Source organism: Pseudoalteromonas sp. Bsw20308 (assembly GCF_000310105.2).
Lineage (GTDB): Bacteria > Pseudomonadota > Gammaproteobacteria > Enterobacterales > Alteromonadaceae > Pseudoalteromonas > Pseudoalteromonas fuliginea.
This window is the reverse complement of the sequence record NZ_CP013138.1, coordinates 807,401-865,071: the sequence shown is the minus strand read 5'-3', so window position 1 is coordinate 865,071 and position 57,671 is coordinate 807,401. Positions and strand designations below refer to the sequence as shown.

The following is a 57,671-nucleotide window of genomic DNA, read 5'->3' as shown; positions in this document are numbered from 1 at the left end:
CGCGCCCATAAACGAAACCGGAATACCAATAAATACCCAAAATGCAATTGCAGGGCGTAAAAACAAAGTAAGTAAAGCCAGTACTAAAATACCGCCTTGTAGGGCATTGGTCGTTAGTGTGGCAATTCGACTTTTAACCAGCTCCGAATCATCATCCCAGTAACTTAGTTCAAACCCTTGTGGAAGGAAGCTTTGTTGCTCTTTTATATAGTTTTTAACATCGTCAGCAACTGTAATCGCACTTTGTGGACCAATTCGATATACGTCGATAAATGCAGCTTGCTTACCATTAAAGCGAGTACGTACTGGTGTTTCTTCAAAATCGTCTTTAATTATTGCAATATCGCCTAAACGAATAATAGTGCCGTCAGCTTGGTTTTTAACAACAATATTGGCAAATTCATCTTTACGATATGCTTGCCCTTTAGAGCTTATAAGTACGTCCCCACCTTCAGTTTTTAAGTTACCAGCAGAAATATCAGAGCTTGAATTAGCAATGGCACTCGATATTTGTGCAAGGCTTAAATCGTACTGGCGAAGAACGTCTTGGCTTACTTCAATGGCAATTTCGTAATCACGAACGCCACTTAGCTCTACCTGTGTTACATTAGGCAAACGTAGAATTTGATCGCGTACTGTTTCTGCATATTCGCGGGTTTCTTTTTCGCCGTAGTCACTCGATACGGTAACCGCGATAACTTCGCGAATTCGCTCAGCAAGCGCGACTATTGGCTTTTCAGCATCGGCTGGAAAAGTGTTAATTGCGTCTACACGACTTTTAATATCGGCTAAAAGCTCACGCGGGTCGTAGCCCGTTTCAACCTCTATTGTTACAGAGCCAGAACCTTCAGAAGAGCGGCTAAATATTTGCTTAATACCTTCTAAATCTTGTACGGCTTCTTCTATACGAATTGTTACGCCTTGCTCTACATCCTCTGGTGTTGAGCCACGCAAACTTACGTTCACGCTTATCATGTCGGTTTCGAATGAAGGGAATACTTCAAGCGGTATTTTGCTTGATAGGCTAAAAAGCCCCGACAGCAGCAACGTTACTAGCAATAAGTTAGCTGCAACATGGTTTTTGGCAAACCAAGCTATCATGGCTTATCTCCTTGCTTTGCTGGACGGCGTTTTTTTAACTCTTCAACACTAATACCAAGCTCTTTTGCTTTTTGTTCAAGTTGCTCAGCTGTAGGGCGCTTTCCTTTACCTTGCCCATTCGCTCCACGGCTTTTAGGTTGATCTGCACTTTGTTCACCTAAAATACTTACTTGAGTTCCTGAACTTACTTGACCAAGTGGAGTAATAACAAGCTTGTCATTTGCGTTTAAACCGGTTTTTATCATCGCCTGAGTCGCATTTTGCCAAGCTAGTGTGATGTCTTTACGCTTAAGTACGCCACCTTCAACAATGTAAACGTACGTTCCTTGATAAATTGTACTGTTAGGAATTATAAGTGCGTTAGATACTGTTCTGCCGGTAATTTGCGCTTTTATATACTGCCCAATTTTTATTGGGTACTGGTTATTTGCTGTTGCTTTATACGGGTCATTAATTTTAGCAACTACATAAAGCTGCTGTGCTCCTTCATCTATAGCACCTTCTGTGCGTGCTAATTGACCTTGCCACGTTTGCTCACCTACTAAGTCAGAAGTAAATTTAACAATTGAACCCGCTTGGTTTTTAGCACCATCGCGATACTGCTCTGGTAAATTTACAAATGGGAGATCTTTATTTTTAATTGGTAGGCGAATCTCAACGCTATCGATTGCGTAAATGGTGGCTAGCTGTGTGTTGTTAGTAACCACTTGCCCTAAATCAACACTACGGCTGAGTATACGCCCCGCATATGGCGCCGTTACTTTAGTGCGCTCTAAATCAAGCATCGCTTTTTCAAGTGCTGCCTGCGCCGATAAAACCTCAGCTTCAGCGGCTGCTAGTTGTGGCTCACGTAGTACTAAACTGCTTGCCTGATTTGAGCCGCCAAGGCGCTTCCAATCGGTAATAGCTTGTTGCCCACGCGCCTTCTCTTCTAGCAAACCTTGCTCTGCGGTTAATAAATTGGCTTGAGCAGATTTAACTTCAGCTTGATGATCTCTGTCGTCTAGTTTTAAAAGTACATCGCCTTTTTCAAAAAAACCGCCTTCTCTAAAGTCATCACTTACTTCAATTATTTGTCCAGATGCCTGAGCCACTAACAAGCTTTGTGTACGTGGTTTTACAGTACCGTAGCTGTCTATCATCACTTGATAATTTTGTGGTTTTAGCTCAAGCGCAGCCACACTTATTGATGCCTTAGGAGGTGTCCCAAAGCGTTTAGCCTCAGGCGTGTTATTTTTAATAAACATAACAATTAAAATAGTGGCAACTATAACCACCGCTGGAATAATAATTTTTGCTGTTTTAGTTTTCATCGTTATTGCTCTTTAGTTCACTTGAGGGCTTTGCAAAATCACCACCAAGGGCAATGTGTAAGTTAATTCTATTGGCTATTAATTGGTTTTTAATATCGATTAAGGAGCTTTGCGCGTCAAAAGAACGGTCTTGGGCATCAAGCACAGTTGTATAAGTCACCAAGCCACTTTGATACTGCTCAAACGACAATTGCTCTGCAGCAAGTGCGTTTTCTTGTGCCTCTAATGTGCTTGTATATTGAGCTTTGAGGGACTGCTGCTGCGAAATTGCATTTTCAACATCGCCAAACGCGTCATAAAGCGTTTGTAAATAAAGCTGCTCTTGCTTTTGAGTATTAAGACGCGCTATTTCTTCGTTGGCTTTTAAGCGCCCTCCTTCAAAAAGTGGCGCTGAAATACTACCTAATAAAGACCATGCAAGGCTTGATGGAGAAAACAAGTCGCTTACTCGGTCTGTACTATCACTTAATGAAGCTGTTAAATCTAAACTTGGAAAGCGTTGTTTATGCGCATATGCCAATGATGCGTCGGCTGCTAAAAGCTCATACCAACTTGCACGTAGAGTAGGTTTTCGCGTTATAAGCTCAGAAGGTAATCCTAGAGGAATATCGGTATTAATAACAGGTAAGTCACTACTAGCAGTAATGGCACCTTTTGGGTATTCACCAAGTAAACGCTCAAGTACACGTGCTGATGCCGATAAACTCGCTGTTTGAGTGGCAATGCGAGAGCGTTCATTATTAAGCTCATTACGCGCTAAATATACATCGAGCGCTTCGTTTATACCTTGGCGATAGCCAGACTCAATAATATCGAGATTTTGTTGTGCATTGGCTTCACGACGCTTAAATAAATCCAGTAATTGCTGCGCCGTAACCACATCGAACCAGCCTGTTACTACATCAGCAACGAGTTGCTGTTTAGCTTGCTCAAATCGTGCCTGTTGCGCTAAATAGTTAAGATTAGCTTCGCGCTTAGCGTCAGAAAGCTTACCCCATAAATCAACCTCGTAAGTTAAATTTAAACTTACGGAGCTTGCGTTGTCGTAACTTACAGGGCGGTTGTCTTTACTACGGCTTGTACGTGTTGATAAATCGAGGCTTGGCCAAAGTGCAGCGCCCGAGACTATAAGTTGCTGCTTTTGAATTTCAACATCATAACTCGTTTGCAAAAGCTGTTGGTTATTTTTAAGTGCTTGTTGTACAAATTTGTTAAGCGTAGGATTTTGTAATTGTGTAAGCCATTGCTCTTGTACTTTTAATGCTGAGCTTGATGCTTCTTGCTGCCATTGCTGAGGCATATTATTAGGCGCTTGCATGCGCTGCGACGAGTTCAAATCACTCGCACAGCCGCTAAGCAGCATCACACTAATTGCCAATAGGGTTGGCTTGCATTGCCAAATCATAATTAAACCTAAATTACTGCTATTTATGAGGTTAATTCAAGCACTTTGGCAAATTTTGCTCAACCTACTTTACATAACATTACATAGCTAGCGATGAACTAACATAATAGCCAGTTATACGGTAAAAATGAGCAAATGATCAGCAATTTTTAACAATAAAAAATTAATTTTTTGTAATGTGTTTAAGAGATTAAATATACAAAAAAAAAGCCCCGCTATAAGCGAGGCTTTTAAATAAATGGTGCCGACTAACAAAGTCGAGCGGGTAACTTATACAGACTACTGATTACAAGTCAGTTACTTTAAGTTACCTAAATAAATGGTGCCGACTAACCGAGTCGACGGGTAACTTGAACAGACTACTGATTACAAGTTAGTTGCTTTAAATTACCTAAAATAAATGGTGCCGACTAACCGAGTCGACGGGTAACTTGAACAGACTACTGATTACAAGTTAGTTGCTTTAAATTACCTAAAATAAATGGTGCCGACTAACCGAGTCGAACGGTTGACCTACTGATTACAAGTCAGTTGCTCTACCAGCTGAGCTAAGTCGGCACACAAAACTGTGTGCTAAGGCACGTTCAATTTTAAAGATTGAGAACTTTTATAAAGCACTTAAAATAAAAAAACCTTGCATGAGCAAGGCTTTTCAATAAATGGTGCCTCGACGCGGAATCGAACCACGGACACGAGGATTTTCAATCCTCTGCTCTACCGACTGAGCTATCGAGGCACATAAACTGTGCTAGTTAACTAAATTTTCTAAGTTAACTTTTTACTAAACTAGTTTAGTAAATAAATGGTGCCGACTAACCGAGTCGAACGGTTGACCTACTGATTACAAGTCAGTTGCTCTACCAGCTGAGCTAAGTCGGCACACAAAACTGTGTGCTAAGGCACGTTCAATTTTAAAGATTGAGAACTTAAAGTAAATGGTGCCTCGACGCGGAATCGAACCACGGACACGAGGATTTTCAATCCTCTGCTCTACCGACTGAGCTATCGAGGCACATAAACTGTGCTAGCTAAAAGTAAAATAATTATTTAACTTTTAGCTTTATAAATGGTGCCGACTAACCGAGTCGAACGGTTGACCTACTGATTACAAGTCAGTTGCTCTACCAGCTGAGCTAAGTCGGCACACAAAACTGTGTGCTAAGGCACGCGTAATAATGTTTAAACTGTTGATTAAACACCACTACTTTAATAAATGGTGCCTCGACCCGGAATCGAACCAGGGACACGAGGATTTTCAATCCTCTGCTCTACCAACTGAGCTATCGAGGCACTTAAACAGTGCTAATTAAAAACCTTAAATGATTTTTAATTCAATTCCCACTCATCTCTACCGACTGAGCTATCTGGGCGTGCGGCGTATTAAACGAGTTTTGCCCTTACAAGTCAACTTTTTTTTTATCCTTTATAACCGTTTGCACGGTTTTCAGCCAACCCCGTACGTTTTTTATTAATAATGTTTATTTTTCCTACAACAAAAGTTGATGTAGCATATAAATACACTGAAACCAGACTAAAAACGTAGTGAATTATTTTTTTTAGGTGTTACGATTACTCAGATAAATACGATAAGGACTTATCGTAGTAAAATATACCAACGGGAACAATCAATGCAGAGTAAATATTCTTCGCCGGTAAAGGGCTTACTACCTCTTTTTTTAATCATTAATATAGTAGTGACATCGCTTGCTATTGTTGCCTATTCACTTTACTCACAAAATCAAACTCATTCTGAAAAAATAGAGCCGTCTATAAATATTGCAGATCTCGCAACTAGGCTTGATTTACCTTTGGTCGATGCTTTAACTATGTATGGCCAAGGTAAAGTAAGGCAGTTACTCGATTTAACCTCATTATTAAATAATGACTTTCATTACACTTTGTATCGCTTTAACTCCACTTCACAAACAGAATTAGTATATAGCAGTACCAAACCAGCAATCGCTTCTATTAAACTAAATGAGCACCTAATTGACGATGGTGTTTTACATCACTTACTAATGTTAAACGACCAACCTATTGGAGAGCTTATAATTAAGCAAAAGCAATCCAACCTTTTACTTACCATGCAGAACTCCCAAGTTGTTACCTATCTAATCGCTATTGCCAGTGTTATAGCACTGTTTATATTTGCATTAATGTTTAATGCTTATATAAACAATCGCTTACGTGCAAGCACTGGTTTGCTAACCGAAGAGCTTCAAGCCATCGCTGAGAACGGTAATTACGATAGTAATGTAAGTGAACAACTTGAAATAGGTTTAAATGTTGTTGCGCAAAATATTAATCTGTTGCTGCAAAAAGTACAAACGGCAATGACAAATAACGACACAGCCCAAAAAGAGCTACAAAAGCTTCAAAACAGCTTAGAAACAGAAGTGCACAACCGCACACTGGCCCTTGAACAAGCAACGTTAAAGGCCGAACGAGCAAGTGAAACTAAAACAACTTTTTTAGCGACTATGAGTCACGAAATCAGAACACCGATGAATGGTGTTATAGGTACTATTGATTTACTTCGTCAAACAGAGCTTGATGGCGCTCAGCATCGTCTGAGTACCATTATTCGTGAGTCTGCATTTTCTCTACTAAGTATATTGGACGACATTTTAGATTTCTCAAAAATTGAAGCTGGTAAACTCAATATAGACCCAATCCCATTTTCAGTGACTGATACTATTGAAGAAGTTGCTCGAGTGCTCTCCTCCGTGGCAAAAAAACGTGAGCTTGATTTAGAGCTATCTATTGCCCCAGACATTCCGATAAACCTTATAGGTGATACTATTAGAGTACGCCAAGTACTCTATAACTTATGTAGTAATGCAATTAAATTTACTAGTACGGATGAAAAAACGCAGGGCCATGTGAAAATTTCAGTTGAAGTTGCACATAATACAGCCGATCACTTCACTTTACGTTTTTGTGTAACCGATAACGGTAAAGGGATGACGCAAGCTCAATTGCGAGAAATATTCAATCCATTTATTCAAGCAGAAAACTCAATCACAAGAGAATATGGCGGTACCGGTTTAGGCTTATCTATTTGTAAAAGCTTAACAGAGCTAATGCTTGGAACCATACACGTAAACAGCCATATTGGCATTGGTAGTGAATTCACTGTTGAGCTCCCATTTAGCACTTCGGGGAAAATAAAATATGATCACAAAGGAGCATTAAACGCTAAACATATTGTTGTTGTGAGTAATCACCTTGAGCGTCAAAAAGTAATGTATCGTTATTTATCATTTATGGGTGCTAAAATAACGAATGTGTATAATGAGCAGGAAATTGAAGAGCATCAATATGATCCGGATATAATTTGGGTCGTCGACGGTATCGACAATATGGATAAAATTAACGCACTTTTAAGACGTTTGCTTTATTCTTTGGAAGATAATAACCAACAAGTGGTAGTGCTGAGCAAACTAGATGAAGCAGCCATAAATCATAAAAATATTTTTTATATTAATGCAGCTCCATTATGTAAATCTAACTTTATGCTTTCAATACTTGTTGCCGCTGGCCTGCACCAACCAAAACAGATTAAGAAAACTAAAACGCTTAACAACTATTTAAATGTTGAGCAAGCCCGCAAAGCTAACAAACTAATACTACTTGTTGAAGATAACCTCTTAAATCAACAGGTATTAACCGACCAGTTACACATATTGGGTTACGGAGTAGAAGTTGCCAATGATGGCGTAGAAGGCCTTAATATGTGGCGTAAAGGCAATTACTCACTTATTTTAACTGATTTACATATGCCTAAAATGTCTGGCTACGACATGGTTGAAAAAATCCGAGGTGAAGCTGAGTTACTAGAAGCAATCGATGCCCAACCTTATATTGTAGCCGTCACGGCCAATGCTTTAAAAGGTGAGAAAGAGCGCTGTTTAGCAGTAGGTATTAATGATTTCATCACTAAACCCATTGAATTGAATGCATTAGAAAGTACTTTAAAACGCTGGAGCGATAAACAAAACAACGGTAAAAATGTTGTTATTCATCAAAATACCGCTTTACCTGTTGATATGGATGCCGTTGCTAAATATGTAAACGGTGATAAAGCTAAACAAATGCGTTTTTTCAAAATGTATTTAGAACAAAGCCAAAGTTTAATTAAATCTATTAATTCGGGTGTTATGGTAAGTGACTTAAATGAAATAATTGAAGGCTGTCACCAGTTAAAGTCAATATCAAAGACAATCGGTGCGCAAATGGTGGCCGATTTAGCAACGTCATTTGAAGATAAATGTAAGGCTGATGAACTAACAAGTGATGAGCTAATTGATTTAAGAGATAAGTTAGAGATTGAATATTCAAAAGCGGCTCAATTTTTAAAAGAACAAGTGAAAATTGCCGCACAAGACGATGAGCTAATTTAGCTATCGTTTAACAAAATTAAAAAGGGCTGTTAGACAGCCCTTTTTAATTTAAAGTAAAATTACTTTTCTGGAGGTCTATAACCTTCAATTTCTACATCTTTATTTTCAAACAAAAAGCCAACCATCTGCTCTTCTAAAAATATACGATGTTCTGGATCCATCATATTTAAATGCTTTTCGTTAATCAGCATTGTTTGCTTATGTTGCCACTGAGCAAATGCTTCTTTGGAAATATTATTAAAAATCTTTTCGCCAATTTCACCTGGGTATAATTGAAACCCAAGACCTTCTGCTTCTTTTTGTAACTTTTGACAAAATACTGTACGTGCCATAATTAATTCTCTTTAGCGATAAATGCAAACAGTTTAACCTATTGGTGCAATTTGTTTAACCAACTTTTTAGTCGGTGCGGCCAAACCAACTTCTATCGACTGATCTAATGGATACCATATTAACTGTCTGTCATTAACAACATCAGGAATACACTCTATATTCAGTACGTGTGGATTTATCGTTAGTTCAAAATGCGAAAATATATGTGCAAATGGATCAAGCTGTTTTAGCTGAGCCTTAAACCCTTGCTGCGCCATAAATACTTCTAGATCTGCGTACTCAGCAAATTCAAAAAAGCCAAATAACCCCCCCAAATTCCCGAATTAGGTCGTTTTTCCATTAAAACTTTGTCATTACACTTAATTATTAACTGATGACAGCTTTTTTTAGGCGTTGTTTTTTTAGGTTTTGAATGTGGGAACTCTTTTACCTTGCCTGCATTAAAAGCACCACAGCCTGAGTTTAATGGGCAAGCCTCGCAATCAAACCGACTGCGTGAGCAAACACTCGACCCTAAATCCATCATAGCTTGATTAAACTCGGTAACATTATCTTTAGGCGTTAACTGCTCTGATAAATGCCAAAGCTGGTTTTCGACTTTTTTAACACCATACCAGCCTTCAATCATAAAATAGCGCGCTAAAACTCGCTTCACGTTCCCATCTAAAATAGGGTGATGCTGCCCAAGCGACAATGATAAAACAGCCCCGGCAGTAGAGCGCCCTATTCCAGGTAAATCCATTACTTCATAGAGTGTTTTCGGAAACTCACCTTGGTATTTGTCACGTACTATTTTGGCTGTTTTATGTAAGTTACGCGCACGTGCGTAATACCCTAAGCCAGTCCAGTGATGCAGTACTAAGTCTTCATCCGCATCAGCTAAAGCTATGATATCTGGAAAGCTCTCCATAAATTTCTCAAAATACGGAATAACAGTAATAACTTGGGTTTGCTGCAGCATCACTTCAGACACCCACACTTTATAAGGAGTTTTACCTAGTTGCCATGGAAGCGTTTTACGCCCATGAAGGTGATACCAATCAACAACTTGATTAGAAAATAAGTGTGACTGTTCTTTATTTAAATCCAACATTTTTAACTTTTACTGATGCCCAATGGCGGCTCAGTCTATTGCAGTTAACAAAAAGATCAAGCTATACGCGGTGCAAAACCAGCTAATACTTGTGATTGCGGGCTCGGTCAGGGATAATATGCAACCATTTTTAAACACATTGTTTTTGTCAGGCCAATAATATGAGTGAATCAAGCAACACTAACCTTGAGCAAGCTAAGCAAGAAGGTAAATACATCCGCACCATTCGCAGTTTTGTAAAACGCGAAGGTCGATTAACCAAAGGCCAAGCCGCTGCAATCGAAAAATGCTGGCCAACAATGGGCCTAGAGCATAAAAACGGTATGCTTGATTTAAGCGAAGTTTTTGGCAACAACAACGATGTAGTCGTAGAAATTGGTTTTGGTATGGGTAAATCGCTTGTCGAAATGGCAACAAATGCCCCACATCTAAACTTTATCGGTATTGAAGTACACCGCCCAGGCGTTGGTGCTTGTTTAATGGATGCCGATGAAGCAGGCATTACCAACTTACGCATTTTTGAACACGATGCAATTGAAGTACTTGCAGATTGCATACCTAATGAAAGCTTAACCACACTGCAATTATTTTTCCCTGATCCTTGGCATAAAAAACGTCATCATAAACGTCGTATTGTACAAGCTGAGTTTGTTGAAAAATTAAGAACTCAATTAAAAATGGGCGGTGTTTTTCACATGGCTACAGATTGGGAAAACTACGCAGAGCATATGCTTGAAGTTATGAAAGTGGCACCTGGTTTTAAAAACCAATCTGAAACAAACGATTATGTTCCACGCCCAGATTTGCGCCCTCTTACTAAGTTTGAGCAACGCGGCCATCGTTTAGGCCATGGCGTATGGGATTTAATGTTTGAGCGTACTGAGTAATTAAATTTTAATTACTTAATCTCACTTTTAATAAAACTAAACATACTGTAAGGCAAAGCCATTTATGAGCGTATTAACCAACCCAAGTTTACTGTTACTTCGAAATAGCGAGGCACTAACGGGTAAATCTATCTTGGTGGTCAACTTTGTTCAAGATGGCTTTTTAACAGAGCTTAAAGAACTTAACCCGCAAAGCAAAGTAACTGCGTTTAGCTACAACCATGCTAACGGAGAGTTTGCTAAAAACACCAAAGATGTTGATATTCATGTAAGTCACACAATACCTGGTAACGACTACGATTTAGTTATTCTTTACTACCCTAAATCAAAACCAGAATTACTTATGGCACTTGATAATATCCGCTCTGCTATTACTGATGATGCCGAGCTATTGGTGGTAGGTGAAAACAAAAGTGGTGTTAAATCAATTGAAAAACAATTAGCTGGTAAAGCTGAGTTTAGTAACAAGATTGATTCAGCTAAGCACTGCGTTCTTTACTCATTTGCTGAAATAACCAAACACCCACACTTTGATATTACGACCTATCACAAAAAGTTTATTGTTAATGTTGCCGACACTGAGTTTACAGCTATCAGTGTTCCTGGGGTATTTAACCACGGCAGTTTGGATGCAGGAACAAAAATACTACTTGAAAACGCACCAACGATAAAACAAGGTAAAGTGCTCGACTTTGGCTGCGGCGCAGGTTTAATAGCAACCTATTTAGGACTGCAAAACTCTGCCCTTGAGTTTGTCTGTAGCGATGTTAGCGCCTTAGCAACATATGCAACAGAACAAACTTTAAAGCTAAATGGTATAAAAGGCATTGCTATATTAAGCGATGGTCTGAAAAATATTAGCGGAAAATTTGATTTAATTGTAAGTAACCCACCATTTCATACTGGTATTGCAACTGATTACACTGTTGCTGAAACTTTTCTTGCAAACGCAAAATTACATTTGACGAAAGTGGGCAAGCTGAATATTGTTGCTAACAGCTTTTTAAAGTACCCGCCTATTCTAGAGTCTCAATTTGCAGACTATCAAACGGTATTTAAAAATAATAAATTTGCTGTTTATATTAGCTAATTTAAATATTTAACTGATTGAGCACGTTAAGTGCTCGCGCTAACTTTCGAATAAATATAAGAATTAGCCTCGTTTTTTCCTTCATTTTTCTGCGTCTTTGCTAAACTATAACCTTAACTAATTAAATTAACTCAGGCGACGATCAAACAATGCCTAAAAAAGTACATCAAAGTAGTATTCGCAAAGCGCTAATAAACTTAATTATGCTTATAACAGCTATTTGCTTGTCGTTATCTATTTCTATTTCAACTTATTTAAGTGTTAAAGAACAAAAGCAGTTAATTATTAGCAAACTGGTTATTCTTTCTGAAATTGTTGCTTTTGATGCAGGAAACTCTGTAATAACAAACAATAGAAAAAATGAAGAAAGACGGCTTAAATCGTTTGATAAAATCCCACTTGTTAAAAACATCCATATTTATTCAATAGAAAAAACCTCACAAAAACCAGTTTTTTTTATCAGTTTTAATGCAAAAAAAACACCTCCGGTGCCACTTAGAATAGATAGCATTGACGAATTAGAAACACCACGTATCAACAATGAATATATTGAACTTATACGCCCAATTTTAAATGATGAAAAATTAGTTGGCTACGTTTACATGCGTGGAAGCCTTGAGAGCCTTGATGTATATATAAAACAAAAAATACTAATCGATATATTTTTAACGCTACTAATACTTATTGTGGTGTACTTTATTGCTATAAAAGTACAAAAACGGATTGCAAAGCCAATTGAGCATTTAAACAGACTATTGCAAGACGTATCAAAGAACCATAATTACGACGCACGAGCGCCATCAACCAATGTAAAAGAAATTACCGCGCTTTCTAACAGTTTAAATATCATGCTTGCCCGAACTCAAAAGCAACTTACCCGACACGAAAAAGATAAAGAAGAAATAAAACAATTAAACCAGAATCTAGAAGAAAAAGTAAATCGACGTACTATTGCACTTAGAGAAGCAAATCAAGATCTTTTAACGACACTTGAGCGTATGCACCAGTATCAAACACAAATTGTAGAAAATGAAAAAATGGCCTCACTTGGGCAAATGGTTGCAGGCGTTGCTCATGAGGTTAATACACCGATTGGACTTGGGATCACCGGCTCTACGTTGTTGCGTGATAAACTCGCTGATATAAAACTAAGCTTTGATGATAAAAAACTTACGTCTAACCAATTAAAAAACTTTATAGATGAAGGTATAGAAAATCTTGATTTAATTTATCGTAACTTAAATCGCGCTGCTGATTTAATTTCTAACTTTAAAAAAGTTGCGGTTATCCAAGATGATGGTGACAATACCAATTTAAACATCCATAAGCTTATCAGCGATGTTCTAACATCAATGCAATCAGAGCTTACCGATAAAAACCCTGTCGTTACTATTAATTGTCCTACTGATTTAGCCATACAGAGTAAATCAGAACCGTTACAGCAAATATTTCAACAACTATTACTTAATTCTGTAATTCATGGTTTTTTAGATGCTGAAAACAACGAAATACGCTTTGATATTGAGCTAATCGGGAAACAACTCACTATCGTTTATAGTGACAATGGCCAAGGTGTAGATAACAGTATTAAGCATAGAATTTTTGACCCCTTTGTTACATCTAAAAGAGGGCAAGGTGCAAGCGGTCTTGGAATGCATCTAGTTTATAATTTAGTTACGCAATCACTTGGGGGGCGAATACTCTTTGATCTAGAAGAACAACAGGGTGCACGCTTTATAATTACAATTCCTTAATGGAATATAACTAAAAAGTACATTAATTTAAAATTTAGTCCTTGAATTACTACTTAATGACCACATAAAGAGTGCATGTGGTAAAATACGTAATATTAAATAATTAATACGAAGTCATTTGTGAACTTTATCATCTTTGTGATATCACATACATTGATGAAAGGTTAGATGATGATATAATTTCGCTTTGAATTGGTTTGATTATTTTAAGCACTTTTACATAATTGATGGATGTATCGATTATTAAAAGAAAATGGCTTCGACTTTACTATTCAAATGAGTACATCCGTAGATATATCTATTAAACAGTAGTTTTTGCACGGCCCTTTTTAGTAAACTTTGAATACGCTACTGTTTAAAATTTATCCACATTGTTTTTTCTTGTTAACAATTGGATATAATCCTATAATCTCTAGTAATCGGTTTTATGTGTAATACCGATTTTTTTGTAAATAATCCAAAAGGTTAATTAATAATGCAAACGCCAGTCATTCTAATCGTAGAGGATGAAGACGTAACTCGACTAAACCTCGTTAGTTTATTTGAAGCTGAAGGTTACAAAGTTATTGAAGCCATTGATGGCGATGACATGCATGACAAGCTTACAAATAACGATGACGTTAATCTTGTAGTTATGGATATCAATCTTCCAGGTAAAAACGGTCTTATATTAGCTCGTGAATTACGCCAAAAGCGCAAAGTGGGCCTTATCTTCTTAACGGGTCGAGATAACGATGTTGATCGTATCTTGGGGCTTGAAATTGGTGCTGATGATTATATCACTAAACCGTTTAACCCACGCGAACTGACAATTAGAGCGCGTAACCTAATTACACGTACAGCGCTAGGTGGTGAAGAATCAGCACTAGAAACAAATGGTGTTATTACATTTAATGGTTGGGAACTTGATGAAAACAGCCGTTGCCTAACATCTCCCAATGGTGATGCTAAGCGTTTACCTAAAGGTGAGTACAGAGCACTGCGTTTAATGCTTGATTCTCCTGGCCGCATTTTTAGCCGTGAGCAATTAATTAAACACATGACGGGCCGTGAGCTTCGTGCAAACGACCGTACTGTTGATGTTACAATTCGTCGTATTCGTAAACACTTTGAAAGCGACAACTCAACATCAGAGTTAATCAGCACTATCCATGGTGAGGGTTATCGCTTTATTGGTAAAATTGATAGCTAATTAGAACGAACATTTACTCTAATTGCTGTAAAAATAAATGAAGGGCTTGTTGTCCTTCATTTATTTTATCTGCTAGAACATCTAACCATTCGTTTAAAACTTCATCAGTTTCATCAATAGCGCCATATTCCATTACTTTTGCATGAAGTTGCACATCATTTAAACCAACAGATCCAGCGGCTCCTTTAAGCTTGTGCGCTACCGATTTGTACTCTTCTCTATCACCGCTATTTAATGAAGCAAGTAACTCTTGTTGGTATTGTGGGTTTAACTTTTCAAACAACTGACTACTGCGTTTAAATACAACCACTCCCATTGAGTTAACAAAGTCTTCTATTGTCTCAACATCAAGTAAATGAGCATCAATGCCTTTAAGTGCTTCTGCACTTACTTTTAACTGAGGCGCTTTATTCTCTATTTTTTTAATATCAAATAAGTCAGCAAGCATTTTATCAAGTTTCACTGTATTAATAGGTTTAGCAAGTGCTCCTTGTATTGATATTCCCGCAAGCTCTTCTTCTGCGCTTCGAACGTTAGCAGTAAGTGCAACAATCGGTAATTTATCAAAATAACTATCTGCTCGTATCTGCCTAGCTACTTCGTCACCATTTATATCTGGTAATTGCATATCAAGTAAAATTAAATCTAAATCGTCTTCAGTTTCAACAAAAGATAGAGCATCTTCACCTGTTTCGGCCCATAATACTTCGTGTCCTCGCTGCTCTAATAAGTTAGTCGCAATCTCTGCATTGAGCGGCACATCTTCTACCAGTAAAATATGCAGGCTTCGACCAACATAACCTTGTTCCGTTGGAGCAATACAGAGGCTTAACGGTATTTGAACCGTAAAACAACTGCCCTTCCCTTCGGTACTATCGACAGTGATAATACCATTCATAGCACTCACTAAGGCCTTCGTAACAGCAAGTCCTATTCCTGAACCAATTGCATTAGTCCCTTTTATATCTGGTGCTTTATAATACATATCAAATATTCGTGGGAGTTGCTCTTGCGGTATGCCTTGGCCTGTATCTGAAATTTTCATGACTAACCAAGCGCCTTCAGAGCGATTTTCTCTACGGCAAACAAGCTTAACTTCACCTTGCTGAGTAAACTTAACAGCGTTATTAATTAAGTTCCATACAACCTGGCGCAATCGGGTCGGATCTAACTCTGCATATACGTCAAGCACACCATGACGCTCAATATTAAACTTTAGTTCTTTTTGTTCAGCAATAAGCCCAGCAAAATTCACAACGTCATTAATAAAGTCAGAAACATTAATTGAATTAGTGGCTATATCGAGTTGTTCTCTATCTATTTTATCTAAATCTATAATATCGTTAAAAATATTACCTAATGTTTCAGCACTCGAGAAGACTGTATTACACCAACTGCGTTGCTGTTTATTAAGATCCGTATCAAGTAACATCCGAGTTAACCCAACAATACCATTTAGCGGAGTACGTAACTCATGACTCAATGTTGCAATAAACTTCCCTTTATCTTTATATGCTGTTTCAAGTGCTTGCGCGGCTTCTTTTCGGCTGGTGATGTCACGGCCAAAGCCAAGTAAACCTATGTAATCGCCCTCATCATTAATAAAAGGAAGTTTACGTAGTTCAAACCAACGAGTTTCACCGTTTACTTCGTAACCAACATCGATAGTTAGGGGTTGATGGTTTTGCTCTACTTCTTTATCGGTTCTTAAAACTTCAGATAGAAAATCACTTGGAAATATTTGCTCAACTGTTTTACCAATAAGCTCACTGCTGGACTTTCCCATTACTTCTTCAAATACTTTATTACATCCAGCAAACACACCATTGTTATCGCGGTAATAAAATAAATCAGGTGATGAGTCAACAATAGAGCGTTGCAACATACTTTGTTGTGCTAACTCTTGCTGTGTTTTTTTACGTTCTGCTATTTCTCGGCGTAACTCTTCAATAGCGCGATGCTTAGCATGAAATGCCATTTTACGTTCATCAATTTCAATATTTAATCGGCTGATATTATCTTTAAGCGTCTGATTTAGTAATTTTTCTTGTTTAGTTGCGCTATCTAAATATGCATATGAGGCGTCTAACTGACGGATTGAATTGAGTAGCACACTAATAATTAGCGGAGACACAACAGCAGCAAAAAAAACCACGGCTAAAATATCAACAAAGTGAAATTCACCTATTGCGACATAATAAAACATGCTCGATAGAATAAGAGATGCGGCTAATAATAAAGAATAACAAATAGCGGCAGTTTTAAACTCACCAAATCGTGTTATTAAGCTGGAAAGTACCCGAACCCAAGGGCTCAAAGAATAATCGGTCATACGTAATTTTATCTCTTAGCGGTGTGCTTAAACATAAGTAAGGCAGTAAAAATTGCTAAACATACTATTTTTGCCGATTTTAGCATTTTTCTATTAGCTATTTTCATGTTGTGCGACAAAAACAGAAAAAATTCATGCTCGAAAGTAAACACTATTAAAGTCCTCATTTCAGGAGAAGATTATTTCGTGTAAAATACGACGCCTTATCATTGCAATTAACGAGTAACATACCATGCAAACTAATATGCCCGATATAGCTGACACCGCCCCCGCTTTACAAACAGGTAAATTAGACTGGGTTGGTATGGGTGAAATTGAGCTGCCATTCATTTTCGAATCCCGTGATTTAGCGCCTGTTACTGTTAATGCTAAAGCCCGTGCATTTGTTAACCTTCACAAAGAAGAGGCTAAAGGCATTCATATGTCGCGCCTATTTTTAGCCCTTGATATGTTGTCTACTGAGCAGCAAGTTAACCCTCAAACTATAGCGCAAGCACTCGATACATTTATTACTAGTCACGAAGGCCTGAGCGATAAAGCACAAATTGAATTTAAATTTGAACTACCATTACGCCGTAAATCACTACTAAGTGGTAAAACAGGTTGGAAAAGCTATCCAATTACGCTCACTAGTACACTTGAAAATAACAATATTCATTATGAGCTAACAGTCGACGTTACTTATTCTTCAACCTGTCCCTGTTCAGCGGCGCTTGCTCGTCAGCTGATACAAAATGCATTTAGTGAGAAGTTTAATCAAGAAACACTGAGCCAGAAAGACGTACATGAGTGGCTTGGTACAACGCAAGGAATTGTTGCCACCCCTCATTCACAACGCTCTATTGCTAATGTAAAAGTAAAACTTAATAGCAAAACTGATGAATTTGACGTCGTAAATTTAATAAACATACTTGAGGAGGAACTAAAAACACCTGTTCAAGCCGCAGTTAAGCGTGAAGATGAACAGGAGTTTGCTCGTTTGAATGGTCAAAACTTAATGTTTTGCGAAGATGCTGCACGTAAAATAAAAGCATTACTTGAACATAATAATTACGCAGATTATTGGCTACAAATAAACCATTATGAATCACTCCATGCCCATGATGCAGTTGCTATTGCAGTTAAAGGGCTCACTAACGGTTATCAAGCTTAACCATAAACTGAATAAAGCATAAAAACGCGATAACAATAAAACCTTAATACACATTATTTAGGCACACTAATTGCTTTAGTTATGCAGTGTCAATTTGTTGTTATGAGGTTACCGTATGGAATTCGCTTTATTATCTATTTTAGTATTAGTTGTGGGTGCGTCTGTTGTTGTATCAAAATTTAGTGACGATGGTGGGAATCCGTATCCATTTACTCGCAAGCAGAGCGTATTTACACAAGTAGAGAGTGCCTTTTTAAGTTTATTAGAACGTGCTGTTGGCGATCAATACAAAATTGTAAGCCGCGTAAAATTAGTCGATGTAATTGATTGTAAAGAAGGCTTATCACCTAAATCTAAACGTGCAGCAATTGCTAAAGCAAAAAATAAACAACTTGATTTTGTATTAATCGATAAAGATAAAATGACTATTGTAGCCGCAGTTGATTTAGTTAATAACGCAAATAAAGATGGCCACAAAGCACAGCGTGATTGGTTTGTTAATGGTGCACTTGAAGCAGCAGGTATTCCTCATATTCGAATGAAAGTAAAGTCGGGATACCGCCCTTCTGAAGTACGCGATGCTATTATGTATAAAATTGGTAAACCTGGCGCCTCTCAAGCAAAACGCCCAATTCGTAATCGTGTTCATAAACCGGCAGTACTATCACCTTCTCAAGCAAAGGCACAAACAACAGCTTTAGCTGAAATTTAGTAATACTCTGAGCTAAACACGTTTCTAAAAGTATTTTAAGCGAGCCGTTAAAACTGCTCGCTTTTTTGTTTTTTATGGCTAACTTCACGTATAATCAAGTCATTCAAACTCAGGAATTAAACATTATGAATGTTGGTATTATTGGCGCAATGGAGCCAGAAGTTAAAATTTTACGCGAAGCTATGCAAAATCCACAAATTTTAACTAAAGCAGGTTTCACTTTTTATACTGGCGAACTAGCTGGCAACGCAGTAACACTTGTTCAATCTGGTATTGGTAAAGTGGCATCAACTATTGCAACCACCTTACTTATCGATAACTTTAAACCTGACTGTGTAATTAACACAGGCTCAGCCGGTGGATTCGATCCATCGCTAAGTGTTGGCGACGTAGTCATTTCGTCAGAAGTACGTCACCATGATGTAGACGTCACTGCTTTTGGTTATGAGATTGGCCAAGTACCACAAATGCCAGCAGGCTTTGCAGCTCACCCTAAATTGGTTGAAGCAGCAGAGCAAACAATCGCAAAAATTAGTGATGTTAAAACATTAGTGGGCTTAATTTGTACTGGCGACACATTTATGTGTGACCCTGTACGCATTGATAAAGCACGCAGCGATTTTCCTACAATGCTTGCCGTTGAAATGGAAGGTGCTTCAATTGCACAAACATGTTTTACGCTTAATACACCATTTGTGGTTATTCGTTCGATGTCTGATATTGCAGGAAAAGAATCACCGCAGTCATTTGAAGAATACCTAGAAACAGCATCAATCAATTCATCTAAAATGGTCGTCGCACTTTTAGAAAAGCTAACGGCAGTATCTCTGTAAATGCTTAGCAATATTGTTCAGAACCATTTGGACTTTATTGCCTTTATTATAGCGCTCTTTGCTGAGCGCTTTATTCCTCTTGTTAGTTGGTATCACCCCAATACAGTGTTAAATGCTGTTTTTAGTGCTATTGGTAAGCGTATATATAAAAGCAAAGAACCTAAAAGTTACCAATATTTAGCTGCAACACTCGCAAGCACGCTTATTTTAAGTGCCATTCTCATTATTGTGGTGCTATTGCTTGAATTCGCTTTTTACCCTGAATTACTCGCAGGCCTTATTTTATATTTATGCCTCGAAAGTAAAAGTATTGATAAAAAAGCGCTGCGTATTGCAAAACTAACTAAACAAAATCAAAAATCGACAGCACGCGAATTACTAAAACCACTGCTTGCCCGTGAAGTAAGCAGACTTTCATCTGCTGGTATTATCAAAGCATTAATAGAGAGTTTAATACTGCGCACTGCTCGATACTATTTCGTAGTTATATTTATATTTTTAGCTTTTGGCCCCATTGCCGCCCTTGCTTATCGACTACTTACCTTAATACTGCAAGCATGGCGTGGAGATATCTCTCCTAACAGCCCGTTTTTAAAGCCACTTAAAGTAAGTTTGTTTATCATTGAGTTTATTCCTATGCGCTTACTCGCTTTAACTATTGCAGCGAGTAGAGCAAGCAAACAAAGCATGCATTATATAAAGCATTATGGCCGGCACTTTTATCAAACAAATACGGGCTGGCTACTCAGTACATGTTCTGCATCTATTGGGGTACAACTAGGCGGACCAGCTGTTTATTTTGGAACTCGCTTTAATAAAATGCGTATTGGTACTGATAGATTACCCACACCCAATGATGTACCCGTAATAATTAATAGACTGAATCAGGCACGTGTATTTTGGTTGTTAGTGATAGTCAGCATAGAAATATTAAAAGTGATTTAAAGGGCTCAAAATACGAGCCAAAAAAAACCAGCCGAGGCTGGTTTTTACGTTTTTAAACTGTGTTTAAGCTACAGTGATGTTTGCAAACTTACGTTTACCTACTTGGTAAATAGCCGTTGTGCCTTTTGCTATTTCAAGTTTGGTATCGGTGATTTTATCTTCACCGTTAAGTTTAACTGCACCTTGCTTAATCATACGCATTGCTTCTGATGTACTTACGACTAAGTTTGCTTCTTTAAGCAAGTTAGCAATTAAAATAGCATCTTCGGCAATTGTTACTGTCAGCTCAGGGATTTCATCTGGCAGCGCTTTTTTCTGAAAGCGTTGAATAAAATCATTATGAGCAGCTTGTGCATCTTCTTCACTATGAAAACGCGCTATTAACTCTTTTGCGAGCTCAATTTTAATATCGCGCGGGTTAGTACCTTGCTCAACACGTTCTTTTTGAGCTGCAATTTCCTCAATAGAAAGCGCGCTCAATAAATCGTAATAACGCCACATTAGCACATCACTAATTGACATTATTTTACCAAACATATCGTTTGGCGCATCAGTAATACCAATATAATTACCAAGCGACTTAGACATTTTTTGAACGCCGTCAGTGCCTTCAAGTAATGGCATCATTAATACTGTTTGCGGCTTTTGCCCCTCTACTTTTTGTAGCTCACGGCCCATTAACAAGTTAAAGCGCTGATCAGTACCACCCAGTTCAACGTCAGACTCTAGTGCAACCGAATCCCAACCTTGTACTAGTGGATATAAAAATTCATGAATCGCAATTGGCTGACCGCTACCGTAACGTTTTTTAAAATCATCACGCTCAAGCATACGCGCAACGGTTTGATTAGCAGCAAGTTTTATCATACCTGCAGCGCCTAACTTTTCCATCCAAGTAGAGTTAAACGCAACTGTTGTTTTTGCTGGATCAAGTATTTTAAATACTTGCTCTTTATACGTTTCAGCATTAGCCAGTACATCTTCACGAGTAAGTGGTTTACGCGTTACATTTTTGCCTGTTGGGTCACCAATCATGCCTGTAAAATCACCAATTAAGAAAATAACCTCATGACCAAGATCTTGAAAGGTTTTCATTTTATTAATTAGTACAGTGTGCCCTAAATGCAAATCAGGTGCTGTTGGATCAAAACCCGCTTTTATTTTTAGCTTTTTACCCGTCTTTAGTTTTTCAACTAATTCGTCTTCAATTAATATTTCTTCTGCACCGCGTTTTATCTCTGCAAGAGCGGTTTGTAAATCCACTGTGTATTACTCCAAAATTCTGCCAACGAAAGAGGCGACTAGCTAGTTGCGTTATCTCGATTTAATACAGGTTTAAACCAAGATTATATATGTAACTAACATAACAAATTTTACCTAATTAAAATAACTTTTTAAGTGATTAATGCAACTAAACATAATACGTATAGTCTGAGTTAACGAAGCAGTTAAAAAAGGTCTTCAAACCTCGATTCTAGCGCAATTCAGCGTTAGTTTAAATCTACAAAACACTAGTATTCGCACATTATTAGGTATATCCTGCAATATTATGTATTTATTATCTTGACAGCAGAAAAAGGCACGTTATGGTTCACGTGGTTAACACCCTCCCCAAAAAACACAAATTGCTTATTCTAGGTTTGGTTTCTGCTATTGCCGGCTTGCTCTTTCTTCCTTCTGAAAAAGCAACTGCATCTAAAGATAATAGTGTAAATGCACTAGAGATTGGTAAGCGCTATGAGTTACAAGTTAAAGTTGATAACAACGAAAAATTAACTGAGTTAAATTCAGAGCAAGCAGCAGAAAAGTTACCAGAATACGACTTTGTCGATCATAAAGTTAAAAATGGCGACAATTTAGCAATTATCTTTAAGCGTGCTGGTTTTTCGGCTCAAACGCTTCATAAACTAATTAACACTAATGCAGAGACTCGAAAACTGACTAAAATTCACCCAGGTGAAATACTTAGTTTTGCGACAGCTGAAGATGGCTCCTTAGCTCAACTGCGCTATGTAATTTCAAAAACAGATACTTTATTTGTTACCTTAAATGAAGAAGGTAACTACGATACAGCTATTGATAGCAAAGAAATTGAAACGCTAACCAAAACCGCTGGCGGCGAAATATCTAACAACTTTTGGACTTCAGCAATTGCAGCAGGTTTAAGCGAACGCCAAATAATGAACTTTGCTGACATATTTGGTTGGGATGTTGATTTTGCAAACGACATTCGCAAAGGTGATGTATTTGGCTTAATTTACGAGTCTCACTATGTTGATGGCGAGTTTATTGGTACCGGTAAGATTATTGCAGCTGAATTTGTAAACCAAGGTCAGCGCTTTGCAGCTATTCGCCATACTGACGGCAATTTTTATACGCCTGAAGGGCGTAGCATGAAAAAAGCATTTTTACGTGCACCTGTAAGCTTTAAGTATATTAGTTCGAGCTTTAATCCTCGCCGCTTACACCCTGTTACTGGGCAAGTTAGAGCGCACCGTGGTATCGACTTTGCAGCACGCACCGGTACACCAGTTGTTGCATCTGGTAACGGTAAAGTAATTAAAGCGGGTTACAGCAAGTACAACGGTAACTACGTATTTATTAGCCATGGCACGCAATATGTAACTAAGTACTTACACCTAAATAAGAAGCTAGTTAAAACGGGCCAAAAAGTTAAACAGGGCCAAAAAATTGGTACTGTAGGTTCTACAGGTCGTGTTACTGGTGCACATTTACACTATGAATTTTTAGTAAATGGCGTTCACCGTAACCCTAAAACTGTAAAACTTCCTAAGTCAGAGCCATTACCTCGCTCAGAACTTGCCAAGTTTAAACCTATTGCTGATAACTTTATTGCCCAGCTTGAGCGCAATCGCGAGCTACAGTTAGCACTTAAATAAAGTTTATTAATAAACATTAAAAAAGCCTTTGCAGGTTTAACCTGCAAAGGCTTTTTTGTATACGCTATAAACCATTAGTACATTAGTACATATATGAGCTGAATAACTAAAGACACCATCACTAATGGCCAAATATATTTACTGTATTTGGTTGCGCCGTTGAGCCCTATTTTAGTTTGATACTTTTCAAGTAACGGAATAAGCACAGCAAGTGCTACAAACAAACCAATTAAAATAACGAAGATATTCATATCAGTGCCCTACTTATGGTAACTCATGCCCTTTAGCGCTCACATAAAGTGCATACCAATGATCACGAGTTAGCTCTACATTTACAGCATCACAAGAGGCTTTAATTCGCTTAGCGTTAGTCGTCCCAATAATTGGTTGGATCGATGCGGGATGGCGAAGCAACCATGCAAGTACAATTGCCTCAGCAGAAGTACCATAAAGTGCTGCCAGCTTATTAACTAAAATACTGGTGTTTATATCGGCCTGCGATGCATTTGATAAATCACTACCAGTGTACAAACCTTGGCATAAACTGCCCCAGCTTTGAATTTGGATTTCAAAATGGCGACAATACTCAATACTGCCTGGTGTAAAATTGAGATCTTTACCGTCACTGTTACCGGCATATATGCCTTCATCAACAAACTGATGTTTTTGCAGGCTCGCTTCTATTTGATTGGCAACAATTGGCATGTCGAGCGCATGTTGTAAAAAGTTCATTTGGTGCTGCTGCATATTAGATACTGCAAAATTGCGTACTTTGCCACTTTCTTTTAAACAACTAAATACACGTGCAATTTCATCAACTTCCATGAGTGGATCAGGGCGGTGCAACATAAGTACATCTAAGTACTCTGTGTTTAATCGCTTTAAGGACGCTTCGACTGATTGCTCAATCCATTTAGCTGAAAAATCATAACGCTTCGGCCCTAAGTCATCTTCAAATCGAATCCCACACTTAGATTGAATATATATATGTTCTCTAAGCTCTGCTCGCTCACTTAGCGCTTTACCAAATACTTGCTCGGCCTTACCAAAGGTATAAATATCAGCATGGTCAAAAAAGTTAATACCACTTTCAATGGCGTTATCTATACATTCATGAGCTTGCTTAACATGTGCATCAGTGATTGCGTCTTTATTCCAACCGCCGCCCAGACCCATACATCCAAATACAAGCTTACTAACATTAGGTAAATATTTTGCTAAAGGTGTGTGGAGCATTATGACTATCCTTAAAATTGCGAAGAACATCCACTTTAAACAAAAATACAGAAACAAGAAACTATTAACGACGAGAAATAAAAGCAAAAAAAAGCGCAGTAAACTGCGCTAAATCATTTATTAACTACCACGTTAATTATTAGCCAACAAGCGCTAATAAAATACCCGCAGCAACGGCACTACCAAGTACACCTGCTACGTTTGGTCCCATTGCATGCATAAGTAAAAAGTTATGTGGGTTACTTTCAAGGCCCACTTTATTAACTACTCGTGCCGCCATTGGCACAGCCGATACACCTGCCGCCCCAATTAATGGATTTATAGGCGTTTTAGATATTCGATTAAGTCCTTTTGCCATAAATACGCCAGATGCCGTACCAATTGCAAAAGCCAGTGCGCCAAGCACTAAAATACCAATCGTCTCAACAGTTAAAAACTTATCTGCAGCAAGCTTTGAACCTACAGCTAAGCCTAAAAATATAGTTGTAACATTGATGATTTCGTTTTGAGCACTGTTACTTAATCTATCAACAACACCCGACTCCCGCATTAAGTTACCTAAACAAAACATACCTACAAGCGGTATAGCAGCCGGTAAAAACATTGCCGTTAAACTAAGTACCATAAGGGGGAAAATAATCTTTTCCTTTTTAGATACCTTACGTAATTCAGGCATCTTAATTTGGCGCTCTTCTGGTGTGGTTAACGCACGCATAATTGGCGGCTGAATAATTGGCACAAGTGCCATGTATGAATATGCAGCTACCGCTATTGCGCCTAGTAAATCAGGTGCCAGTTTTGATGCTAAAAATATTGCCGTTGGCCCATCGGCACCACCTATAATGGCAATAGCTGAGGCATCTTGTAAGGTAAACTCAAAACCTGGTACATAGTTAAGTAATATAGCGCCAAACAATGTAGCAAAAATACCAAACTGTGCAGCCGCACCTAATAACAACATACGTGGGTTTGCAATAAGCGCGCTAAAGTCAGTCAGCGCCCCCACTCCCATAAATATCAACAGTGGAAAAATCCCCGTATCAATACCCACATAATAAACGTAGTACAAAAGCCCACCTGGGTCTGACAAACCTGCCACTGGTACATTTGTTAAAATTGCACCAAAACCAATAGGTAGTAATAATAATGGTTCAAAGCCTTTAGCTATCGCTAAAAACAGTAATAAACACCCTACCGCAATCATTATTAACGATGGGATTGTAAAGTTAGCAATGCCTGTCGCATTCCAGAGGTTTAAAATACCGTCCATCCTCTATTTACTCCTAAGCTAATGCAATCATAGCGTCGCCGGTAGTTACAGCATCGCCTTCACTAACTAACACTTCAGCAATTGTTCCGGTATGCGTAGCGCGTATTTCAGTTTCCATTTTCATGGCTTCCATAATAATCACTACATCACCTTCGTTAACAACTTGCCCAGCTTTTACCTTAATCTTAAAAATATTACCGGCTAGAGGCGCGTTAAGTGTTTCACCTGATGCAACCGAAGCAGATTGAGGAATGTGCTCAGAGTCTTTTAATGTTACTTCCTTAAGTTCACCACCTTTCGCCACTACTACGTCATAAACTTTACCATCTACTTTTACGCTGTACTGCTCAGCCTTCACTTTGTTATTATTTGAAGCTGATTTAGAAGGTGCTTTACCGCTTTTACCTTCAACAGAAGGGACTGGCTCAAATGCATCTGGGTTGTTGCGGTTTTTAATAAACTTCAAACCAACTTGTGGGAATAATGCATAAGTTAGTACGTCATCAATTTGGTCATCAGCCAATGTTAAGCCTTGCTCTTGCGCTTCTTTTAATAACTCAGCTTCAAGCGTTGCAAGTTCTGGTGCAATATTATCTGCAGGGCGACAAGTAATAACTTCTGCTCCATCAAGCACACGCTCTTGTAGCTCTTTATTCATTGGTGCTGGTGTTAAGCCATATTCACCTTTTAATACGCCAGCAGTTTCTTTAGTAATTGTTTTATAACGCTCACCTGTTAGCACATTAAGTACCGCTTGAGTGCCAACAATTTGCGACGTTGGTGTTACTAAAGGTAAAAAACCAAGATCTTCACGTACACGTGGGATCTCAAGTAAAACCTCATTAAGCTTATCGGCTGCGCCTTGCTCTTTAAGTTGGTTTTCCATGTTTGTAAGCATGCCACCAGGTACTTGAGCTAATAAAATACGCCCATCAACCCCTTTTAAGCTACCTTCAAATGCCGCATATTTTTTACGCACATCTCTAAAGTAAGCAGCAATTTCTTCTAGGTGGTTTAAATCAAGTTCAGTATCACGCTCAGTCCCTTCAACTATCGATACAATAGTTTCAGTTGCAGAATGTCCATAAGTCATACTCATTGATGAAATAGCGGTATCGAGCATATCAATGCCTGCATCAATCGCTTTTTGGTAAGTAGCAGTACTTAAACCTGTTGTAGCGTGGCACTGCATAGCAATAGGAACAGATACGGTTTCTTTAAGTGCTTTAATTAGTTTTTCAGCATCGTAAGGCTTTAATAAGCCCGCCATATCTTTAATACAAATTGAATGACAGCCTAAATCTTCTAATTGCTTAGCAAGAGTCAGCCACATATCAAGTGTATGAACTGGGCTAACTGTGTACGAAATAGTACCTTGAGCGTGCGCGCCTACTTTTATAGCCGCTTTAATCGCTGTTTCTAGGTTACGTACATCATTCATTGCATCGAATATACGAAATACGTCAACGCCATTTTTATGTGCGCGTTCTACAAATTTTTCAACTACGTCATCAGCGTAATGGCGGTAGCCTAATAGGTTTTGACCGCGTAATAGCATTTGCTGTTTAGTATTAGGCATCGCTTTTTTAAGCGCACGAATACGCTCCCACGGATCTTCGCCTAAATAACGAATACACGAATCAAATGTAGCACCACCCCACGATTCAATAGACCAATAACCTGCATCATCTAACTTGCTAGCAATCGGTAGCATATCGTCTAAACGCATACGTGTTGCGAGCAATGATTGGTGCGCATCGCGTAATACCAATTCTGTTAATTTTAATTTAGCCATGTGTGTGCCCCTTATTTATTATTTGATTTGTACTGAGCAATGGCAGCACTAATAGCAGCGATGTGCTCATTAGGCACACCTTGAGATTTAAAAGACGGTGATTTAGCTGGTGATGCTTCTGGTTCGCTATAGTGCGTCACCAAATTAGACATAAGCGTTACGGCACCAATTAATATCGACAGAAATACAAACACCCCAACCATACCAGTAAGCATTAAGCTACCAGCCGTTGTGAGTAGAGCACCTATATCCATTTTTCTCCCCCTTGAAACCCATATCGAAAATAAAAAATCGATTTAATTAAATATTTATTCACTGGATAATAACAAAACTAATTATTTTGTCTACTCCTTGTAAATTGGTAAAACCAATTAAACTATAATCAACATAAAACTCAACTAATTTACATACCAGAACCTTGCAATCACGCAGCCTACAATAGTTACAGGAAATAATGACTATAGCTAATAGTTATATATAAGTTGTTAATTAACTATCCGGTTAAATAAAAAAAACATGAAAAATCATATGAAACACAAAAACAAAGGAACAATTGTTAATTGGTCTTACCAAATAAATGTATTTAGTGAATATTTACAAGCAATGTGTAACGGTGTGAATAACTTACATAGCAAAGCGTAAAAGTTACTAATCAACTAATTGCCCAAAACACACAAAAAAACATAAACACATGATATTAAACAACAATACACTTTGGCATGTAACTGGCATTAGTTGTTGTGAGCAAAATTTATAAACCAAGGAGAAAACAATGTTACGCTGGACAATCACATTTTTAGTTATTGCTTTAATCGCTGCAGTGTTAGGTTTTGGTGGCATCGCAGGTGCCGCAGCTGGTATAGCAAAAATTATATTTTTTATCTTTTTAGTACTTTTAGTGATTTCATTAGTTTCAGGTGCACTACGTGGTAAATCGCCCAGGTAGATAATCCATCGGACTAACAAACACTTATACTTAATTAACACTTACAAGGAATTACATTATGAATTCAACAACTGTAAAAGCAGCACTAATCGGTCTATTCGCAAGTTTTTTCATTATGGGTTGTGAAGACAATCATGCAGAAGACGCAGGTGAACGTATTGACGAAGCAGTAACTGACGTGCAAAACAAAGTAGAAGATGCATGTGAAAATGTTAAAGAAGGCGTAAACGCTGAAGAAACTAATTGTTAATTCTTCTTTTACTAAAAAAGCGGCTCTCAAGAGCCGTTTTTTTGCCTGTTTATAAGTATCGAACAACTTCCCCCATTTTAGCTAATGAGTCAAACCGCACTGATACCAATCCGTAATAATACTTAATCAATTTGAAGGATTAAATCAGACACCAACTTCGTTAAAAATCTCTGATATAGAACAACTAAATAACGAAATTTTTACCTTGTTACCAACACGGTTTTCTTACCTCAAAATAATTGATTGATCAACTACTAACGCACCGCCGCATCGTAAAATCCATAGATATAACTATGAAACATGGATTGGCGCAATGTTAGGTGAGAGTATGGCTACAGATAAGACAGTGTTCTTAAATAAGCTTAGAAATACAAAAATGCTTATTAGAACAGGCATGTTACCAGCTAGAATATTTGAAAAAAAGGATGAGTTATGGAAAGGGATCTAGTAATTTTCAAAATACATAAGCCATCAAAAACATACGACATAATCGACCTCACGACTGTTTCTATGGCAAAGCAAATTGCTAAAGAAAAAGAAAGCAGTTTTAACGAGGCAGTGAAAATAGCTATGGATGATTTCCCAAGAGGGAAAGCTAAAATATTAGACGTTGTAGAAAATGGGTTTAACTGTAAAGTTGAGAAAGAAGCTGAGCAACAAGACTATGATATAAACTTATTTTCGAGTTACTTGGTGTTAAATAAAAAAGCTTACACGGCCATAGGTAATCATTTACAAGGCTGCGGGGAATTTGTTCCATTGAATTGTGAGAAAGAATTATTTTTATTCAATCCACTAATTTTTGAAGAAGAAGATAAAGATTTGACGGAAAAAGCTTATCTAGATGGATTTGAAGATGGTCTAAAATCTCTGGCCTTTAAGTCCGATCTAAATCTAATTTTTAAGTCGAGCATGCAAGGTGGTAAATCAATTTACTGTAATGCCGCATTTAAAACTCTTGTGAAAGAAAATAATTTAACTGGGATTACTTTTAATAGTGACTTACTTAGCATTTTTGCATAGCAGCCTCTAAACTGTATTAGTTCAGACAAGATCTGACAATTCAACTTGAAAAAGTGAGAGTTACCCGTTTTGATAAAGGTGTCGAATCTTTAAATCAAAACAAACAAAAAGGTAACTCTCATGTTGCATACTAACAATCCAATCACAAAACACAAAGCTGGTTTACTTAACCTTGCCGAAGAACTAGGCAATGTATCAAGAGCCTGTAAAGTCATGGGCGTATCACGAGATACATTTTATCGTTATCAAGAACTCGTTAATGAAGGTGGTATCGATGCATTAATCGAAAAGAACCGCCGTACACCAAATATAAAGAATCGCGTTGACGAAGAAACAGAGCAAGCCGTCATTAACTATGCAGTTGAATATCCTGCTCACGATCAACATAGAACCAGCAATGAGCTTCGTAAGTTAGGCGTGTTTGTCTCAGGTAGTGGTGTTCGTTCAATCTGGTTGCGTCACGATTTAGAAAACTTCAAAAAACGATTGAAAGCATTGGAAAACAAAGTCGCTAATGAAGGCATTATTTTATCTGACGCCCAAGTTGCTGCGCTAGAAAAGAAAAAACATGACGATGAAGCCTGTGGTGAAATTGAAACAGCGCATCCCGGTTATCTTGGCTCACAAGACACATTTTATGTTGGTAACCTTAAAGGTGTTGGTCGTATCTATCAACAAACCTTTGTGGATACCTACAGTAAAGTCGCCTTTGCGAAGCTCTACACAACGAAAACGCCAATTACAGCGGCTGACATGCTCAATGATAAAGTATTGCCTTATTTCGAAGGTCACAAATTGCCTATGCTTCGAATATTAACTGACCGAGGAACTGAGTATTGTGGGCGAGTTGAGCATCATGATTATCAGCTATATTTGGCAATTAACGACATCGACCATACAAAAACGAAAGCAATGTCCCCGCAAACAAATAGTATCTGTGAGCGTTTCCATAAGACGATTTTAAACGAGTTCTATCAAATCACATTCCGCAAAAAGTTGTACGATTCAATGGAAGAACTACAAAAAGATCTGGACGAATGGATGGATTACTACAACAATGATCGGACTCATCAAGGAAAAGTATGTTGCGGTCGAACACCACTTGAAACATTACTGGATGGAAAAACGGTTTGGGCAGAAAAGAATTTAGCTCAAATCTAAACTAACAGTCACCATTAGAAAAATGGGTAACTGTCAGATCAAGTCTGAGCTAGTACATCTAAACGCAGCTTTATAATTCGGAATGCCCTCACTCACGACTATAAAAAGTATCCTTGAAATATTAAGTCTAAACTAACGTTAATATGTATTAACGTTAGTTCAGTATTAAATGATTTTGAATTCATAGCGTCATTCATTTATTGGAACCTCTTCAAATTCAGGAAATACTTTTAATAGATGCTCCTTTTCTTCCTTTGTTACCACTTTTACAACTGTAAGGTTTTTTATCGTTCGAGAACACGCTACATAAAACAACTTCATGTTAGGGGGTGTAAATACACTGGAGGTTTCTGTACTATCATCACTGAACTTAAAACTGTACTTATTCCAAAAGTACTCATCTAAGACAACTAAAACGTTCTCAATACCTGAGCCTTTAGTTTTATGCATTGTAATGAAATCACACTCCTCATTTAGATATTTGTAATATCTGTTTATCTCACTAAAACTGATCTCTTCAGAGAACAGATCATGATAAAACCTTTCTCGTTTGAAGTTACTATGGAACTCATTGAAAGCTTCTTCAGTTAATTCAGGTACTTGCTTGACCATTTTGGTTAAGCTATTAGATCCTGCATTGAAAATCATTTTGAGCTGTTGATACTCTTCATCATTTTTCAATTCAGATAAAAAAGCTTCTTTACGATCAACATAAGCCAGATGAGCTTCTGACTTAGCAAGAATATTTTCTTTAAAAGCCACTTCAAGAGTTTTATTTATACTAAGGTTTCCTCTAGTTATTTTTTCGAATGCGGCCACTATCCTCTCTTTTTCTCTCAGGGTTTTAAGTACAAACCCTGACTTTTTAAGTTCAGATAATATAAAGTTATACCTTTTTTCCGAACCACTATAGGCATTACATAACTCTGCGAGATCAAGCACTTGAATGCTTGAAAGTACTTTTTCGATCTCATCTTTGACATCCGTATATCTATCAGAAAACACTTTGTACAAACCAGCAAAGCCAACTTTGCCTGCTATTGACTTATTTGTAAGCATTAACTTTTTATGGGATCGCTCTTCACCATCTGCAAAATCTATTAATTTATCGATGAAATCTAGGTATGCCTGTTTTGTTTCAGGGGAGCTCTTAGAGTGAGGCTTGACATTATCCCAGACAGCATAAAGCAAGCTAACATGTCCTTGCCTATCTTTTAATATTTCTTTGATGCCATCTTGTTTAATTTTGAATGCTAGTTTTTGGTTGAGAGCATCTATTCTCAAGTAGTTAACAAAGTCAATTACCTGCTCTGAACATCTGAAATTATCTTCTTTTGCTATCTCGACAATCTGATCTGAATCAATGTATGCGCGAACATCTCCAATACCATCAGAGTAAATACTTTGCATAGAATCACCAAATAAGCCAACAGTCGTTTTTCTTTCTTTTGGAAGGTACTTTAAAAACACTTCAATAATTTCTTCATTCGTGTCTTGATATTCATCAATTAAAACAAAGTCATACTTATCACTTAAAATCCTTCCTAGTTTTGGGAAACGTTTAAAGAGTAGAGCGGCAACTTTGAGTAAACTGTCATGCCCAAATGATAGATCTTTAAACCTATCAAAGCGTGAATCATTGTATTTGATATTTCGATGATCTTTATCTTTGATAACATTACAGACTTCAGCATTCAATTCAGCTATTTTTAAATTCAGTTCATAATTATGCTCAGCAGGAGCTTTATCATATTCTCTTTTACCTATTTCTTTGGCAGAAGTTTCGCCTTTAACTATATATTTTAGCTTTGCGTATTTTTTATAAGTCCTCTTGTAGTTATCATGGTTAGCTTTTTTTAGTTCATTACCAGCTAGGTCTGAATTTTCCTCAGTTTCAAATTCTACGTTAGAAACTATAAAAATTTCATGTATAACCTGCTGAATCGCTTTTGTATGATTCTTAATTAAGGCCGCAAGAAATGAGTGTATAGTGGACACTTTATAGCCATCTCCAACACGGTCAATAATTTCATTAACTGCCAAGTTAGTGTGTGTAATACACGCAACCCTATTCTTAGAGTAATCTTGTGATAGAAACTGCAGAGTATGTTTTAGCGTTTCAGTCTTCCCAGACCCCGCACCTCCCTGTAAAACAAAACTCATGCTTTCAGCTATACATTTTTGAATTTGTTGCTGTGGTGTTATTTGGCTATCCATTTTAATCCCTCCTTGATATACGAGGGAGTGTTCCACTTTAAATTGTCTTTTGAAAGAGCAAGGAAGAGTATGGATGAAGCAAAACTAGACTTTCCCTTACTATCAAGAATTATATCTACAAATTTGTCAGGATCAGACTTGCACTCTTCAAACCTCTTTTTGTTTTTGAGCCCACTAATGTCATCGATATTGCGACCAATTATTTTCATATTTACACTGACAAAAGACTCTTCAAAGCTTCTTCCTTGGTAACTATTTTCAGTATCTTGATATGCTACCTTGATCAGTGACGATGGATCTCTGTGTTGATGTTTTTTTAATTTATCCATCCATATAGGAAAGTCTTTTTCCTTAAACTCGGGTGAATTAAAGTAATGCCTAATAGTAGCATTACTCGTATGTGTCCCTTCTTTAACGGGACATGCTTTATAACTACTTTCACTCCACCTTGTAGTATCTAGGTCTGTGATGATAAGTGTCTTTATTTGAAGGAAATTAAGGAAGTGCTTAAATGCTTTAGCATTCGCTCCGACTTCAAGTATCGAAATATTTTGAGAAGTAAGTGCAATATCTCCTTCATCACCAACTCTTTCTTTATCAAATTGGTCTATGAAGTATGGCAGGAGTATTTTTTCAGAAGTGCCTTCGATAAAGATGATCTTCTCTGCAAAAAATAACTCTGAAGACTCAATTGTTAAATACTGTTTAAGAAACTTAAAGTTTTCCTTCTCTATTTTATCTTCTTCATCATTGGACTCATCTACATACATTTTCTGTAGCTCTAAGTAGAAGTTCAGAACCTCTGTATTCAGTTCTTTTTTGAGAGTCCGAAAGTAGCGAATATCCTTAAAATTGCACTTTTTGACGATATGAGCAGAATGGGTGGAAATGAAAGTTTGAAGACCTTTTATCTCATTTAAAGTGTCTTTTATTTTATCAATAAATATATATTGTAGCTGAGGATGAGTATGAGCTTCTGGCTCTTCAATAAATAAAAGGTTGATATCTCGATTGGCCTCTAAAAAGTCTTGCTTTTCAATTTCTATGTTAAGAAGTAAATAGAGTATATTCATGTGCCCTAAACCATTTTGATGTTCAGGCAACTCGGTATCATCCTTTCCGTACGTTATCTTGGAATGACTTGCCATTACTTCTTTTGATTGCAAGTCCGAAACAACGTTTAAGTCTGTGAGGCCCAGAAAAGACTTACCATTTTTAAGGAAAGGCTCAAAAAAAGTTTTATAATTATCACTAAGCTCTCTATCTGCTTCAATAATTGATGAATTAATAGCGGCGAGTTCATCATGAGACATTTTGACTTTACTGTTATAATACAAAGTTGTTAAATGTGAGAGTATTTTCCGTTCATGAGGTTTTGCATCAGAACTCGTTACATTTCTATTTGCTTTAATTATTTTCAAATTGATTAAGCTATTGACATCTGCAGCTTCTTTTTGAATTAATTTAGAGCGATGCTTTGACTCAAAATCACTATAATCATCAAAAATATAGTAATTAACCTGAATATATTCGAAAAGATTCTTTTTGATGAACTCTTCTCTTGTATTTATAACTGCTTCAAGATCTTTTAAGAGTTTTGATTTATTAATAGTCGCTTCAATCGAGATTCGAGCCAAATTACATTCCGTATCAAGATCTACAATAAAATCTGAAAGGTTATGTAAGCTATCTTTTTCATTATACGTTATATCTAATGATAATCTTATCGCTAACGAGTACACATCTGTTTGATGGCTTAGTTTAAGGATATCTTGACGGAGTGAAAGTGGAAAATCAGCAAAGTAGAACTTTTTAGATTTAAGAAATTTTTCAAATAAAACTATGAAAGATGTTTTTCCAGAATTGTTCTTACCTATCAAAAGCGATAAATCATTATTTTCTTCATCCTCTAAATCTAATGTTGTATCTTTGAGTAACCTAAAATTCTGAATTCGAATTTTACTAATATGCATCTTTATTCCTTGTGAAAATAAGGGGACAGTATTAACCCCAAACACCTTACTTGGTAAGTCCTAACTGCTAAGCTACACAACAAGTCTTTCATTTTCAATGAAATGAACCAACTTAAAATTAAACCTATATTTTTTCATATCCTCGCTCAATAACCTACATCAGATCGCCAGGGTCACCCATTAGAAAATTTCGGTCAAGCAGGCAGCTGTGTTTTCTTGATCTTTTTATTCAAAAACCAAGTGATCTTATTATTTAGACTCAATTTAAATATGACTACGCAACTAGTAATGACGTCGATTGGTGTGAATATGCACCAGTCACCCATTAGAAAATTTCGGTCAAGCAGGCAGCTGTGTTTTCTTGATCTTTTTATTCAAAAACCAAGTGATCTTATTATTTAGACTCAATTTAAATATGACTACGCAACTAGTAATGACGTCGATTGGTGTGAATATGCACCAGTCACCCATATGAATTTAGGCAGTTTAATTAAGCATTATTGATGATTAATTAAGGCCCTTGGCTTTCGCCTCAGTCATCGTTTAGTACCAATGTCAGTCCAGTTTCTGGCTGTGTTTACACACTGCGCTGTAACAAGTCTGTGGTTTATGCTTACACATAACCAACCCTTTGTGGCTCAAACATTGGGCATATCCAGTATTTAAAATATGAGCGGTTAACGTGCAGGCTCAATCAAATCTAATGGTTTTACCAACCCCATTACGAGCTCAACACGTTAACCTAATTTGTTTTATAGACGCTAAGCAAACGCCTTGTGTTCATCGAATGGTACATTGTCTTTAAGCACGTGATAACACGCTCTTGCGAGCTTATGTGCAACCGTTTTAATCGCAACTACCTTGTTTGTTTTAGCCAGTTTTCGTTGATAATATTTTTTAACTGTTGGGTTATAACGAATTGCAAAATTAGCGGCCTCAGTAAAAGCCCACGCTAAATAACGATTACCATTCTTCTGATTCGTAGCGCCTTTTTTCTTTCCATTGCTGTACCTTGCCCCTTTAACACAGCGACAATACGATGAGAAGTTTCCTGGGCTATCAAAACGTCTAATCGTGCCAGTTTCTAACATAATAGTCAGTGCTAAAGTATTTCCAATTCCATCAATACTTGTTAGGTTTATAAACTCAGGGGAGAGTGATGTTTGTTTTAAAATAGCGCCCTCTATTGCATTGATTTGCTGTTGAGCACAGCGTATTAATGAGAGGTTAGAAATGACTGACAGTGCAGTATTCATTGAGCTAAAATCTGCGTGTACCTGCTCAGTATCAACGCCTTTCCTTATAGCTGCCATTTGCTTTATTTTGTTGCTACTGAGCTTATAACCAAGATGACGCATGTAACAACTTTGCACCGATAATAAGTTTTTAGTGGACTGTTGAACAATGTCCATTCGTTTACGCATTAAGTCGCGAACAGCCCTGAGTTCACGGGGGTAAATATAGCCTTCAGGCAGAATATTTAGACGTAGCATTTCAGCTAGCCAACGTGCATCACTATGGTCGTCAGCATGTTTTAAACCTGAATATTGTTGAATTGCAGCAGGGTTCGCTAAGTGTAGTTTAAATTCTGCATCCATTAATGCATCAACTAACCAATACCAATTAAATGTTGATTCGACAACAAGCCCTGTTAACTTGTCTTTATAAGGGGCTAAAAAAGATAAAATGACAGACATGTCATTATTTAAACGCTTGCAGCTAAGCGTTTCACCTTGTTCATTAATGATAGCAATAACACTATTATTTGAATGCAAGTCAATTCCACCATATAGTTTCATACTAAGTTCCTCGAGGTACTGTTTATGTTTTGGTCAACACAACTGTATCGAAAAACTCGAGGAGCTTTCTATATGATTATCAAATCTTGACTTCATACATCATAATTTCTCACAGCCCGATTATTACTTTTTATTGAAATTCTACCAAGTGCCATGAGCATACGGCTAAAAACGAATAACTTCCCCTAAAATTTAAACACAAAAAAGCCCGCAGCGTTAACTGCGGGCTTTTTTATTGAATGAGTGAGTCAGCCGGTAAGCCGGGTTTTGTCCTTTCCGAAGAAAGTGATAATCATTCGTCTAGGCCATAAATCGCTCTATGGCTCAAGCAACCTACCCGGTTCTCACGTGGGCCACGCGTTCATTATTTAAAATGATAGAACCCTATTTGGTCTTGCTCCGAGTGGAGTTTACCTTGCAACCGACTATTACTAGCGGCCCGGTGCGCTCTTACCGCACCCTTTCACCCTTACCAACCGAAGTTGGCGGTCTCCTCTCTGCTGCACTTGTCGTGGGCTCACGCCCCCAGCCGTTAGCTGGCACTCTGCCCTATGGAGCCCGGACTTTCCTCCCCCTGATCATTTTCGTCACAGGCAGCGATCATCTTGGCTGACTCGGCGCGCAGTATACATGAGGCTAATACCAAGCGCAGTAAAATTTACTCTTTTTCTTCAATAATTGTTTTGTATAACGCGTTTTTCTTCATTCCAAAGTATTCAGCAACCACACCACAGGCTTTTTTCATTGGCATTTCACTCTCAAGAAGTGCCAGCATTTTGCGCGCTTCAGGCGGAACATCGTCTATTTGCTTTGGTTTACCAGGCAGCATAAGCACTATTTCGCCGCGCTGTTTGGTAGGATCATCCGTTAGAAACTGTTTAAGCTCACTTACACTACCATTAAAAAATGTTTCAAAGGTTTTGGTTAGCTCTTTAGCAAACACAACGTCTTGATCGTCGCCAAGTGCTTGGGCTAAATCATCAAGGCTTGCCATAATACGGTGCGTACTTTCGTACATTATGCTGGTGATACCTGAGTTAACAGCTTCGGTAAAAAAGTCTTGCCGAGCTTTGCTTTTAGCTGGCGTAAAGCCTAAAAACTGAAAGCGGTCGGTTGGTAAGCCTGAACAACATACAGCGGTAATAGCAGCACACGCACCAGGTATAGGTGTCACATGCGCGCCTTGCTCACGGCATAAGTTTACAACCGCGTAGCCTGGATCACTAATTAGTGGTGTACCAGCGTCAGATACTAAAGCAATATTTAAACCTTGATTAAGTTGATCAATAATTTGTTGTGCTTTTTGCTTTTCGTTGTGGTCGTGTAATGCGAATGTTTTAGCCTTGATACCAAAGTGGCTAAGTAGCTTGCCGGTATGGCGAGTATCTTCAGCAGCTATTAAGTCAACCTGCGATAATGTCGCGATTGCACGCTGACTTAAGTCGTCATAATTGCCAATTGGGGTGGCTACAATGTAAAGAGTGCCAATTTTCTGTGAATTCTCCTCATTTAACATTGAGGTCTCCTGCGTCAGTCAGTAATATAAGCAAATCGCGTTAACGTATTGGGAAATCATTGTGCGACTTAAACTAGTTAGTCTATTAATTATATTGTCAGGGTTATCGGCGTGCAGCACAACCGAAAAACCAACTAAAAACAGTGATAACTTCAGTAACAGTGCAAATGCATTAAAAAATCAAGCTACCAGCGCACAATCTATCTATCAATTGGCTCAAAATCGTCAAGGGGCTGATAAAATACAATTGTTGTATAGCGCAAGAGATGCAGCTATTACAGAGCAAAATTGGCCGCTACTAGAAAAAATAGGTAGCGACCTTGAATTAACAGCCAGTGTTGATCAAATTCAAAACCGTCTTTATATTGCGTTTGCGCAAAAACAACAGAATAAAAATGCTCAAGCCTTGGTTATTCTACAATCGCTAGACGGGCAACTAACCCAACCCGAGCACTTTGCATGGCATCAGTTTTTAACTGCCAGTATTTACGCATCACAAAATTTTCCTAAAAAAGCGGCCCCTTATTTCTTTAGGGCATCTGAGACAGCAGCTAAGAATAATATTGAGATCCCACAGCTTAATCAAAACTTGTGGGATAACTTAAAAAAACTGTCATCTTATGCATTAGAGCGCTTTAACCGAGGTTCAGTAATTCAACAAGGTTGGGCTAACCTTGCCTTATATCATCAAGTATATACAAGCAGCGGTGTTGAGTTAGATCAAGCAATCAATAACTGGCGACGCCGCTATGTTGGACACCCAGCGGTAACGGTATTACCTAAACAAGATGAATTGTTTACAGAGTTTTCCCCTATAAATATAGAACGTTTGGTTATACTGCTCCCACAATCAGGCCCAAATGAGCGATTAGGCGATGCACTCAAAGCCGGTGTTCTAGCTGCGCTTGATAAACAAAACATTAGTGAAACTCTGTTTCTAGATGAAAACCTAAACACTGAAGAACTTGCAGCTAAAATTGAGGAAATAAACCCCGACTTTGTTGTTGGACCTTTGTTAAAAGCCAATATTGATAAACTTACAGCAGCTAATACCTTGATAAATATACCGGCTCTGCATTTAAATACCTTTGATGGTGAGCGTATTTCATTGCAGCATTACTTCTTTGCACTGAGTCCTGAACACGAAGTAGAACAAGCTTTAGAACACTTTTTAGCCATGGGCTACCAAAAACCAATGTTGCTTGCACCTAATAATGTAAATGGCCAACGTTTAATTGACTACTTTAATTTACAGTGGCAACGCTACAGTGAAACCAAACCTCAGATTGGCCTGTATAATGATAAAAAAGACATGCCTAATACAATTACCAGCTTACTAGAAGTTGATAAGTCTAAAGAGCGTATAAAAACTGTAAAAGCACTTTTTAAACAAGAAGTAGAGAACGAAACGCGATCGCGTAGTGACATAGATGTTATTTACATTTTAGGTGATGCAATAGAAACCCGTTTAATTAAACCTTACCTTGATGTAAATGTAAGTACATTTGCTGATCGTATCCCACTTTATGCCAGCTCTAAAAGTCATAGCAAACAAATTGACCGTACAGATAAAGGTGATCTAGAAGGACTATATTTTACTGAGCTCCCATGGATGCTTAACTCACAAGTTAAACTACATACCTTGCGAGCACAATATGACACTTTATGGCCTGAACAAGTTGATATAAGCCAGCGTTTATTTGCTATGGCGTATGATGCAATATTAGTACTTCCAGAAATAAGGCAACTAAGTATTGTGCCTGGCAACGAATTTAGTGGTTTAAGCGGTAAGTTATCTATAAACAGCAGTGGGCACATAGAGCGAACATTAAATTGGGCGCAGTATTCTAATCGTCGTATAAAACCTGTGCAGTTAAAAACGCAGCGCCCAATACCACTATTTATGCAATCAGCAAATACAATACAAACAAGTAATTAAAGGGGGCGACATGTCGTGGTTTAAAGAGCTGTGGCAAAATAGCCGTGAAAAAGGTCAATATTATGAGCTCCAAGCGCAAAAATATTTGGTATCTCAGGGATTAACCCCCATTGAGCGTAATTATTACTGCCCCTTTGGTGAGCTTGATGTCATTATGAAAGAAGGTGACACCCTTGTTTTTGTAGAAGTTAAATTTCGCAAAAACAATGCGCGCGGCGGCGCTAATTATGCATTAAGCCCGCAGAAGCAGGCAAGACTAAAACGCAGTATTTATCATTACTTAGCCGCTAAAAACTTAACAAATGAAGCGCTTAGAATTGATTATGTAGCCATTACAGGAGAATCATCTCCCAAAATTAACTGGCTTAAAAACGTATTTTAAATACTTAGGCAATATAGGCTTAAGTTCATATAAAGATTAAGTATAAATTATTGGTAGGCTATGCAAGATACAATTAAAGAAATTTTTACAGAGAGCATTCAAGTACAAATCGCTGCAGGTGAAGTATTACCCAGTGCACTTGAATCAGCAGCATTTACCATTGCACAAAGCTTGATAAACGGTAATAAACTCATTTGTTGCGGCACTGCAAATTGCCATATGCTAGCCCAACATATTGCGGGTGTACTTGTTAACCATTATGAAACTGAGCGGCCGTGTCTCCCCGCGATAGCTTTGTCTCAAGAAAATATAAATTTAGGTCAAAATAACCAAGGCGATGATCACGATACATTTGCGCGACAAGTTCGTGCTTTTGCCCAGCAAGGGGATTTACTTCTTGCACTTGCTATAAACGGTAACGAAAAACATATTATTTCTGCTGTAGAGGCTGCACTTACTAAAGATATGAAAGTAATCGTGATGGTCGGTGATGATGGAGGGGAATTAGTTGGCTTACTTGGCCCTAATGACGTTGAAATTAGAACCCCTTCTAAGCGCCCTAGCCGTATTATCGAATCGCATTTAGTTAACTTACACTGTTTAAGCGAACTTGTTGATTTAACCCTCTTTCCACAGGATGAAAACTATGTTTAAACGCTCCCTTATTGTTTTAAGTACTGTTGTATTATTGCAAGGCTGTGCGGCTGCTATTGTTGCAGGTACAGCTAGTGCAGTAACAGCAGCGAACGATCGCCGCACTATTGGCTCACAAATTGATGATAACAATATTGAGATAAAAGCCAGCATTGCCTTGAGTGAGGTAGAGCGCCTTGAGAAATTTGCTAATATCAATGCAGTAAGCGTAAACGGTATCCTTTTATTAGTTGGTCAAGTCGCAAATCAAGAAATGAAAGGTGAAGCTCAACGTACAATTGAAGACGTTGCTGGTATTCGTAAAATTCATAATCAAATCCGTATTGGATCAAATATTGGTATCACCACACAAACCCACGACTCATGGTTAACCTCAAAAGTAAAAGCGCAGCTACTCACTGCAAAGAATATTAGTAGCAATAATATTAAGGTAGTTACTGAGAACGGTGAAGTATTTTTAATGGGATTAGTCTCTGAGTCTGAATCTAATCAAGCAGTAAACATTGCACGTAATGTATCTGGCGTTGAACGCGTAATAAAAGTTTTTGAATATATGTAGTTGTAAAATGATAGATAGCCTAATTACATACACCGGCTCGCTTTTGTATCAGGCATAAAAAAAACCGCTTAATAAGCGGTTTTTTTTGGCATTTATGTATTATTTAATAACACGTAAATGAGAGCCTTTTTTCTTTTCAGGCTTTTCTGGTGGTGCTTCATCAATAAATTCAGCTGATGAGTCAACACTTTCAAGCTCTGGAGCAAAGTCGTCTTCGTCCCCTAAAAACTCGTCTGCTGTAAAGACCGTACCTTCACCATTTTCACGTGCATATATTGCCAGCACTGCACCTAAGGGCACATACACTTGCATTGGCTGACCACCAAAGCGCGCGTTAAAGCTAAGTTGGGTTAGGTCTAACGAAAACTGTGTGACTGCTGATGGACTTATGTTTAAAACAATTTGTCCGTCTTGAACAAACTGTGTAGGCACTTGTACATTAGCAAACCCAGCGTCTACCACTAGATGTGGCGTGCATTCGTTATCAACTATCCAATCAAAAAAAGCACGTAATAAATAAGGACGATTAGGCGTCATTATAAACGAATCTCACGCTCAGCTTCAGTTAAAGAAGCTTGGAATGACTCACGTTCAAATAAACGGATCATGTATTCTTTAAGCTCTTTAGAACCAGCACCATTAAGCTCAATACCAAACTCTGGTAAACGCCACAGTAGTGGAGCTAAGTAACAATCTACCAAGCTAAACTCTTCACTCATAAAGTAAGGAGCTTCACTAAAGATAGGTGCTACAGCTAGTAATGCTTCTGTTAACTCTTTACGAGCTTGAGCTGCATCAGATGCGTTATTGATGATTTTTTCAGCTAGGCTGTACCAATCTGTATCAATACGGTGCATCATTAAACGGCTACGACCACGCATTACCGGGTATACAGGCATTAGTGGAGGATGAGGAAAACGTTCATCAAGGTATTCCATGATGATATTTGCCTGATATAAACCAAGCTCACGGTCAATCAGTGTTGGCACTGTACCGTAAGGGTTAATTTCGTGAAGTGCTTCTGGCAGGTTATCTTTTTCAGCCAAATGAATATCTACACTTACACCTTTTTCCGCAAGTACAATTCGTACTTGGTGGCTATACATACAGTTAGCCCCAGAAAAAAGGGTCATTACAGGGCGCTTATTGGCAGCTACGGCCATGCCTACCTCCATTAAATCACTAAAACAGCAATAGGGGCTTAAGCCCCTATTGCAAAATTACCTTTAAATATGTTCAAACTTAATGAACATCTCTCCAGTATTCTTTCTTAAGCATAAATGCCAAGATAAACAGGATAATTAAAAATCCGATTACCTTAATACCTAATGCTTCCGACTCAAGACGTGAAGGTTCACCCACGTACTCAAGGAAGTTCGTTAAATCACGAGCTGCTTGGTCGTATTCATCTACGCTTAGTTCACCCGTACCATCTGTTTCAGTAGCAATAACTTTAGTCACAGTGTGACCATGCTCTTCTACTTCTTCAGTAATTGGCGTTGGCAAACCTTGCAGCTCTTGAAGAACATGAGGCATACCAACAGATGGGAAAACAATGTTATTTACACCAAACGGGCGAGATTCATCTTTATAAAACGATTTTAAGTACGTGTAAATATAATCTGGTGATTTTACACGAGCAATTAGCGTTAAATCCGGCGGAGCCGCACCAAACCATTTTGCTGCATCATCTTTTGTAATCGCGTTAGTAATATGGCTACCGACTTTAGAACCGTCAAAAATCAATTGTTCTAAACCAACCTCTGTTGGGATACCAATATCGCGAAAAGTACGTTCATAACGTTGATACTGCATTTGGTGACAACCAAGACAGTAGTTCATGAACAACTTTGCACCGCGCTGTAAAGATGGTTGATCAGTAAGGTCGTTATTCGCTTCCATTAAAGGAACCGATGGACTCGCTGCCATAACCATGTTCGGCAACAAGTTTACTGATAAAGCAAATAAACCAATAATAAGCTTTTTCATCATTTCGTTAACCTCTCTGGCAATGGCTTAGTTTTTTCGTTCTTACTGTATACAAACAACAGTACGAAGAACATAAAGTAAGTCACAGTACAGATTTGAGAAATTATCGTCTTAAGGTCTGTTTGTGGAGTTGCACCCACCCAACCTAAAAGAACGAAAGTAACAACAAAACCTGCAATGTTCCATTTATGGAAACCACAACGATAACGAACCGATTTAACTCTACCACGGTCTACCCAAGGTAGTAATGCAAGTACTACAATCGATGCACCCATTGCCGCAACACCGATTAACTTATCAGGGATTGCACGTAAGATTGCATAGAATGGCGTAAAGTACCAAACTGGGAAAATGTGCTCTGGTGTTTTAAGAGGGTTAGCTGCTTCGAAGTTTGGACCTTCTAAAAAGAAGCCATTCATCGCAGGCATAAAAAACACAACCCAACAGAACAATATTAAGAAACCAACCACACCCACAATATCTTTAACTGTGTAGTAAGGGTGGAACGGTATTGCATCAACAATATCTTTTTTGTCAGTGTAATACTCATGAAATTTAAATTTAGGTTTATCTTCTTCAGCTACAGAGCCTTTCTTACGCTTAATTTCAATACCCTCGGGGTTATTTGAGCCCACTTCATGCAATGCAACAATGTGTAAGAAAACTAAGATTACGATAACCAGTGGGAGTGCAATTACATGTAATGCAAAGAAGCGGTTAAGCGTTGCACCCGATATTACGTAGTCGCCACGGATCCAAAGTGTTAAGTCATCACCAATAACCGGAATTGCACCGAATAGAGAAATGATTACCTGCGCACCCCAAAATGACATTTGACCCCAAGGTAATAAGTACCCCATGAACGCTTCAGCCATTAATGCCAAGAAAATAAACATACCGAATAACCACAGTAATTCACGTGGCTTTTGGTAAGAACCGTAGATCATGCCACGGAACATATGCATATATACAACGATGAAAAACGCTGAAGCACCTGTTGAGTGCAAGTAACGCAATAACCAGCCATATTCTACATCTCGCATGATGTATTCAACCGAGGCGAATGCGCCCTCAGCAGATGGCACAAAGTTCATCGTTAACCAAATACCGGTAAGAATTTGGTTTACTAGTACCAGCATGGCTAGTGAGCCAAAAAAGTACCAGAAGTTAAAGTTTTTAGGTGCTGGATACTGTGCAATGTGCATATTCCAAACACGTGTCATTGGGATTCGGTCGTCTATCCAACCAATAATCTTACCAAACATTAGACTACCCCTCTTTCTTCGCCCACTAAAATAGTGGTTTCATCTAGAAAAGTATAAGGTGGTATTTCTAAGTTTAATGGTGCAGGTACCGATTGAAAAACTCGGCCAGCCATATCAAATTTAGAACCGTGGCATGGGCAGTAGAAACCATCGTCAGTCCCTTCTACTTTTTCGCCAAAGTTACCTTGTAAAAAGCCAGGAGAACACCCTAAATGCGTACAAATACCTACAGCCAAAAATATTTCTGGGCGTAATGAACGGTAATCATTTGTTGATGATTCTAATTGTTGTGGCTCTTGCGATTGTGGATCACGAAGTTGACCTTCATGTTCTTTCATCTGCTCAAGCATTTTTGGGGTACGTGATACAACCCATACAGGTTTACCACGCCACTCGACACGTATTAATTGTCCCGGCTCAAGTTTGCTGATATCTACTTCCACAGGCGCACCCGCAGATTTAGCTCGCTCACTTGGATTCCAAGACGCAATAAAAGGAACAGCAGCCCCAGCCGCACCAACACCACCAACAACAGAGGTAGCTATGGTTAAAAAGCGACGTCGGCCATTGTCTACAGGCGCATTGCTCATCCACTTATCTCCACTTACGATTCTCAACACTTGCTATATTGAGAACATCAGTTACAGCAGGTTAATTATTCGAAATTTTTAAAATAGAAACGATCATAATTAAAACCCTTGATTAAAACAAGGTTATTCACAGCCTCATGCTCTAACACACCCAACTTCACCTAGGGTTCAGTAAGCCAGTTTGAGTATAGGGCCGAATAGTCATAATACCGTTTCTGTAAAAACTATGTACTGACCAAGATCAACGTCACTAAGCGAAAACTCTAAAACGGTGCGTAGTGTCGTAAAACTCGATCGTTTTACTTCCATGCCAATTGTAGCAAAAAATTCCACCAATTAACTGATGGATTTAAACTAATTACGATAATTATTTAACTTTTTTGCAGCTATCTGAGTATTTTTTAACTTTCGTTTATTAAATACGCTGTTATTGAGGAGTTTGATCAATACAAGTAACTGTAATTATTAAGCCTAGACACGATAACGAGTCAACTTAGGCGTATCTTTCATTGTCGGAATTACTATTTTTAAAAACAAAAAACCCAGCATAAGCTGGGTTTTGAATTTTTGATAACGTATAGATTAACGTTTTGAGAACTGTGGACGCTTACGCGCTTTCTTAAGACCCACTTTCTTACGTTCAACTTTACGTGCATCACGAGTAACGAAACCTGCTTTACGAAGTTGTGGACGTAATGACTCGTCAAACTCCATAAGTGCACGAGTAATACCGTGACGGATAGCACCAGCTTGACCAGTTGTACCACCACCAGAAACGGTGATGAAAAGATCAAATTTTTCAGTCATATCAACTAGCTCAAGAGCTTGATGAACAACCATGCGTGCTGTTTCGCGACCAAAGTACTCTTCTAAAGAGCGCTTGTTGATTACGATGTTACCAGTGCCTGGGCGTAAGAATACGCGAGCACTTGAACTTTTACGACGACCTGTACCGTAGTATTGATTTGCCATGATGGTGCTCCTTAAATGTCTAGAACCTGAGGCTGTTGTGCAGCATGGTTGTGCTCAGTACCTGTGTAAACTTTAAGTTTACGGTACATAGCGCGGCCTAAAGGACCACGTGGCAACATGCCCTTAACAGCCTTCTCGATGATCATTTCAGGCTTTGCAGCTTGAAGTTTATCAAAAGTAGTAGACTTAAGACCACCTGGAAAACCAGAGTGTGAATAGTACACTTTGTTTTTGAATTTGTTACCAGTTACAGTAACTTTTTCAGCGTTGATAACGATGATATAATCACCAGTATCTACGTGCGGTGTATATTCAACTTTATGCTTACCGCGTAGGCGATGAGCGATTTCAGTAGCGATGCGACCTAAAGTTTTACCTTCAGCGTCAACTACGTACCAGTCACGTTTTACTGTTTCTGGTTTAGCAACAAACGTTTTCATTTATAAAAATCCAATGTTTTTCAATTAAAACCACAAGTAGTTAATATTAACTACTGCTCTAAGTTTGCTACAACCCCTTCGAGTTTTAGACTTTTGCGCCGCTCACAAGTGGCTAGACTATATGATGGCATAGAACGCAACGTGGCAGACGCGGGAGTATACCAGCACTTAAAACACATTGCTACTCGCCGGTTGTTTTTTCCACAAGAAATTTTAGAAATAAGAAGTACTATATATGTATCTCTTATTTTTAAGCGTTGGGCTATTACACATTTTCCTACTTACTTTAAACTAAATGCTCTTTAGCTAAATACTCTAAAGACTGCATTTCTTGCAAACGGCTTATACAACGCTTAAATTCAAAATTAAGGTTACCTTGAGTATAAAGGTCGGTGATCGGCTTCTCAGCTGAAATTATTAAAGTTACGTGGCGCTCATAAAATTCATCAACTAAAGCAATAAAGCGTCTTGCAGCATCATCGTTAGTTTGCCCAAGCTGTTTCACGTTAGAAATAATAACCGTATTGTATAGGCGACTAATCTCCATGTAATCGACTTGGCTTCGCGCTGTTTCGCACAATTCACTAAACTCAAACATCACAACACATTTAGCTACTTTGCGCGTTTTGATTAAACGCCCTTCTATCTCTATAGGCTCATCTAATTGGCCAGGCTCTGAGGAAAGTTTATCGAAGTAATCAAATAGATTTTTATCTGCTTGTTCGTCAAGCGGGCTATGAAAAATTTCGGCTTGTTCTAGCGTACGTAATCGGTAATCGACACCTGAGTCTACATTTACTATTTCTGTATTGAGTTTAACCAACTCAATAGCTGGTACAAAACGCGCACGTTGTAAACCGTTTCTATAAAGATCATCAGGTACTATATTTGACGTTGCAACAAGTACAATACCGCGTGCAAATAATGCCTCCATTAAACCGCCTAACAGCATGGCATCTGTAATGTCTTGAACAAAAAATTCATCAAAACAAATTATGTCTGTTTCAGCTTTTAAAATATCCGCGACTTTTTCTAATGGGTTTACAGTATTGTTTAGCTTTTTAAGTTCATCGTGTACGCGATGCATAAAACGATGAAAATGTACGCGCATCTTCCGCGTGCCTGGTAGGGCTTCATAAAAAGTATCAACTAAATAAGTTTTACCACGCCCTACTCCTCCCCAGAAATATAAACCTTTTATAGGCGCTGGCTCATCTTTATTAAAAAGCTTGGCAAAAAAGCTTTTTGATTTTATTTTGTTCTGGGTTAAATCGTCATATAAACGCTGTAAATGGCGCACTGCATTTTCTTGTGCTACATCATGTACAAAGTCATCTCGTTTCAAATCTTGTTGGTATGTTTGCCAAGGAGTCATATCTATTTACAGTTAAAATGCAGTTTAATTTGCAAAGCATATTAACACGCATCAATACTCGGGGTATATTACACTTAGTATGATTTATAATTGAATCAAGCATTCGTTAGTTATTTTCCCAAAGGGGTAGATTTATGGGCACAGTCACGTGGGTAGGTTTAATTGTTATTGTTGCTGTTATAGCTTTTTTTATTGGTGCATTTGTCACTAAAAAACAATTTAAACAGGATGAGTTGGAAAAACAGGCAGAGCAAGCTAACAATGCGTTAGAGCAATATCGTCAAGATGTAGCCGATCATTTAGCGAGTACAGGCAAGCTTGTAAATAAAATGAAAGAGAATTACGATCAACTACTTAGCCATGTTGAAGAAACCAATCAACTGCTGCTAGAGGATCGGAAGCAAACACCAGCTGAACCTTTCTTTTCAAAAGAAACTACTGAGCAATTACAAGCATCGATAAAAGAGCGCCGATGCGATCGCTCATCAGCAAAAGCACAACCTGCTGATTATGTTTCAGGCGAATCAGGTTTATTTGCAGGACAAAATAAAGTTTCAGAACATTCTAAAGCATCTTGATGAACTTTTTTTTAACCCCATAGTCTTTAGATATAACAGCTTTGTTGTTTTATCTTACTGATAAATTAAAAAGGGCTGCTTATGCAGCCCTTTTCAATTTTTTGCTTTTCTCGAAGTGGAGTAAACCCAGACTATGAAAATGAAATTATCACTTATCAGCGCAGCTATTCTTTCTACTAGCCTTTTATTAAGCCCGGTAGCGTCTTATGCAAAAATACCGGTTGCCGTAAATGGCCAGCAGTTGCCAACACTTGCCCCAATGCTCGAAAAAATTACTCCAGGCGTTGTAAGCATTCAAGTTTCAGGCTCAAAAGAAGTGCGTCGCCGTGCGGATCCACTTGAATACTTTTTCGGACAGCAACAACCCCGAAGCCAAAAACGTCAATTTAGCGGTTTAGGCTCTGGCGTTATTATTAATGCTGATGAAGGTTATGTAGTAACTAATAACCATGTGATTCAAGATGCCGAAAAAATGGTTGTTACCCTTGAAGACGGCCGTGAGTTTGAAGCGATTAAAATTGGGACTGATAAAGAATCCGACATTGCGCTTTTACAAATCGACGCTGATGATTTAACTGAAGTAAAACTAGCAAACTCAGATAATTTGCGTGTGGGTGACTTTGCCGTTGCTATCGGTAATCCGTTTGGCCTTAGCCATACTGTTACATCAGGGATTGTGAGTGCACTTGGTCGCAGTGGTTTAAACATTGAAGGCTACGAAGATTTCATTCAAACCGACGCAGCGATTAACCAAGGCAACTCTGGTGGTGCTTTAGTTAACTTAAATGGTGAATTAATAGGTATTAACACTGCTATTTTAGGGGCTTCAGGCGGTAATGTTGGTATTGGTTTTGCTATCCCGTCTAACATGATGAAAAACCTAGTAGATCAAATTATTGAACACGGTGAAGTACGTCGTGGCTCACTTGGTATTTCTGGGCGCCCACTTGATGCAGGCCTAGCTAAAGCACAGCAACTTGACGTCAAACAAGGTGCCTACGTTATGCAAGTAATGGATGACACCGCTGCAAGTAAAGCAGGAATCAAAGCCGGTGATGTTATTGTAAGTATTAATGGCGGTGATATTAGCGGCTTCCATGAATTACGAAGCAAAATAGCAACCTTGGGTGAAGGTAGAGAAATCAAGCTCGGCATTTATCGTGACGGAAAAATTAAAACAGTTAAAGTTACACTCGATGGTGCATCAGGTGTTACGGCAACAGGGGAAGAGCTACACCCTGCTTTTCAAGGTGCTACGCTTGAAAACGTGCAAAAAAATAGTAATAAAGGTATTGAAGTTACCTCTGTAGATCCTCGTTCACCTTCAGCCCGTGTTGGTCTTGAAGAGGGTGACATTATAATGCAGGTAAACCGTCAACGCGTAGAAACAATTCGTGATATGAATAAGATCATCGATGACACAAAAGGCAATATAGTGCTTGGCGTGAAACGTGGCCGTGAATCTATATTTATCTTAATTCAGTAATAAATATTGCTATAAATGAAATAAAAGTAACAGCGGCACTTGCCGCTGTTATTTTTTTTATGCCATCATAAAGAAATTACTTCCTTATAATAAGAATCCCGTGCTGAAACTAATAAAATTTATTCTCCCGCCATTATTTGCAGGGCTTAGCATTGCTTTTTTAGTGGTTTTTTTCAGCCCTAATATGCGAGCTTCTCTATTACCGAACGTACCTCTTGCGAGTGCAATGAGTACTAGCCATTTAAGTTTCTCAGATGCTGTTAAACGTGCAGCTCCCTCCGTAGTGACTATTTTTTCTGAGAGCATTTCGAAAGAGCCTCGTTATAAAAGACAAAATACCGTACAAGAATTAGGCTCTGGTGTGATTATGTCGCAAGATGGCTACATTCTTACTAACTATCATGTAGTGAATAATGCAGATCAAATTATGGTTATTCTGACAGACGGCAGGCGCTTTTTTGATGTCCAACTAATCGGCTTTGATACGATTACTGATCTTGCATTACTTAAAATAAACGCAGACCACCTTCCCGTTATTCCTATAAGCGATAGCTATACGTCGAGTGTAGGTGATGTAGTACTAGCCATAGGTAACCCACTTAATTTAGGACAGACAATTACCCAAGGTATTATTAGCGCTACTGGTAAGCAAAAAATTACAGACAGCCCTTATAATAACTTATTACAAATGGATGCCGCTATTAATGTAGGGAATTCAGGTGGCGCATTAGTCAATTCTAACGGTGATTTAGTTGGTATCACTTCAGCCCAATTTAAAACGCGTGAAAATTTAAACATACAGGGAATATTTTTTGCTGTGCCGTATTCACTTGCTAAAAAAGTGATGGGAAAATTGATTCGACATGGTCGTGTAGTTAGAGGCTACCTTGGTTTTGAAGGCACCGCAGTAGACAGCACAGGTAAAGAAGTTAACGATAGCCTAACTCCTGTTTCAGGCATGCGAATTACGAACTTAGATCCCTTAGGCCCAGCTTGGCAAGCAGGTATTGAAGAACAAGATATCGTTATTAAAATTGCAGGGCTTTCCGTAGCAAACCCGCAAAAAGTACTTGAAAAAATAGGCAATACAGAACCTGGGAAAGAAATAGAGTTTGAGCTTTATCGAAATGGCAAAATAGAAAAAATCATGGTGATGGTCGCAGAGCTTGAAACAAAACTATAACTACTAATTGTAGGTCGGTGTGTATTTACATATCCGACCTACATATATTAGGCGCTTTTAACTGCTTCTACGTTTAATATTAGCACCTAATGCACTGAGCTTATCTTCAATGCGCTGATATCCTCTGTCAACGTGATAAATACGGTCAACAACGGTTTCACCTTGCGCGACTATACCTGTTAAAATTAGACTCGCTGAAGCACGTAAGTCAGTTGCCATAACTTGCGCACCGCTTAGGCTTTTGGTTTCACCACAAATAGCCGTGTTGCCCTCAAGACGAATATTAGCACCCATGCGCTGTAACTCAGGCACATGCATAAAACGGTTTTCAAAAATCGTTTCTGTAATCGTTGCACTGCCATTTGCCACAACATTCAATGCTGTAAATTGAGCTTGCATATCAGTAGGAAAACCAGGATGTGGAGCGGTTTTAATATTAACAGCTTTAAGCTCTCGGCCACGCATATCTAAGTAAATACTGTCATCATGCACCTCAAGTAATGCATTCGTTGCACGCAGCTTTTCAATCACAGGTTCAAGTGAATGAAAATCAGTATTCTTACAAAGTACCTCACCGCCAGCCATTGCAGCCGCCACTAAAAATGTACCTGTTTCAATTCTATCTGGCAAAATACTATGCTCACAACCCGCCAAGCGCTCAACACCTTCTACTTCGATACGGCTAGTACCTGCACCAGTGATTTTAGCACCCATTGCAATTAAACAATTAGCTAAATCGATAATTTCAGGCTCACGCGCGGCATTATCAAGTATGGTTTTTCCATCAGCAAGCGCTGCTGCCATCAGTAAATTTTCAGTAGCACCAACACTAACCATCTCCATAAAGATTTCAGCGCCTTTTAAGCGACCATTTACCTTGGCATTAATATAACCATTTTCAACGCTTATTTGTGCGCCTAAGCGCTCTAAACCTTGAATATGGATATCAACAGGACGAGCACCAATAGCACAACCACCTGGTAATGAAACCTGAGCTTCACCAAAGCGTGCCACTAAAGGGCCTAGTGCAAGCACAGAAGCACGCATTTGTTTAACGAGCTCGTAAGGGGCAAGCGTCTGATTTACCGTTGCGCCATCAATAATAAGTGTGTCGCCTTGCCAATTAACATCTGCACCTAAAGTTTTTAATAGTGCTTCGGTGGTAACAATGTCACGTAAACGTGGAACATTAGTAAATGTACTTTTACCATCAGCAAGTAAAGCAGCAAACAAAATAGGAAGCGCTGCATTTTTAGCACCAGAAATAGTAACTTCACCAGCAAGTGAAGTGCCACCTTGAATTACAAATTGATCCATTTAGGAGGCCTTACTTATTGCGGTAAAATAAATTTTTGTTCACGTTTCCACTCTGTTGGAGTGAAAGCGCGAATAGAAACTGCGTGAATTGTGCCATCTGAAATTGTATTCATCAACGGACCATAAACTAGCTGTTGCTTTTTAACACGGCTTAAACCGTCAAAGCATTCACCAACTGCAATTACTTCATAATGACTACCATTAGCTTTTACATGCACTTCAGCTAATTGAAGTTCATCGCGTAATAATGTTTCGACTTGGCTAGTTTCCATAACTCTCACTCAAATAGGGTTGTAACTTGACCCAACTGCATTAAATTTTGCAATTGTTCAGGTGGATTTTGCAATTCAAGACGAATGCCTTGCTGCTTAAATTCTGCAAAAGAGTGAATTAACCAAGCTAAGCCCGCTGTGTCAACCCTTGATACCTCACTAAGGTCAAAATAAGTGGTTTTATGCTTAGTTATTAACTTATCGTTCAAAAGCCGTTCATTACTAATGGAATTTCGAGTAAGTTCACCACTTACTCGAAACTGCTGTTCATCAACTTGGCTAATTGCCAATTTAGTCATTCGAGCTACTGCCTCTAAATTGAACAGGTAACTTACTCTTTTGCTCTAAAAGGTTGCTTACATTGTCAATACCTTGCTGACGTAAAATACCTTGTAGTTCGCTTTGTTTGGCGTCTAATAAACTAATACCTTCAGCAATCATATCGTAAGCTCGCCATTCACCATCGCGATCTTCACGAACTTTAAAGTCTATTCTGATATCAGGTTTACCATCTTCAAGAATTTTAGTTTTAACAACAACGACATCTTTACCTTTAAATGGTTGCTCAGCACCAAACTCAACTTTTTGATTTGTATATTGTGTAAATACACCAGCGTAAGTGGCAACTAAATATTCTCTAAATACACCAATAAAGCGCTGAATATCTTTAATCGCTTGGGCTTTTTCAGCTTCATCTGTAATTGCTCGTACTTTAGATACTTCACTACCTAACACGCGAAGTGCTGCATATTTGTAGTCAATATAAGGCATTAATTCTTCTTCAACAATGACACGAAGATGCTCTTGATTTTTAATGATTAATGGCTGATCTTTTTTGATACGTGCAAACGTATTGTCCGCTACTTGACGCACCATTTTGTTTGGATCATTCAGTTTAACATCTGCAGCACTTACGCTTTGAGTTAGCGTCATTGTGCTAATTGCTACAATAGCTAGAAACTTTTTCAACATAATAATTACTCACTACCTTGGTTGAATAAAAACTGCCCAATTAACTCTTCAAGTACAATGGCAGACTTAGTATCAGTGATTGAATCACCGTCACCTAACGCTTTACTGTCTACACCAAATAAATCATCAATTGCTTCGTCTTGCTTATTTTCGGTTACGGCTTGACCTAAACAGCGTTGCTCTGCTGAATTAGGAGAAATAACAGGGTGGATACCTAGGTACTGCTCACCTAAAATACCCGATGTTAAAATTGAGATTGAGCTCGTGTCTGAAAAACGACATAAATACTGTGCATCAATGGTCATATTAACCACTGGCAAGAACTCCTGTGGATGAACATAAATTGACTCTACTCGACCAATAACGACTCCGCCCACTTTTACTGGTGCACGTGCCTTTAATGACCCTATGTTTTCAAATTTAGCATTAAGTGTGTACGTCTCGCCTGAGCCGCTAATACCTGAATTGGCGACTTTAAGCGCAAGCATAGCAAACGCTAAAATTCCTAACGCCACAAAAAAACCAACTAAAATTTCTAATTTCCGTGAATTCATTATCTATACCCTATTAGCTGGTAAACATTACCGCTGTCAAAATAAAGTCAAACCCTAAAACCGCCAATGACGAATGAACAACCGTTTCGGTGGTTGCTTTACTGATCCCTTCAGAGGTCGGCACACAGTCATACCCTTTATAAAGTGCTATCCAAGTCACCACAATGGCGAATACAAAGCTCTTAATAATACCGTTTAGTATGTCTTGCTGAAATGATACTTGTGATTGCATAATTGACCAAAAGCTACCCGTATCAACACCAAGCCAATCAACTCCGACTAAATGAGCACCAATAATTGCCACTGCTGAAAATATCACCGCTAGTAACGGCATACTTATAAAGCCTGCCCAAAAGCGCGGTGCAATAATTCGTTTTAGTGGATCAATTGCCATCATTTCCAATGATGATAACTGTTCTGTTGCTTTCATTAAGCCTATTTCTGCAGTAAGCGCACTGCCCGCTCGCCCTGCAAATAATAACGCTGTAACAACAGGCCCGAGTTCTCGTAATAAACTTAATGCCACTAATGGCCCTAAACTATCCTCTGCACCATATCCAACTAATACCGTATAGCCTTGTAATGCCAAGACCATACCGATAAATAAACCTGACACCATAATAATGAGCAAAGATTGCGAACCCACCATGTAGAGCTGACGAATAAGTAGAGGTGTACCCTTTTTAAAGTTAGGTACATTTACAAGTGCGCCAAAAAGCATATAAGTTGAGCGACCCAGAGCCGCAAAACGACCTAGCGTCTTATGCCCTAATTTTTGAAATAAATCCAACATTATGCTTTTTCTCCAAGCAACTCATCTGCATATGTTTGAGCTGGAAAATGAAAAGGCACGGGACCATCAGACAAACCTTTTAAAAACTGTTGCACTAAAGGAGACTCATGATTGCGCATTTCGTCAGGTGTTCCACAACCAATTACACCCTGATCAGCGATAATAATAACGTGGTCAGCAATACTCATTACCTCGTTAACATCATGGGTTACAATTAAAGAAGATAAACCAAGCACTTCGTTGAGTGACTTAATTAATTTAACCAACACCCCCATAGAAATAGGATCTTGGCCTGCAAATGGTTCATCGTACATTATAAGTTCAGGGTCGAGCGCAATAGCACGTGCCAGAGCTGCGCGCCTAGCCATACCTCCCGATAATTCAGAAGGCATTAAATCTTTCGCTCCGCGTAGCCCAACAGCTTGCAATTTCATTAGCACAACCAACCGAATTAGGTCTTCACTCAACTCAGTGTGTTCCCTAATTGGAAACGCTATATTATCGAATACCGACATATCAGTAAACAACGCACCACTTTGAAAAAGCATACTCATTTTAGTTCGCGCTTCGTAGAGTTCTTTGCGCGACATATTTGGGATACTACCACCTTCAAATAAAATATCACCGGAGTCAGGCTTAAGTTGACCGCCAATTAAACGCAACATGGTCGTTTTACCAATTCCGCTTGGCCCCATAATCGCAGTGATTTTACCTTTAGGAACGCTAAAGCTCATATTTTTATATATGCTTCTATCGCCTCTCGAAAAGCTAACATCCTTGACTTCTACTATTGATTGCGACAAGTCGCTCTCCATAACAATGTTCACTAGTGCACCTATTTTAAAGCTTTTTTAACCAAGATGGAAAAAACAATTCGTAAGATTTTGTAATACACTTGCAAAAAGGAGTATAAGACTCGTTTATAACGGCTTAACTGCAGCTTAAGGTGCTGATATAAGCGCCTTAAAATATTATTCAACAAGTTATTGTAATTAGAGTTGACCTGACTCTTTTATTTATACTTTCACCTTTGCTTTTGTTACTATTCGCGCCATCTGTATTTTGAATAACTGGCTTAATATAATGGTTACCTCGTTTGTTATTTTAATTCTTGGTTTTGCGGCTCTTGTTTGGAGTGCAGACAGGTTTGTTTATGGCGCAGCGGCACTTGCAAAAAACTTTGGCGTACCAACCCTAATTGTAGGCTTAACTGTTGTGGCAATGGGTTCGTCAGCCCCAGAGATGATGGTTTCCGCTTCTGCAGCGCTCGCAAATAAAACAGATACTGCAGTTGGTAACGCTGTCGGTTCAAACATAACAAACATTCTACTTGTGTTAGGTATTACAGCGTTATTTAGACCTCTGTCTGTATCTTCAAGTACATTAAAACGCGAAATGCCACTGGTCTTGCTGATATCATTCGCTACCTGGTATATTTTTTCAGACAATTATTTTTCATTAGCCGAAGGTATCGCCTTACTTATTGGCTTTATCGTGTTTATAGGCGGTTTGATTATTATTTCACTGCGCGCAAAAAACCAAGATGACCCATTTATAACCGAAGCCTGTGACGACGTACCTAACGATGTACCAACTAAAAAAGCGGTATTTTGGTTAGTTATTGGCATGGTTCTACTCCCTGTTAGCTCACATTTTTTAATTGGTTCCGCAGTCGACATAGCTAAATACTTTGGCCTAAGCGATCTAGTCATTGGCTTA

General features: G+C 38.3%; 52 protein-coding genes, 6 tRNA genes, 1 other RNA gene and 1 pseudogene (2 of these 60 running past the window's edge). 22 read left to right on the top strand and 38 right to left on the bottom strand.

Annotated features, from left to right (window positions below):
• The 9 genes from D172_RS03720 to D172_RS03680 all read right to left on the bottom strand — a co-directional run.
• Window positions 1-1,101: the 5' portion of an efflux RND transporter permease subunit gene (locus tag D172_RS03720; protein WP_007378384.1), read on the bottom strand. The gene continues 1,983 nt to the left of window position 1, outside the view; only the first 1,101 of its 3,084 coding nucleotides appear in the window; its start codon is at window positions 1,099-1,101; its stop codon lies off the left edge, out of view.
• Window positions 1,098-2,414: an efflux RND transporter periplasmic adaptor subunit gene (locus D172_RS03715; RefSeq protein ID WP_007378385.1), complete on the bottom strand. Its 1,317-nt coding sequence runs from the start codon at window positions 2,412-2,414 to the stop codon at window positions 1,098-1,100. The genes D172_RS03720 and D172_RS03715 overlap by 4 nt, the downstream gene beginning before the upstream one ends.
• A complete protein-coding gene (locus tag D172_RS03710) occupies window positions 2,404-3,819 on the bottom strand; it encodes a TolC family protein (protein WP_033023821.1) in 1,416 nt (471 codons plus the stop codon). Before D172_RS03710 ends, D172_RS03715 begins: the two co-directional genes overlap by 11 nt.
• A gap of 482 nt (window positions 3,820-4,301) precedes the next feature.
• Window positions 4,302-4,377 (bottom strand) — tRNA-Thr (locus D172_RS03705).
• A 102-nt stretch (window positions 4,378-4,479) separates the two neighbouring features.
• Window positions 4,480-4,555, bottom strand: a tRNA-Phe gene (locus D172_RS03700).
• 67 nt (window positions 4,556-4,622) lie between these two features.
• A tRNA-Thr gene (locus D172_RS03695) sits at window positions 4,623-4,698 on the bottom strand.
• A gap of 57 nt (window positions 4,699-4,755) precedes the next feature.
• Window positions 4,756-4,831 (bottom strand) — tRNA-Phe (locus D172_RS03690).
• Window positions 4,832-4,886: 55 nt separating this feature from the next.
• Window positions 4,887-4,962: transfer RNA gene (locus tag D172_RS03685), tRNA-Thr, on the bottom strand.
• Window positions 4,963-5,033: 71 nt separating this feature from the next.
• Window positions 5,034-5,109: transfer RNA gene (locus tag D172_RS03680), tRNA-Phe, on the bottom strand.
• Window positions 5,110-5,447: 338 nt separating this feature from the next.
• Here D172_RS03680 and D172_RS03675 point away from each other — a divergent pair.
• Window positions 5,448-8,222: a hybrid sensor histidine kinase/response regulator gene (locus D172_RS03675; RefSeq protein WP_007378388.1), complete on the top strand. Its 2,775-nt coding sequence runs from the start codon at window positions 5,448-5,450 to the stop codon at window positions 8,220-8,222.
• Window positions 8,223-8,281: 59 nt separating this feature from the next.
• Here D172_RS03675 and D172_RS03670 read toward each other — a convergent pair whose 3' ends face one another.
• Window positions 8,282-8,554 (bottom strand): oxidative damage protection protein, encoded by a 273-nt coding sequence (locus D172_RS03670; protein WP_007378389.1) that lies wholly within the window; start codon window positions 8,552-8,554, stop codon window positions 8,282-8,284.
• A gap of 33 nt (window positions 8,555-8,587) precedes the next feature.
• A pseudogene (gene mutY / locus D172_RS03665) lies at window positions 8,588-9,648 on the bottom strand (A/G-specific adenine glycosylase).
• 161 nt (window positions 9,649-9,809) lie between these two features.
• Here mutY and trmB point away from each other — a divergent pair.
• From trmB to arcA, 4 genes are all read left to right on the top strand, one after another.
• Entirely contained in the window at window positions 9,810-10,535 is a 726-nt protein-coding gene (gene trmB, locus D172_RS03660) for a tRNA (guanosine(46)-N7)-methyltransferase TrmB (protein WP_007378392.1), read from the top strand.
• 64 nt (window positions 10,536-10,599) lie between these two features.
• Window positions 10,600-11,625, top strand: coding sequence for a methyltransferase (locus D172_RS03655; protein ID WP_007378393.1), 1,026 nt, complete (start codon window positions 10,600-10,602; stop codon window positions 11,623-11,625).
• Window positions 11,626-11,774: 149 nt separating this feature from the next.
• Window positions 11,775-13,379 (top strand): sensor histidine kinase, encoded by a 1,605-nt coding sequence (locus tag D172_RS03650; protein WP_007378394.1) that lies wholly within the window; start codon window positions 11,775-11,777, stop codon window positions 13,377-13,379.
• 475 nt (window positions 13,380-13,854) lie between these two features.
• A complete protein-coding gene (gene arcA, locus D172_RS03645; RefSeq protein ID WP_007378395.1) occupies window positions 13,855-14,571 on the top strand; it encodes a two-component system response regulator ArcA in 717 nt (238 codons plus the stop codon).
• A 13-nt stretch (window positions 14,572-14,584) separates the two neighbouring features.
• Here the strand turns inward: arcA and arcB are convergent, their stop codons facing one another.
• Complete coding sequence (gene arcB / locus D172_RS03640) at window positions 14,585-16,903, bottom strand: aerobic respiration two-component sensor histidine kinase ArcB (protein WP_007378396.1); 2,319 nt, start codon at window positions 16,901-16,903, stop codon at window positions 14,585-14,587.
• A 232-nt stretch (window positions 16,904-17,135) separates the two neighbouring features.
• Here arcB and folE2 point away from each other — a divergent pair, with 232 nt between their 5' ends.
• From folE2 to D172_RS03620, 4 genes are all read left to right on the top strand, one after another.
• The gene (gene folE2, locus D172_RS03635) at window positions 17,136-18,056 is read left to right on the top strand and encodes a GTP cyclohydrolase FolE2 (RefSeq protein ID WP_007378397.1); all 921 of its coding nucleotides are present in this window, start codon (window positions 17,136-17,138) and stop codon (window positions 18,054-18,056) included.
• Window positions 18,057-18,171: 115 nt separating this feature from the next.
• Entirely contained in the window at window positions 18,172-18,768 is a 597-nt protein-coding gene (locus D172_RS03630) for a DUF2726 domain-containing protein (RefSeq protein ID WP_007378398.1), read from the top strand.
• Between the two features lie 125 nt (window positions 18,769-18,893).
• Window positions 18,894-19,601 (top strand): 5'-methylthioadenosine/S-adenosylhomocysteine nucleosidase, encoded by a 708-nt coding sequence (mtnN, locus tag D172_RS03625; RefSeq protein ID WP_007378399.1) that lies wholly within the window; start codon window positions 18,894-18,896, stop codon window positions 19,599-19,601.
• Window positions 19,602-20,546 carry a cobalamin biosynthesis protein CobD/CbiB gene (locus D172_RS03620; RefSeq protein WP_033023822.1) on the top strand — a complete coding sequence of 315 codons (945 nt, stop codon included), beginning with the start codon at window positions 19,602-19,604 and terminating at the stop codon, window positions 20,544-20,546.
• Between the two features lie 63 nt (window positions 20,547-20,609).
• Here the strand turns inward: D172_RS03620 and tyrS are convergent, their stop codons facing one another.
• A complete protein-coding gene (gene tyrS / locus D172_RS03615; protein WP_007378401.1) occupies window positions 20,610-21,809 on the bottom strand; it encodes a tyrosine--tRNA ligase in 1,200 nt (399 codons plus the stop codon).
• Window positions 21,810-22,132: 323 nt separating this feature from the next.
• Between tyrS and D172_RS03610 the strand changes: the two genes are divergently transcribed.
• Window positions 22,133-23,446, top strand: coding sequence for a peptidoglycan DD-metalloendopeptidase family protein (locus D172_RS03610; protein WP_007378402.1), 1,314 nt, complete (start codon window positions 22,133-22,135; stop codon window positions 23,444-23,446).
• A gap of 74 nt (window positions 23,447-23,520) precedes the next feature.
• Here D172_RS03610 and D172_RS21555 read toward each other — a convergent pair whose 3' ends face one another.
• From D172_RS21555 to D172_RS03590, 5 genes are all read right to left on the bottom strand, one after another.
• Entirely contained in the window at window positions 23,521-23,697 is a 177-nt protein-coding gene (locus D172_RS21555; RefSeq protein WP_007378927.1) for a hypothetical protein, read from the bottom strand.
• A 13-nt stretch (window positions 23,698-23,710) separates the two neighbouring features.
• The gene (locus tag D172_RS03605; protein WP_007378926.1) at window positions 23,711-24,682 is read right to left on the bottom strand and encodes an aldo/keto reductase; all 972 of its coding nucleotides are present in this window, start codon (window positions 24,680-24,682) and stop codon (window positions 23,711-23,713) included.
• Window positions 24,683-24,821: 139 nt separating this feature from the next.
• Window positions 24,822-25,952: a sodium ion-translocating decarboxylase subunit beta gene (locus D172_RS03600; protein ID WP_007378925.1), complete on the bottom strand. Its 1,131-nt coding sequence runs from the start codon at window positions 25,950-25,952 to the stop codon at window positions 24,822-24,824.
• 13 nt (window positions 25,953-25,965) lie between these two features.
• The gene (oadA, locus tag D172_RS03595; RefSeq protein ID WP_007378924.1) at window positions 25,966-27,747 is read right to left on the bottom strand and encodes a sodium-extruding oxaloacetate decarboxylase subunit alpha; all 1,782 of its coding nucleotides are present in this window, start codon (window positions 27,745-27,747) and stop codon (window positions 25,966-25,968) included.
• Window positions 27,748-27,758: 11 nt separating this feature from the next.
• The gene (locus tag D172_RS03590) at window positions 27,759-28,001 is read right to left on the bottom strand and encodes an OadG family protein (protein ID WP_007378923.1); all 243 of its coding nucleotides are present in this window, start codon (window positions 27,999-28,001) and stop codon (window positions 27,759-27,761) included.
• 518 nt (window positions 28,002-28,519) lie between these two features.
• Here D172_RS03590 and D172_RS21165 point away from each other — a divergent pair.
• From D172_RS21165 to D172_RS03575, 4 genes are all read left to right on the top strand, one after another.
• Window positions 28,520-28,693 carry a DUF1328 domain-containing protein gene (locus D172_RS21165; protein WP_002961939.1) on the top strand — a complete coding sequence of 58 codons (174 nt, stop codon included), beginning with the start codon at window positions 28,520-28,522 and terminating at the stop codon, window positions 28,691-28,693.
• A gap of 58 nt (window positions 28,694-28,751) precedes the next feature.
• Window positions 28,752-28,943, top strand: a complete 192-nt coding sequence (locus tag D172_RS03585; RefSeq protein ID WP_007378921.1) for a hypothetical protein — start codon at window positions 28,752-28,754, stop codon at window positions 28,941-28,943.
• A gap of 432 nt (window positions 28,944-29,375) precedes the next feature.
• Complete coding sequence (locus tag D172_RS03580; RefSeq protein ID WP_007378919.1) at window positions 29,376-29,966, top strand: hypothetical protein; 591 nt, start codon at window positions 29,376-29,378, stop codon at window positions 29,964-29,966.
• Between the two features lie 120 nt (window positions 29,967-30,086).
• Entirely contained in the window at window positions 30,087-31,127 is a 1,041-nt protein-coding gene (locus D172_RS03575) for an IS481 family transposase (RefSeq protein ID WP_007378918.1), read from the top strand.
• Window positions 31,128-31,316: 189 nt separating this feature from the next.
• Here D172_RS03575 and D172_RS03570 read toward each other — a convergent pair whose 3' ends face one another.
• The 5 genes from D172_RS03570 to rsmI form a co-directional block, all read right to left on the bottom strand.
• Entirely contained in the window at window positions 31,317-33,344 is a 2,028-nt protein-coding gene (locus tag D172_RS03570) for a UvrD-helicase domain-containing protein (RefSeq protein ID WP_007378917.1), read from the bottom strand.
• Window positions 33,329-35,317, bottom strand: coding sequence for an ATP-dependent nuclease (locus D172_RS03565; protein ID WP_007378916.1), 1,989 nt, complete (start codon window positions 35,315-35,317; stop codon window positions 33,329-33,331). The genes D172_RS03570 and D172_RS03565 overlap by 16 nt, the downstream gene beginning before the upstream one ends.
• A 761-nt stretch (window positions 35,318-36,078) precedes the next feature.
• Entirely contained in the window at window positions 36,079-37,116 is a 1,038-nt protein-coding gene (locus tag D172_RS03560; RefSeq protein ID WP_007379114.1) for an IS110 family transposase, read from the bottom strand.
• A 240-nt stretch (window positions 37,117-37,356) separates the two neighbouring features.
• An RNA gene (gene rnpB, locus D172_RS17260) (RNase P RNA component class A) lies at window positions 37,357-37,733 on the bottom strand.
• Window positions 37,734-37,774: 41 nt separating this feature from the next.
• Window positions 37,775-38,632 (bottom strand): 16S rRNA (cytidine(1402)-2'-O)-methyltransferase, encoded by an 858-nt coding sequence (gene rsmI, locus D172_RS03555; RefSeq protein ID WP_007379080.1) that lies wholly within the window; start codon window positions 38,630-38,632, stop codon window positions 37,775-37,777.
• 61 nt (window positions 38,633-38,693) lie between these two features.
• Between rsmI and D172_RS03550 the strand changes: the two genes are divergently transcribed.
• The 4 genes from D172_RS03550 to dolP are packed head-to-tail and all read left to right on the top strand — an operon-like array spanning window position 38,694 to window position 42,166.
• The gene (locus tag D172_RS03550; protein WP_033023916.1) at window positions 38,694-40,571 is read left to right on the top strand and encodes a penicillin-binding protein activator; all 1,878 of its coding nucleotides are present in this window, start codon (window positions 38,694-38,696) and stop codon (window positions 40,569-40,571) included.
• A gap of 10 nt (window positions 40,572-40,581) precedes the next feature.
• Window positions 40,582-40,953: a YraN family protein gene (locus D172_RS03545; RefSeq protein WP_007379078.1), complete on the top strand. Its 372-nt coding sequence runs from the start codon at window positions 40,582-40,584 to the stop codon at window positions 40,951-40,953.
• Window positions 40,954-41,013: 60 nt separating this feature from the next.
• Entirely contained in the window at window positions 41,014-41,607 is a 594-nt protein-coding gene (locus tag D172_RS03540; RefSeq protein ID WP_007379077.1) for an SIS domain-containing protein, read from the top strand.
• Window positions 41,600-42,166, top strand: coding sequence for a division/outer membrane stress-associated lipid-binding lipoprotein (dolP, locus tag D172_RS03535; protein ID WP_007379076.1), 567 nt, complete (start codon window positions 41,600-41,602; stop codon window positions 42,164-42,166). The genes D172_RS03540 and dolP overlap by 8 nt, the downstream gene beginning before the upstream one ends.
• Before the next feature lie 99 nt (window positions 42,167-42,265).
• On the opposite strand, the gene D172_RS03530 is transcribed toward dolP, so the two are convergent.
• The 8 genes from D172_RS03530 to zapE form a co-directional block, all read right to left on the bottom strand.
• Window positions 42,266-42,703, bottom strand: a complete 438-nt coding sequence (locus D172_RS03530; RefSeq protein ID WP_007378323.1) for a ClpXP protease specificity-enhancing factor — start codon at window positions 42,701-42,703, stop codon at window positions 42,266-42,268.
• Complete coding sequence (gene sspA, locus D172_RS03525) at window positions 42,703-43,329, bottom strand: stringent starvation protein SspA (RefSeq protein ID WP_007378322.1); 627 nt, start codon at window positions 43,327-43,329, stop codon at window positions 42,703-42,705. Before sspA ends, D172_RS03530 begins: the two co-directional genes overlap by 1 nt.
• 79 nt (window positions 43,330-43,408) lie before the next feature.
• A complete protein-coding gene (locus D172_RS03520) occupies window positions 43,409-44,158 on the bottom strand; it encodes a cytochrome c1 (protein WP_007378321.1) in 750 nt (249 codons plus the stop codon).
• A complete protein-coding gene (locus D172_RS03515) occupies window positions 44,155-45,420 on the bottom strand; it encodes a cytochrome b (protein WP_007378320.1) in 1,266 nt (421 codons plus the stop codon). The genes D172_RS03520 and D172_RS03515 overlap by 4 nt, the downstream gene beginning before the upstream one ends.
• Window positions 45,420-46,010: a ubiquinol-cytochrome c reductase iron-sulfur subunit gene (gene petA, locus D172_RS03510; RefSeq protein ID WP_007378319.1), complete on the bottom strand. Its 591-nt coding sequence runs from the start codon at window positions 46,008-46,010 to the stop codon at window positions 45,420-45,422. The genes D172_RS03515 and petA overlap by 1 nt, the downstream gene beginning before the upstream one ends.
• 582 nt (window positions 46,011-46,592) lie before the next feature.
• Entirely contained in the window at window positions 46,593-46,985 is a 393-nt protein-coding gene (rpsI, locus tag D172_RS03505) for a 30S ribosomal protein S9 (RefSeq protein WP_086007041.1), read from the bottom strand.
• An 8-nt stretch (window positions 46,986-46,993) separates the two neighbouring features.
• Window positions 46,994-47,422 carry a 50S ribosomal protein L13 gene (gene rplM, locus D172_RS03500; RefSeq protein WP_007378318.1) on the bottom strand — a complete coding sequence of 143 codons (429 nt, stop codon included), beginning with the start codon at window positions 47,420-47,422 and terminating at the stop codon, window positions 46,994-46,996.
• Between the two features lie 286 nt (window positions 47,423-47,708).
• Window positions 47,709-48,797 carry a cell division protein ZapE gene (zapE, locus tag D172_RS03495; protein ID WP_007378317.1) on the bottom strand — a complete coding sequence of 363 codons (1,089 nt, stop codon included), beginning with the start codon at window positions 48,795-48,797 and terminating at the stop codon, window positions 47,709-47,711.
• Between the two features lie 134 nt (window positions 48,798-48,931).
• Between zapE and D172_RS03490 the strand changes: the two genes are divergently transcribed.
• The 3 genes from D172_RS03490 (at window position 48,932) to D172_RS03480 (ending at window position 52,044) form a co-directional block, all read left to right on the top strand.
• The gene (locus tag D172_RS03490; protein WP_007378316.1) at window positions 48,932-49,375 is read left to right on the top strand and encodes a YhcB family protein; all 444 of its coding nucleotides are present in this window, start codon (window positions 48,932-48,934) and stop codon (window positions 49,373-49,375) included.
• A 133-nt stretch (window positions 49,376-49,508) separates the two neighbouring features.
• Window positions 49,509-50,861 carry a Do family serine endopeptidase gene (locus D172_RS03485; protein ID WP_007378315.1) on the top strand — a complete coding sequence of 451 codons (1,353 nt, stop codon included), beginning with the start codon at window positions 49,509-49,511 and terminating at the stop codon, window positions 50,859-50,861.
• 100 nt (window positions 50,862-50,961) lie between these two features.
• On the top strand, window positions 50,962-52,044 hold the full coding sequence (locus tag D172_RS03480) for a trypsin-like peptidase domain-containing protein (RefSeq protein ID WP_007378314.1): 1,083 nt from the start codon (window positions 50,962-50,964) through the stop codon (window positions 52,042-52,044).
• 57 nt (window positions 52,045-52,101) lie between these two features.
• Here D172_RS03480 and murA read toward each other — a convergent pair whose 3' ends face one another.
• The 7 genes from murA to D172_RS03445 are packed head-to-tail and all read right to left on the bottom strand — an operon-like array spanning window position 52,102 to window position 56,767.
• Window positions 52,102-53,361: a UDP-N-acetylglucosamine 1-carboxyvinyltransferase gene (murA, locus tag D172_RS03475; protein ID WP_007378313.1), complete on the bottom strand. Its 1,260-nt coding sequence runs from the start codon at window positions 53,359-53,361 to the stop codon at window positions 52,102-52,104.
• A gap of 14 nt (window positions 53,362-53,375) precedes the next feature.
• On the bottom strand, window positions 53,376-53,633 hold the full coding sequence (locus D172_RS03470) for a BolA family protein (RefSeq protein WP_007378312.1): 258 nt from the start codon (window positions 53,631-53,633) through the stop codon (window positions 53,376-53,378).
• 5 nt (window positions 53,634-53,638) lie between these two features.
• Window positions 53,639-53,932 carry an STAS domain-containing protein gene (locus D172_RS03465; protein WP_007378311.1) on the bottom strand — a complete coding sequence of 98 codons (294 nt, stop codon included), beginning with the start codon at window positions 53,930-53,932 and terminating at the stop codon, window positions 53,639-53,641.
• The gene (locus tag D172_RS03460) at window positions 53,925-54,605 is read right to left on the bottom strand and encodes an MlaC/ttg2D family ABC transporter substrate-binding protein (RefSeq protein WP_007378310.1); all 681 of its coding nucleotides are present in this window, start codon (window positions 54,603-54,605) and stop codon (window positions 53,925-53,927) included. The genes D172_RS03465 and D172_RS03460 overlap by 8 nt, the downstream gene beginning before the upstream one ends.
• Before the next feature lie 5 nt (window positions 54,606-54,610).
• Entirely contained in the window at window positions 54,611-55,159 is a 549-nt protein-coding gene (gene mlaD / locus D172_RS03455) for an outer membrane lipid asymmetry maintenance protein MlaD (RefSeq protein WP_007378309.1), read from the bottom strand.
• A gap of 13 nt (window positions 55,160-55,172) precedes the next feature.
• Window positions 55,173-55,952, bottom strand: coding sequence for a lipid asymmetry maintenance ABC transporter permease subunit MlaE (mlaE, locus tag D172_RS03450; RefSeq protein WP_007378308.1), 780 nt, complete (start codon window positions 55,950-55,952; stop codon window positions 55,173-55,175).
• Window positions 55,952-56,767, bottom strand: coding sequence for an ATP-binding cassette domain-containing protein (locus D172_RS03445; protein ID WP_033015593.1), 816 nt, complete (start codon window positions 56,765-56,767; stop codon window positions 55,952-55,954). The genes mlaE and D172_RS03445 overlap by 1 nt, the downstream gene beginning before the upstream one ends.
• A 268-nt stretch (window positions 56,768-57,035) precedes the next feature.
• Here D172_RS03445 and D172_RS03440 point away from each other — a divergent pair, with 268 nt between their 5' ends.
• Window positions 57,036-57,671 carry the 5' portion of a calcium/sodium antiporter gene (locus tag D172_RS03440; protein ID WP_007378306.1) on the top strand. 333 nt of this gene lie beyond the right edge of the window, so only the first 636 of its 969 coding nucleotides appear in the window; the start codon lies at window positions 57,036-57,038; its stop codon lies beyond the right edge, outside the window.

Excerpts from the sequence above, each read along its gene's own strand:
- D172_RS03715 (WP_007378385.1), bottom strand. The coding sequence starts at position 2,414 with ATGAAAACTAAAACAGCAAAAATTATTATTCCAGCGGTGGTTATAGTT.
- D172_RS03710 (WP_033023821.1), bottom strand. The coding sequence starts at position 3,819 with ATGATTTGGCAATGCAAGCCAACCCTATTGGCAATTAGTGTGATGCTG.
- D172_RS03675 (WP_007378388.1), top strand. The coding sequence starts at position 5,448 with ATGCAGAGTAAATATTCTTCGCCGGTAAAGGGCTTACTACCTCTTTTT.
- D172_RS03670 (WP_007378389.1), bottom strand. The coding sequence starts at position 8,554 with ATGGCACGTACAGTATTTTGTCAAAAGTTACAAAAAGAAGCAGAAGGT.
- trmB (WP_007378392.1), top strand. The coding sequence starts at position 9,810 with ATGAGTGAATCAAGCAACACTAACCTTGAGCAAGCTAAGCAAGAAGGT.
- D172_RS03655 (WP_007378393.1), top strand. The coding sequence starts at position 10,600 with ATGAGCGTATTAACCAACCCAAGTTTACTGTTACTTCGAAATAGCGAG.
- D172_RS03650 (WP_007378394.1), top strand. The coding sequence starts at position 11,775 with ATGCCTAAAAAAGTACATCAAAGTAGTATTCGCAAAGCGCTAATAAAC.
- arcA (WP_007378395.1), top strand. The coding sequence starts at position 13,855 with ATGCAAACGCCAGTCATTCTAATCGTAGAGGATGAAGACGTAACTCGA.
- arcB (WP_007378396.1), bottom strand. The coding sequence starts at position 16,903 with ATGACCGATTATTCTTTGAGCCCTTGGGTTCGGGTACTTTCCAGCTTA.
- folE2 (WP_007378397.1), top strand. The coding sequence starts at position 17,136 with ATGCAAACTAATATGCCCGATATAGCTGACACCGCCCCCGCTTTACAA.
- D172_RS03630 (WP_007378398.1), top strand. The coding sequence starts at position 18,172 with ATGGAATTCGCTTTATTATCTATTTTAGTATTAGTTGTGGGTGCGTCT.
- mtnN (WP_007378399.1), top strand. The coding sequence starts at position 18,894 with ATGAATGTTGGTATTATTGGCGCAATGGAGCCAGAAGTTAAAATTTTA.
- D172_RS03620 (WP_033023822.1), top strand. The coding sequence starts at position 19,602 with ATGCTTAGCAATATTGTTCAGAACCATTTGGACTTTATTGCCTTTATT.
- D172_RS03610 (WP_007378402.1), top strand. The coding sequence starts at position 22,133 with ATGGTTCACGTGGTTAACACCCTCCCCAAAAAACACAAATTGCTTATT.
- D172_RS21555 (WP_007378927.1), bottom strand. The coding sequence starts at position 23,697 with ATGAATATCTTCGTTATTTTAATTGGTTTGTTTGTAGCACTTGCTGTG.
- D172_RS03605 (WP_007378926.1), bottom strand. The coding sequence starts at position 24,682 with ATGCTCCACACACCTTTAGCAAAATATTTACCTAATGTTAGTAAGCTT.
- D172_RS03600 (WP_007378925.1), bottom strand. The coding sequence starts at position 25,952 with ATGGACGGTATTTTAAACCTCTGGAATGCGACAGGCATTGCTAACTTT.
- oadA (WP_007378924.1), bottom strand. The coding sequence starts at position 27,747 with ATGGCTAAATTAAAATTAACAGAATTGGTATTACGCGATGCGCACCAA.
- D172_RS03590 (WP_007378923.1), bottom strand. The coding sequence starts at position 28,001 with ATGGATATAGGTGCTCTACTCACAACGGCTGGTAGCTTAATGCTTACT.
- D172_RS21165 (WP_002961939.1), top strand. The coding sequence starts at position 28,520 with ATGTTACGCTGGACAATCACATTTTTAGTTATTGCTTTAATCGCTGCA.
- D172_RS03585 (WP_007378921.1), top strand. The coding sequence starts at position 28,752 with ATGAATTCAACAACTGTAAAAGCAGCACTAATCGGTCTATTCGCAAGT.
- D172_RS03580 (WP_007378919.1), top strand. The coding sequence starts at position 29,376 with ATGGAAAGGGATCTAGTAATTTTCAAAATACATAAGCCATCAAAAACA.
- D172_RS03575 (WP_007378918.1), top strand. The coding sequence starts at position 30,087 with ATGTTGCATACTAACAATCCAATCACAAAACACAAAGCTGGTTTACTT.
- D172_RS03570 (WP_007378917.1), bottom strand. The coding sequence starts at position 33,344 with ATGGATAGCCAAATAACACCACAGCAACAAATTCAAAAATGTATAGCT.
- D172_RS03565 (WP_007378916.1), bottom strand. The coding sequence starts at position 35,317 with ATGCATATTAGTAAAATTCGAATTCAGAATTTTAGGTTACTCAAAGAT.
- D172_RS03560 (WP_007379114.1), bottom strand. The coding sequence starts at position 37,116 with ATGAAACTATATGGTGGAATTGACTTGCATTCAAATAATAGTGTTATT.
- rsmI (WP_007379080.1), bottom strand. The coding sequence starts at position 38,632 with ATGTTAAATGAGGAGAATTCACAGAAAATTGGCACTCTTTACATTGTA.
- D172_RS03545 (WP_007379078.1), top strand. The coding sequence starts at position 40,582 with ATGTCGTGGTTTAAAGAGCTGTGGCAAAATAGCCGTGAAAAAGGTCAA.
- D172_RS03540 (WP_007379077.1), top strand. The coding sequence starts at position 41,014 with ATGCAAGATACAATTAAAGAAATTTTTACAGAGAGCATTCAAGTACAA.
- dolP (WP_007379076.1), top strand. The coding sequence starts at position 41,600 with ATGTTTAAACGCTCCCTTATTGTTTTAAGTACTGTTGTATTATTGCAA.
- D172_RS03530 (WP_007378323.1), bottom strand. The coding sequence starts at position 42,703 with ATGACGCCTAATCGTCCTTATTTATTACGTGCTTTTTTTGATTGGATA.
- sspA (WP_007378322.1), bottom strand. The coding sequence starts at position 43,329 with ATGGCCGTAGCTGCCAATAAGCGCCCTGTAATGACCCTTTTTTCTGGG.
- D172_RS03520 (WP_007378321.1), bottom strand. The coding sequence starts at position 44,158 with ATGATGAAAAAGCTTATTATTGGTTTATTTGCTTTATCAGTAAACTTG.
- D172_RS03515 (WP_007378320.1), bottom strand. The coding sequence starts at position 45,420 with ATGTTTGGTAAGATTATTGGTTGGATAGACGACCGAATCCCAATGACA.
- petA (WP_007378319.1), bottom strand. The coding sequence starts at position 46,010 with ATGAGCAATGCGCCTGTAGACAATGGCCGACGTCGCTTTTTAACCATA.
- rplM (WP_007378318.1), bottom strand. The coding sequence starts at position 47,422 with ATGAAAACGTTTGTTGCTAAACCAGAAACAGTAAAACGTGACTGGTAC.
- zapE (WP_007378317.1), bottom strand. The coding sequence starts at position 48,797 with ATGACTCCTTGGCAAACATACCAACAAGATTTGAAACGAGATGACTTT.
- D172_RS03490 (WP_007378316.1), top strand. The coding sequence starts at position 48,932 with ATGGGCACAGTCACGTGGGTAGGTTTAATTGTTATTGTTGCTGTTATA.
- D172_RS03485 (WP_007378315.1), top strand. The coding sequence starts at position 49,509 with ATGAAAATGAAATTATCACTTATCAGCGCAGCTATTCTTTCTACTAGC.
- murA (WP_007378313.1), bottom strand. The coding sequence starts at position 53,361 with ATGGATCAATTTGTAATTCAAGGTGGCACTTCACTTGCTGGTGAAGTT.
- D172_RS03470 (WP_007378312.1), bottom strand. The coding sequence starts at position 53,633 with ATGGAAACTAGCCAAGTCGAAACATTATTACGCGATGAACTTCAATTA.
- D172_RS03465 (WP_007378311.1), bottom strand. The coding sequence starts at position 53,932 with ATGACTAAATTGGCAATTAGCCAAGTTGATGAACAGCAGTTTCGAGTA.
- D172_RS03460 (WP_007378310.1), bottom strand. The coding sequence starts at position 54,605 with ATGTTGAAAAAGTTTCTAGCTATTGTAGCAATTAGCACAATGACGCTA.
- mlaD (WP_007378309.1), bottom strand. The coding sequence starts at position 55,159 with ATGAATTCACGGAAATTAGAAATTTTAGTTGGTTTTTTTGTGGCGTTA.
- mlaE (WP_007378308.1), bottom strand. The coding sequence starts at position 55,952 with ATGTTGGATTTATTTCAAAAATTAGGGCATAAGACGCTAGGTCGTTTT.
- D172_RS03445 (WP_033015593.1), bottom strand. The coding sequence starts at position 56,767 with ATGGAGAGCGACTTGTCGCAATCAATAGTAGAAGTCAAGGATGTTAGC.